Origin of the sequence: Citrobacter sp. RHBSTW-00887 (assembly GCF_013728095.1) — a bacterium.
In the GTDB taxonomy this organism is placed as follows: domain Bacteria; phylum Pseudomonadota; class Gammaproteobacteria; order Enterobacterales; family Enterobacteriaceae; genus Citrobacter; species Citrobacter braakii.
The window spans coordinates 3,793,559-3,851,229 of the sequence record NZ_CP056267.1; the positions used below are offsets into that span (position 1 = coordinate 3,793,559).

Consider the following 57,671-nt stretch of genomic DNA (forward strand, 5'->3'; position numbering starts at 1 on the left):
AGCCATCTCGATCGATGGCGATCAGATCGCCGGAGCAGTAAAAACCGTTGGCGTCAAAGGCGCTGGCATTGTGCTCAGGACTGTTGAAGTAGCCGCGGAAGGTGTATGGGCCACGCGTCATCAGGCGCCCGGTTTCTCCCTCGGCTAAAGGGTTGCCGTCAGCGTCTGCTACCCAGACTTCATCATCGGGACACATCGGGCGGCCCTGGGTATTGATGATGCGTTCAGGACTGTCGTCCAGACGAGTGTAGTTCACCAGCCCTTCCGCCATGCCGAAGACCTGCTGCAGCTGGCAGCCAATCTCCGCCGGAATACGCGCCGCAAGCGAGGCGGAAAGCCGTGCCCCACCGACCTGTAACAGCGTCAGCGAAGCCAATTGCGCATTGCTCCCCCACTCCGCAATTGCCTGCAGCCACAGGCTCACCGCTGGCGGCACCAGCGCCGTGACGTTAACCTGATGCTGTTCAATCAGAGGGAAGCACAGGGTGGCGCTCGGGTCAGCCGCCAGCACGACGGTGCCGCCAGCCAGGAATACCCCCAACGCGCCTGGCGAACTCATCGCGTAGTTATGCGCCGCCGGGATCGCGCATAAATAACGCGTTTCCCCGGTGAAGCGGCAAATCTCATTGCTGCGACGCACGCTGTAGTAGTAATCGTTATGGGTACGAGGAATCAGCTTTGGCGTCCCGGTAGTCCCGCCAGAAAGCTGGAAATAGGCCACCTCATCAGCAGGCGATGGCGTGGCGGAAAAATCAGTCGCAGGCTGGCTTATCGCCGTTTGCAGATTGTGTTCACCTTCATCATTGCGCAGTTGCACCACGCGCACTGAATTGTGTTCAGCCACAAAAGCGTTAAGAAAATCGTCCCCGCTAAACAGCGCATGCTGACGATCGGCAATCAGCAGCGCCGGTTCAATCTGTTTGGCATAGGCGTTAAGCTCGTTTCGCTGATGGCTGAATAATGCCAGCACCGGAGCTACACCCAGCTTGAGCAGCGCAAAGAAAGTGATATACAACTCAGCCACGTTGCCCAGTTGCACCAGCGCGGTTTCGCCGGGTTTGATCCCCTGACGGCGCAGGCTGCAGGCGAGATTGTCAGTGGCCTGATTCAGTTGGCGATAGCTCAGGTGGCGTTCGCCATCGATCACCGCCGTATGGTCGCTGTCGGCGTGACGGGTCAGAATGTCGGTCAGCGGCAAATCCTGCCAGTAACCTTTTTCACGATAGCGGCGGGCAAACTCCTCCGGCCAACGGGTGAAAGGAATACTCATTATCGCTCCTTAGAGGCCTGGTCAATAAGGCTCTTAATGCAGTCCAAAAACATTCAACATCGTGGAGAGTTTGGCTCCCGTTTCACGCCATTCAGCAACCGGGGACGAAGCCGGAACAATCCCGGCACCGGCAAAGAAACGTACCTGATTACGCAGCAGCTTCGCACAACGGATCGTCACCACCCATTCGCCGTTGCCTTGGGCATCACACCAGCCGACAATGCCACCGAACAGTTCGCGATCGAACGGCTCCAGCTCGGCGATAAGTTTGCGCGCAACCTGATGCGGGAAACCGCTCAGCGCAGGCGTCGGATGCAGCAGGCACGCGAGCGTCAGGGCGTTTTCTTGCGCGTTGGCTTTACCCTCAAACGGCGTGCCGAGGTGCCAGAGCGTAGGCGTGGTGACCAGTTGCGGAGAAGAAGGGAGTTGCAGTTCACGGCTGCGATCGCGCAGGACATTTTTCATGGCCTGCGTCACCAGTTCGTGCTCATGGCGATCCTTTTCGGACGCCAGCAGGCGGATGCCCGCCTCACGGTCCAGCACATCGTCCGGTTGACGACGTGCCGAGCCTGCCAGCGGTAATGAGCTGAAACGATCGCCTTCTTTGCGTAACAGCAGTTCCGGACTGGCGCCAATCAATACGCCACCGTCTTCAAGGGGGACGTGGAAGTTGTAGCTCGCCGGATTTTGCGCCACCAGGCGCTCCAGCAGCGCCCCGCTGTCAATATTGGCATCAGCGGTGATATCGATCAGGCGTGACAACACCACTTTGTCGACTTCCGGGGTTGCCGTCAGCGCAGCCGCGCGAGCGACCATATCTTCAAAGAAGTTCTGTTCCGGGATCGATTTACGTTCAACAACGTTCAGCGACTGATGCGCGTTAAAGTAACGAGATGATTGCTGCTTCGCCGTTCGGGAGAACGTCTGCCATGACTGGGGAATAAACAGCGATGACGGCTGGCGGGTGTCAAAAGGAATCGCCCCGACCATGATGGGGTTAGCGATACCCTGCGCTTTGGCATCAGCAAACAGTGCATGCATTTTTTGTTGGAAAGGGCTGTCTGGCGAATCGCCATCAATTGCCGGTTCCGCATAGCGGGCGAAGCATCCTGACGTCGTAAAACTACGGTACGGCGACATAAAGAAAAAACTGTCGGGAGCGAGCGTCGGCATAGTCTGCGTTTTTTCCTCGGCCAGTGACGTTTCCATATCATCCTCCAAAAATGATAAAAGCTCTAATAATGATTATCATTTATATTTTCGGTCGCTAACCTAAAAGCAAAGCGGCGGTATGTCAACTCTTGTGGCAGCACAATGTGCGACTTTGGCTTGCATCCTTGTCCACTAACAATGAAAATGAGAAGCATTACTTATACTGATAACAGGATGCTGATTCGTGAGTCTCCCCTCTTTTTGCCGCACCGTGCTCTTACTGGCAGGTTTGTCTATTTCAGGAATTTCTTCAGGTTATGCCGCCGACTGGCCGCGTCAGGTTACCGACAGTCGTGGTACGCATACGCTGGAACATAAGCCGCAGCGAATTGTCTCCACCAGCGTCACCCTCACCGGCTCGCTGCTGGCAATTGATGCCCCGGTCATCGCCAGCGGCGCTACTACGCCGAACAATCGCATCGGCGATGCACAGGGCTTTTTACGCCAGTGGAGCGAAGTGGCAAAGGCGCGCAAACTGAGCCGCCTGTATATCGGCGAACCGAGCGCTGAGGCCGTGGCGGCGCAAATGCCGGATCTGATTCTGATCAGCGCCACCGGGGGAGATTCAGCCCTCGCGCTATACGATCAGCTGTCCACCATTGCGCCAACGCTCATCATTAATTACGACGACAAAAGCTGGCAGTCTCTGCTGACGCAGTTAGGTGAAATTACCGGTCAGGAGCAACAGGCTGCTGCGCGTATTGCCGAGTTTGATAAGCAACTGCAGGCGGTCAAGCAGCGTATTACCCTACCGCCGCAACCGGTCAGCGCGCTGGTGTACACCGCTGCAGCGCACAGCGCCAACCTGTGGACGCCTGAGTCGGCGCAGGGCAAGCTGATGGAGCAGTTAGGTTTCACCCTGGCACCGCTGCCTGCCGGATTACACACCAGCCAGAGTCAGGGCAAACGCCACGATATCATCCAGCTTGGCGGTGAGAACCTGGCGGCTGGCCTGAACGGCGAAGCGCTGTTCCTGTTCGCTGGCGACAACAAAGATGCCGACGCCATTTATGCTAATCCGCTGCTGGCACATCTGCCGGCCGTGCAGAATAAACGTGTTTACGCCCTGGGTACGGAAACCTTCCGTCTCGACTACTACAGCGCGACCTTGCTGCTGCAACGTCTGTCAGCTCTCTTTTAATCGCCAGCACCGGATACGGCTAACGCCTTATCCGGCCTACAAACCGTAGAAGACAACGCTATCCGGCATTCACAGGCGTTTGTCGGAATCGGCGCACTTCTCCCAGCAACAGCAGCAGTAGCAGACCGACAATCACCAGCCCAAACCCACTTACGCTTGCCGAAGCAACCGGTGTCATCATCGCCCCCAATCCCCCTAACAGCGCCGCGCCGATCGCATCTCCTGTAACGTTCTGCGCAGTCCACAAACCGTTAATTCGCCCGAGCATCGCTTCTGGCGTCTGCGTCTGTAACAGGGTGTACTGCAACAAAGAGCTGACCGCACTCAGCCAGCCGAACAGCGCCAGGCAGACAACGCCAAGCTCCCAGACCGGCATCAACCCAAACAGACCAATAGCCAGGAACGAAGCCACGGTCGATACCAGCATGATCAGTCCCGGACGCATGCTGTGCGCCAGTTGCCCGCTGGTCAACGCGCCCACCGCCGCGCCAAGAGGAATGGCCGCATACAGCAGACCTATTTGCGCACTCGACATTTGCCAGTTAATCGCCAACGCGGGATACAACACGCGCACGGCGCTCGCCATAGTCAACAGACCGCCAAGCAGCGCAATGCCGCCAATCAGCGGGCTGGCAAGCAGAAAGCGAAATGCTGCCAGCAGCGATTTTAGCGGATGCTCGCGCGGCTGCGGCGGAGGCGGTAGCGCAGGAAGGCTCAGCAACGGCAGCAAGGTAATGAAAGTGCCCGCCGCCGCCAGACCGTAGTTCCACGCCACGCCACCGGTCGCGAGCAATACCCCGCCAAGCATCGGCGAAATAACCGAACCCAGACGTACCGTCAGCATGGTAATCGCCCCGGCCTGCATCAAATTCTCCCGCCCAACCAGCGCCGGTGTTGCCGCCAGCAACGCGGTCACGCCCAGCGAGGCAAAGAAACCGTCCCATAAGCCAAGCAAATAAATCGCCAGTAAAGACGGTTCGGGCAGCAGCGCATTCAGACACAGACCAATAAAGCCGATTCCGCAGGTTCCACGAGCCAACAGGATCACTTTTTTACGCTCATAGCGGTCGGCCAGCACCCCGCCCACCATCAGACCAATAAACATTGCGCTGCCGGTCAACGTCACTGACAAACCTACCTGCCAGGTCGACTGCGTCATCATCTGGATCTGTACCGGAACCGCCACGCCGAGTAGCCCCAGAGAGACAATGGAAATAAAACGGGCGAGGAAGACGGCGCGAAATGCAGGGTGGGTCTTTAACAGGCTGAGATTGAGCAGCCAGGATTGTCGATTCATTACAGAGCCTTACCAGGTACTTTTTCAATATCCATTCGATGGCTGCACATGCTAACATATCCAAATAAGATCGATAACGATAATTACTATCATTATCAGGGAAGTTGATATGTCATGCTCTGTTTCCGCGACACGTGCCTTCGCCGTGCCCGGACTATTGTTATTACTTGTTCTCACCACGGTATTAAGTCTGGTTATTGGCGCCAAGTCGCTACCTGCCTCCGTGGTGCTGGATGCACTTACCAGCAGTTGTCAAAGCGCTGATTGCACCATCGTGCTGGACGCGCGACTGCCGCGCACGCTGGCGGGGCTTCTCGCCGGTGGGGCGCTGGGTCTGGCTGGTGCATTAATGCAAACGCTCACGCGTAACCCTCTCGCCGATCCCGGCATTCTGGGCGTTAACTCCGGTGCCAGCTTCGCTATTGTGCTGGGAGCCGCGCTGTTCGGTTTTTCCTCTGCGCAAGAGCAACTGCTGATGGCCTTTTCCGGGGCGCTGGCCGCGTCGCTTATAGTGGCATTTACCGGCAGCCAGGGCGGCGGGCAGTTAAGCCCGGTGCGTCTGACGCTGGCGGGCGTTGCGCTGGGCGCGGTACTGGAAGGATTATCCACCGGAATCGCCCTGCTCAACCCGGATGTCTACGATCAGTTGCGTTTCTGGCAGGCCGGTTCATTGGATATCCGCAGCCTGCAAACGCTGAAGGTCGTCCTGGTGCCGGTACTGATTGCCGCGGCTATCGCGTTGTTCCTTAGCCGTGCTCTGAATAGCCTGAGCCTCGGGAGCGACACCGCCACCGCGCTTGGCAGCAAAGTCGCTCGCACGCAGTTTATTGGCCTGTTGGTGATTACCGTACTGTGCGGCAGTGCGACCGCGATTGTTGGCCCTATCGCCTTTATCGGCCTGATGATGCCGCATATGGCGCGCTGGCTGGTGGGGGCAGATCACCGTTGGTCGCTGCCCGTTACCCTGCTGGCAACCCCCTCTCTGTTGCTAATTGCCGATATCATCGGTCGCCTGATTGTCCCCGGCGAGCTGCGCGTTTCAGTGGTCAGCGCATTTATCGGCGCGCCGGTGCTTATCTTTCTGGTACGCCGGAAACCGCGCGGGGGTGGCGCATGATGCACCTCTCCCGCCGCCTGATAGTCAGCAGCCTGCTGCTGGTTGTAGGTTGTCTCGCCGTTGGCTTGTGGAGCCTGCGTAGCGGCGTCGTGACGCTGGAAACCCAGCAAATTATTGCCGCTCTGCTTGGCGATGCGCCGCGCAGTATTACGCTGGTGGTGACCGAATGGCGTTTGCCACGCGTGCTGATGGCGCTATTGATTGGCGCGGCGCTCGGCGTGAGCGGTGCAATATTCCAGTCGCTGATGCGCAACCCGCTGGGCAGCCCGGATGTGATGGGTTTCAATACCGGTGCCTGGAGCGGTGTGCTGGTGGCAATGGTGCTGTTCGGACAGCATCTCACCGCTATCGCGCTTGCGGCCATGGTTGGCGGGGTCCTGACGTCTCTGGTGGTCTGGGCGCTCGCCTGGCGCAATGGTATCGACACCTTCCGGCTGATTATTATTGGGATCGGCATACGCGCCATGCTGGTTGCGTTCAACACCTGGCTACTGCTGAAGGCATCATTAGAAACCGCGCTGACCGCCGGACTGTGGAACGCCGGATCGCTCAATGGCCTGACCTGGGCCAAAACCTGGCCTTCTGCCCCACTGATTATCCTTATGCTGGTGTGCGCCACGCTGCTGGTGCGCCGGATGCGTTTACTGGAAATGGGTGATGACAGCGCCTGTGCGCTTGGCGTCAGCGTAGAGCGCTCACGTCTGATGATGATGCTGGTTGCGGTTGTACTGACCGCTGCCGCCACCGCGCTGGCTGGCCCTATCTCGTTTATTGCCCTTGTCGCCCCACATATCGCGCGGCGGATTAGCGGCACATCGCGCTGGGGATTAACCCTGTCGGCGCTGTGTGGCGCGTTGCTGCTGTTGATGGCGGATTTATGCGCCCAACAGCTGTTTATGCCTTATCAGCTTCCGGTGGGCGTTGTCACAGTAAGCCTCGGCGGTATTTATCTTATCGTCTTGTTAATTCAGGAGTCCCGCAAAAAATGATCGAATCAGTAGCCCGTTTGCGTGGCGACCAGTTAACGCTGGGTTATGGCAAATTTGCCGTAGCGGAAAACCTCAATGTGTCGATTCCAGACGGTCACTTCACCGCAATTATCGGGCCAAACGGCTGCGGAAAATCAACACTACTGCGCACGCTTAGTCGTCTGATGACGCCCGCGCACGGTAAGGTCTGGCTCGACGGCGAGCATATCCAGCACTATGCCAGCAAAGAGGTTGCTCGCAGAATAGGTTTGTTGGCGCAGAACGCCACCACGCCAGGTGATATTACGGTACAGGAGCTGGTTGCCCGTGGGCGCTACCCGCACCAGCCATTGTTTACCCGTTGGCGAAATGAGGATGAAATCGCGGTCTCAAACGCAATGCAGGCGACGGGAATCACTCATCTTGCGTCACAAAGTGTGGATACCCTTTCCGGTGGACAACGCCAGCGCGCATGGATTGCGATGGTGCTGGCGCAGGAAACGTCGATTATGCTGCTCGATGAACCTACCACCTGGCTGGATATCAGCCATCAGATCGATCTGCTGGAGCTGCTGAGTGAGCTAAACCGGGAGAAAGGGTATACGCTGGCCGCCGTTCTGCACGATCTTAATCAGGCGTGTCGCTATGCAACGCATCTGATTGCGCTGCGTGACGGAAAAATTGTTGCCGAGGGTGCGCCGAAGGAGATCGTCACAGCGCAGCTTATTGAAAAAATCTATGGTCTGCGCTGTATGATTATCGACGATCCGGTTGCCGGAACGCCGTTAGTGGTGCCGCTTGGGCGCAATAAATAGCAAGATTTACCGTCTGGCGGACTGCTCGCCGCCAGACGAAAAGTCATCACACCAGTTGTTGGTCAATAAACGTCATTTTTTGCTTACGCGCCACCATGGCGTAATTCAGCAGAACACCACCACACGCCACCATGCCACCCAGCAAAGCAGCCAAAATAACGATCATCGATTTTGCCGGACCATCTTTATGCACTGGCAGCGAAGGTGAAAGTTGATATTTAAATGGCGTAAATTTTACATCATTCACATTCATAGCTAACAGCTGTTCAACGTGATATTGGCGGTTACGTAATTCACCGTTAATTTCAGCAACATCCGTTACCGACTTTTCTATTTCTAATTTACGTGCAATGCCGTCAGCGCCCAGTGAAATAGAGAAATCAGGGTCATCTTTCACCGCCTGGCCATTACTGTAGACTGGTTTTTTAATCCCAGCGGCATTCGCAATTTCCAGTGAATAATGCAGTCGCTGGATTTTGGCGTCCAGTTGATTCTTAAGCCTGATGCGATCCATCTCCAGTCTTTCTTTCTCAAAGCTGGTTTTGATGGACAGTTTATTGCGAATATCTTCCAGCGTTTCTTTCACCACAGCATCAGAAATATACTGGATATAGCCCTTCAGCACAGACTGGGCTTCTTCAGCCTGGGGCGCGGTAAAGCTTAGCGTCCATGCGGTATACAGCGAAGTCTCATTCTTTTTTCCCACATTGCTGTCAATGGCGTTCATTTTTTCACTGAGCCTGACAATTGCCCGATGCAGGTCCATTTCATCGATATCCGCGCCTTTCAGTTGTTCCATCACGTAAGGAGAAGAACGCAGATACTCTTCCAACAATGAGGGCGACTGAAATTTTTTGATAAACAGATTAAATACTTCACCACGGCTAACGTTAATATCCATATCCAGCACGCGCAATTTGGTCAACGTATTTTCGAGGTTCTGCCACTGGACGGGCTCGGCCGGCGTCACGATGGCCTGACTGGTCCATTTTTGCGGTAGTAGAAAAGAGACCAGAATACCCACACAGGCAAAGGCGAAAACGGTCGCCATAATTTTCGTCCTGGCGCGCCATAAGATTTCGATAAGATTAACTAAATCGATTTCATTAGCATTTACCGCTGGCTGAGGATATGCAGTAAAATCCGAAACGTTATCTTGCTTAATATTTAATGATGACATGTGTGTGACCTGAGATCCGTACCCAAAGAAGAACATTTCCGAAAGAGAAGTCTACCAGTTAGTAAGATTTTCCGAAACACTCTTTGTGCTCGAAGCCCTACCAAAAATTATATTCGGAATTTATTCACCCTTTTAATCGCCCTCATCACACTAAAAAAGATCAACCCCATAACATAATTATTACATCATGGGGTTATTTGATCGTCGCGATAGTAAGATTCGCTTTGTTACACCGAATTATTGATCAAGGTGTTTATTATTGGCCCTATCGCCTCAAACGAGCTGGGAGAGATAATATCGACATGCGCGCAATCCTGACGATATACATCCAGACTGGATATCCACGGTGACCAACTGCGTTCAGGACTGACCCCCGGCACTAAGGTGCGCTCAGCAACGAACAGCGTGGCGTGACCAGCAAACGGCGCGCTGTGTGCCGTGGTGAGCAGGCGAACCGCATCGGCGTAGTTACCTTCGATAGCATTAAATAAGGCCTCTGACGCATTCCCCTGCTGCGCTGCCAGAAACGCTTCACGTTCACGCTCGATCTCGGCCAGTACCGCGGGATCCAACCCATTAGCCTCCTTTTCCTGCCAGTTTTGCGTTTCCGGCGGCCAGGTATCCAGCAGTCCCAGAAATGCAACTGTCTCTCCTCTGGCATGTAAGCGTGCGGCGATTCCCTGCGCCAACGTCCCCCCCAGCGAGTAGCCTAATAAATAATAGGGACCATGAGGCTGCTGGCTGAGCAGCGTTGCCAGGTGATGTTCGCATACCGCATCAAGGTTTTCCGCCGTCTGCATAGGGCCATCCGGTCGCGGCGACTGAATGCCAATAATCGACCACTGCGGGCTGAGGTAACGCGACAGCACGCTAAACTGCCAGGCGAAACCCGACGCCGGATGGAAGCAAAACAGCGTTGGGCCATGACTTTCACGCAGCGGCAGCAGCGTTTCGAATCCCAGACGCTGCGACTGTTCATCATCATTGCTCTCCAGCAGTGCACTCAGTTGTTCAACAGTAGAAGCCACCATTATCTGCCCAGGCGTTACCTGACGCTCAAAAATCCGGCTCAACTGCGCTGCCAGTTTCATCGCCAGCAGCGAATGTCCGCCAAGCGCAAAGAAGTCAGCCTCTACGTCATTAACCTCGCAATCCAGCAAAGCCGCAAAAGACTGCGCGATGGCGGTTTCAGTCCCTGCTCGCGGCGCACGTCCTGACGTACGCGACGTCAACTGCGGCATCGGCAGCGCTTTACGATCCAGTTTACCGTTTGCACTCAGCGGCAGCTCCGCCAGTTGCAACAATACCGTCGGCACCATATGCGCAGGCAGTTTTTCACGCAGAGTTTCCCGCAATGCAGACGTATCCAGCGGTAACCCCGATTGCGACACCAGATACCCCACCAACTGTCGTGCATCGCCACCTGTCGCCGCCGCCTGGTTGAATACGCAGGCGTGGGCAACGGCATGTTCGACATCTGGCAGCTGCTGCATCACCCGATCAATCTCACCGAGCTCAATGCGCTGTCCGCGAATTTTAAGCTGGTCATCGCTGCGCCCGAGGTATTCCACTGCGCCATTCTCCAGCCAGCGCGCCACATCCCCGGTACGGTACATGCGTTCACCAGGGTTAAATGGATCGGCGATAAAGCGGCTCGCGGTTAGATCCGCTCGCCCCAGGTATCCTTGCGCCAGTTGGATCCCCGTCAGATAGAGATCACCTGCCACGCCAAAGGGCACCGGGCGCATCATGGCGTCCAGGATCCGTAAACCGGTATTCCATACCGGATAGCCAATCGGCACGCTATTGCCCGTTACGGCAGCGAGATCGTCCCCCCAGGCCGGATACCAGCTCACATCGACTGCCGCTTCCGTTGGCCCGTATAAATTGTGCAGTGGCGCATGAGTCAACTGTTCCCATTCGCGGCATAAATCTGCAGGTAAGGCTTCGCCGCTGCAGAATACCCGTTTCAGCGAGGCACAGCTCTCCCGTGCGGTTTCCGGCGTCAGTGAAGCAACAAAAGCGGCCAGCATAGAGGGAACAAAGTGCGTGGTCGTCACCCCTGACTGCGCAAAGAACTGCTGCATCGCCAGCGGATCGCGGTGCGCTTCAGGTTCTGCCATGACCAGTTTTGCCCCGGCAATAAACGGCCAGAAAAACTCCCATACCGAGACGTCAAAACTGCACGGCGTTTTTTGCGCCACCACATCATCGGCGGTCAGTGGATAGTGATTTTGCATCCACAGCAAACGGTTAACGATGGCGGTTTGCCCAACCATCACCCCTTTTGGTCTGCCGGTAGAACCGGAAGTAAAAATAATATAGGCCGTATGATTAGGTTGAGATAGCGCCAGCGGTGCAGCATCCTCTTCTGGCAGCGGCGCGTTGTAGCACAGACTTTCCAGCTCCGGAATATCGCTAAAGCGCGTCAGTTGCTCTTCGGTCGCGATCAACAATTTTGGCTTCGCGTCTTCGAGCATCATCCGCAGGCGATCGTCCGGGTATCCGGTATCCAATGGCAGCCAGGCGGCTCCCGCCTCAACAATACCGTGCAGCGCCAGCGTGAGGAACACGGAACGCGGTAATGCCACGGCAACGCTGTCACCAGGCTGTACGCCACGTTCGCGCAGGCGGCGCGCCAGCGCCACAACCTGTTGGCGCATTTCACGATAGCTAAACTGATAGCGGGCATCAGCCAGCGCCGGGGCATCCGGCGTTTTATCGGCCTGCTGTACCACCAGCGCGCTCAGCGTGGTGGACGGGATCGCCACGGTCGTATCGTTAATCTTCGCCAGCCGCTCATGTTCTGTCGGCAACAGCATCCCGGCATCGCCGCAGCATAGCGACGGATTGTCGGCAAACTGCGCGATAAGCGCGGTTAAACGCGATGCTTGTTGCGCCAGCGTCGCGGCATCGTAGCGCTGTTTATTGGCCAGGATTTCAATACTCAGCCCGCCGTTTTCATCCGGGAACAGCGCCAGCTCCAGATCGTTCACCGGACCTGTCGCCAACGTATGGGTTTGCGCCTGAACGCCGGGAATATTCAGCTGATAGTCGAATATTTTCACGTTCAGTACCGGGCCAAACAGCGGTTCGGCACCGACTGCGCGCCCGCTGTCGCGAACAATTTGCTCAGCATCATATCGCTGATGTCGGCGCATTTTCTTCAACTGTGCGGCCAGTCGTTGGGCAAGTGCAGGCAAGCTTTCTGCCGCATTCAACTGCACGCCAAATGGCAGGACGTTTAAAACCGGTCCGGTGGACGTGAGCGCCGCCGACCCCATACGCCGCATAAAGATAAACCCGGCGGCATATTCCATTCGGCTGCATAAACGTCCGAGCCACAGCGCCACCAGCGCAAGGGCCAGATCCGCACGCTGAACGTCTGGCATACGTGCCGCAAGCCGGCGAAACTCCCCTTCAGGCGCGGTTAACTTCAGACGAATAATATCCGCACTGGCCGACCGCCCTGGCAGGGGTTTGTTAGACAGCGAAGCCGGAGGTGGGAGTTGCTTTCGCTGCTCGGTCCAGAAGGCGGCGTCGCGTTGCCAGGCATCGCTTTGCCGATACTGTTGATACTCTTCCACCACCTCAGAAAATGGCGTAAAAGGTGATTCCGGCGTGGGCTCGCCATGCAGCCATGCGCGGTAAATCGCGGCTATCTGGCGGGTAATGGCCGGGAAACTGAAGCCATCAACCAGCAGATGATGGTAACGCTGATACCAATACCAACGCTTTTCTCCCACCTGAATGAGCAGGTGAAAAACCAGCGGCTTAGTGCCATCAGCACGGATGTCCTGCTGCAGGTCTGCCTGCATCAAGGCGCGCGCTGCCGCATGCGGATCGGATTTTTCGCGCAGATCGATAATTTCTGGTGGCGCAAAGGCAAGCGCAGAGTCTACCCATTGCCAGACCTCGCCGTTATCTTCGCTAAACCGCATCCGTAGGGTATCGGCCTGCTGCAGACCCGCCACTACCGCTTTCGCCAGCAACGGTGCGTCCAGTTCGCCGGTTAATTCTACGTAGTGCGCCACGCTCCACGCTGAGGGCAATGTGGAGAGTTTTTCCGCCATCCAGATCCCCGGCTGAGCCGCAACTAACGGTAAACGTTGAGTCATGGAGCCTCCTGCACATCGACGTAGTTCGCTGGCGTCAGCGTGGTCCAGTTTGCATCCAGCCATTGCTGGCAGGCTTCCTGTGATTGGGGTTCGCACGCGACCGTCCAGCCAACAGGAAGTGAGCATTGCTGCGGCCAAAGGCTAAACTGACGTTGGGGATTTTGCAGAATGTAAAACTGGCCCTGCGGATTATCGAAGGGGTTACTGAATTCCATACTCAACTCCTGTCGTGGAACATCGTCCGGTTAAATCGTGTCGGTAAGCGGTTGCCAGAGCGTGATCAACCCTTGCATGAGTCCGCCGCGCCAGCAAAGCGCATCGTGTCCACCATCAACCTGACGCCAGAAAATAGACTGTGGTGCAGAGGGTAACTGGGCATAAAGCGCCTGATTTGCGCGATAAATAATGGGCTCGCGGATCCCGGCTTCCAGGACAATACGCAGCCCCTGGGCGCTTATCTTTCCGCTCTTCAGTTGCTCAACGATCGCCCCATCCTGATGACCACCACGATGCGGCCACCAATAAGAGCCCGACTGGCTGAGCACACAGCCAAAGCGCGCGGGCCAGTTAAGCCCGGCATACAGCGATGACAGCCCGCCAAAACTTTGCCCGGCGACGACGGTACGCTGCGGGTCGTCACTGAATGCGGTCGTGGTCTTCACCAGCGGCAATAACTCCTGCTGTACTGCCAACCAAAAATCCGCATTACACGGCAGTTCGCGGCTGCGGTGAGCAGTGTCGATGGTATCAATCAGGAGATAAACGGCGGGCGGGAGGTGTCCGCGATGGGTGAGTGAAGTCAGCGCAGGCCAGACCGGCATACTTTGTGCCCAAAACTGTCCATCCAGAAGGATGGCCAGGGGACGCGCTTCCGGCTGGGCTTCACCAGTGGTAAACACCCACACGCGGCGTGTATTGCCGAGCCTGGCGCTACGCCATTGCAGGCAAACTGCGGGCGAGTCGGGGTTTTCAGGTCGATCCCATCCCGGTTGTACGGGTGCATCAGGCATTTCCAGCGCAGACACCGCATGGCCACGACCGCCCTGCCAGCTCTGCGGATTGAGGGGATCGGCAATGGCCTGCGGCAACAATAGCCGCCAGCCTTCACGCAGCACGGTTCGGTCAGGCGCTTCGCCCGGCGTCTGCGCGGCAAAAATATCATTTCGTTCTGTTGGGATGAAACAGTAACTGCCGCGCCAGTTGGCGCTGAGGGAAACACTCCAGCACCAAACATTTGTTCCGTCAATGCGTTGCATCGACTGCGGGGTGGCATTTTGATGGTGGTCGGTGACGCCGGTGATATAGACCCATACGCGATGAATGGCTGACTCTTTTTCCGTTCCCTGCGGGTCGCGCCACCAGAAGGTTACCCGATAATTTCCGTTGTCTTCACGCTCCCACTCCGGGCCTTTTTTTGACTGCCACCACGCCTCGCTTCCCATCTTTAACGTCGTCACCGCCATAACCCCATGTTTATTGTCAAATTTTATGATCTAGCGTGAAATATATTGATAATATTATTGATAACTATTTGCATTTGCAATAGCGTATTGTCGCGCTGTGGGAAGCGCGCACAGTTTTTCACCACTTATAAACCGGCCTGGCGCTGCGTACTTTTTCTGGAAGGGAGGGTTTACGCGGATGCGGGCGACATCAGACCAAATGCCGCACCACGGCACATTGGTACTCGTGGCTAAAAGAACAGCAGGACATACAATGAACAACAAGATTCATTCACTGGCCTTATTGGTCAATTTAGGGATTTACGGGGTAGCCCTGCCAGCGATGGCAGAAGATCAAACCGATAGCGCCGCTGTCTCTCATGAAGACACCATCGTGGTTACCGCCGCCCAGCAGAACCTGCAGGCACCGGGCGTTTCAACCATTACCGCTGATGAAATTCGTAAGAATCCTCCCGCTCGCGATGTGTCGGAAATCATCCGTACCATGCCAGGCGTCAACCTGACCGGTAACTCAACCAGCGGTCAACGCGGCAACAACCGCCAAATCGATATTCGCGGCATGGGGCCGGAAAACACCCTGATTCTGATCGACGGCAAACCGGTAACCAGCCGTAACTCTGTGCGTCAGGGCTGGCGCGGCGAGCGTGATACCCGCGGCGATACCGCATGGGTTGCTCCGGAAATGATCGAACGTATTGAAGTGCTGCGTGGTCCTGCCGCGGCACGCTATGGCAACGGTGCGGCTGGCGGCGTGGTGAATATCATCACCAAGAAAGGCGGCGATGAGTGGCATGGCTCCTGGAATACCTATTTCAACGCCCCGGAACACAAAGAAGAAGGCTCGACCAAACGCACCAACTTTAGTTTGAATGGCCCGCTGGGCGGGGATTTCAGCTTCCGCCTGAACGGTAACCTCGACAAAACCCAGGCCGACGCGTGGGACATTAACGATGGTCACCAGTCTGCACGTACGGGCGACTACGCAGATACCATGCCAGCGGGTCGTGAAGGGGTAAAAAACAAAGATATCAACGGCCAACTGCGGTGGGATTTTGCGCCAATGCAATCGCTGGAGTTTGAAGCCGGCTACAGCCGCCAGGGCAATCTATACGCTGGCGACACCCAGAACACCAACAACGATAACAAAACCAACGGACTGGTAAAAAAATACTACGGTAAAGAAACCAACCGTATGTACCGTCAGAACTATGCGCTGACGTGGAACGGCGGCTGGGACAATGGCATTACCACCAGCAACTGGGCGCAATACGAACATACCCGCAACTCCCGTTTGGGTGAAGGTCTGGCAGGAGGTCTTGAAGGGCTATTTAACAGTAATCATTTTACCGACACTGACCTGGCGGATGTCACCCTGCACAGCGAAATTAGCATTCCATTCGACCTGTTGGTTAACCAAAATCTGACGCTCGGTACCGAATGGAACCAGCAGCGCATGAAGGACATGAGTTCCAATACTCAGACCTTTATGGGCGGTAATATTCCTGGGTCCAGCAGCACCAACCGCAGCCCGTACTCAGACGCAGAGATTTTCTCTCTGTTTGCTGAAAACAACATGGAACTGACCGACAGCACCATGCTGACGCCAGGTTTGCGTTTCGATCATCACAGCATTGTGGGCGATAACTGGAGTCCGTCCCTGAACCTGTCCCAAGGTCTGGGCGATGACTTCACCCTGAAGATGGGGATTGCGCGCGCCTATAAAGCGCCAAGCCTGTATCAGCTCAACCCGAACTACATTCTGTACAGTAAAGGTCAGGGTTGCTACGCCACTGGCTCAGCGACCGGTATTGGTTGCTACATGATGGGCAACGATGATCTGAAGGCCGAAACCAGTATCAACAAAGAGATTGGTCTGGAGTTCAAACGTGATGGCTGGCTGGCCGGGGTAACCTGGTTCCGCAACGATTATCGCAACAAGATTGAAGCAGGAACCGTACCGTTAAGCAGAACATCGATTACCCAGAAAAACCCGACCACAGGTAAAACAACAACAACCTACACCGATATCTATCAGTGGGAAAACGTGCCTAAAGCGGTGGTGGAAGGTCTGGAAGGGACGTTGAACGTGCCGGTTAGCGAGACCGTAACCTGGACCAACAACATTACCTACATGCTGCAAAGTAAGAATAAAGAGACCGGCGAACGCCTGTCGATTATTCCTGAATACACGCTGAACTCAACCCTGAGCTGGCAGGCACGCGAAGATCTGTCATTGCAATCCACCTTCACCTGGTACGGCAAACAGCAGCCGAAAAAATACGATTACCAGGGGAAACCGGTGACCGGCAGTTCAGCCCAGGAAGTGAGTCCGTACAGCATTGTCGGCCTGAGTGCGACCTGGGATGTGACGAAAAACGTCAGCCTGACCGGCGGCGTGGATAACGTCTTCGACAAACGTCTGTGGCGTGAAGGTAATGCCCAAACCACCAGCGACAACAAAACTGGCTATTACATGGCGGGCGCTGGCGCGTACACCTATAACGAACCGGGCCGGACGTGGTTCATGAGCGTTAACACACACTTCTGATAATGTTTTTCCCTCTCCTCGTTACGGGGAGAGGGAAAGCGTAAGAAATCATGCACACAACGCACATCCCGCTCCCTTTCGCAGATCATACGCTGCACATTGTCGAATTTGATCCCGACACTTTCCATGAGCACGACCTGCTCTGGCTTCCCCACCACACTCAGATCCACTCCAGTGGGCGTAAGCGTAAAGCTGAGCACTTAGCGGGGCGTATTGCCGCAGTCCACGCACTGCGTGAATTTGGCCACAAAACCGTGCCCGGCATCGGTGTGCAACGCCAACCGTTGTGGCCGCAGGATCTGTTTGGCAGCATCAGCCATAGCGCAACAACGGCGCTGGCGGTCGTATCAACGCATCCCATTGGGCTGGATATAGAAGCTATTTTTACACCACAAACCGCAGTTGAGCTGGCTGATGGCATTATTGATAACCACGAACATCAGATTTTGCAGCATACCTGCCTGCCCTTTCCGCTCGCCTTAACCCTGGTATTCAGTGCAAAGGAGAGCCTGTATAAGGCGTTTTCCAATCAGGCATCGGGGCTACCAGGTTTCACCAGCGCAAAAATCACCGCACTCACGACTCAGCAATTAACATTACAAATCATGCCGTCATTTTCGGCAAACCTCGGCAATCAAGAAGTTAACGTTCATTGGTTTCAGCGTGATAAAAATATCGTGACGCTATTTCCATCCTCACCATCAGGATCGTGATCCTTTTCTCTTTTTAAGAAATTAGCTGCGCAAATCGTAGACAGTTCGATTATCTCGACTTATCGTTAACTTGAATAATAAATCATATTTGAATAAATATTCAAAGTGGAGAAAGAGATGAACAAGACCTTGATTAAATCCGTATTACTGGCCTCGATCCTTACCACATCGGGTTCGCTGTATGCTGCCGACAACGGACTGATTGCGATTATTACCCCTTCTCACGATAACCCGTTTTTTAAAGCCGAAGCCGACGGTGCAGTCGCCAAAGCAAAAGAGTTGGGATACGCCACGCTGGTTGCCTCTCATGATGATGACGTCAATAAACAAAACCAACTGATTGAGACTGCTATTGCTCGTAAAGCGAAAGCGATCATTCTCGATAATGCGGGTGCAGATGCCACCGTAGGGCCGCTGGAAAAAGCCAAAGCAGCGGGTGTAGCTGCTTTTCTGATCGATCGCGAAATCAATAAAACCGGCATCGCGGTCGCGCAAATCGTGTCGAATAACTATCAAGGCGCACAGCTCGGCGCAGAGAAGTTCGCCAGGTTACTGGACGGAAAAGGGAAGTACGTTGAACTGCTGGGACGTCAATCCGACACCAACGCCCATGTACGCTCGCAGGGGTATCACGATGTACTCGATGACTATCCGGACATGAAAATGGTAGCCCAGCAGACGGCAAACTGGAGCCAAACCGAAGCCTTTACCCGAATGGAAGCCATTCTACAAACCAACCCAGATATCGTAGGCGTGATCTCAGGTAACGACACTATGGCGCTGGGTGCAGAAGCCGCACTAAAAGCGGCGGGGAAAAATAATGTCATCGTGGTCGGTTTTGATGGCAGCGACTACACCCGCGATTCAATCATTAATAAAAGCAATATTAAAGCGACAGTACTGCAGCCCGGCTGGCAGCAGGCACAAATGGCTGTTGAGCAGGCGGATTACTATCTGAAAAACGGCAAAGCCCAGAAAGAAGAAAAACAGCTCATGGATTGCGTGCTGATTGACGAAACCAATGCCAGCAAGCTGAACAAGTTCAACCTGAGCCACTAAGCGGAGGCACTATGTCGTTAACACAATGGGGTGCCGCGCTGGTTGGATGCGCCACCCTGTTGCTGACGGCCTGTACGGTAGTTGACCTCGACGAAAACGGCAAACCAATTATCCCGGCCGATCCTCAGGCCAAAGCCAGTTTCGACAACCAGACTCCCGATCAGATCGCGCAACAAACCTGGCAATCCCGCGTCCTGGAAGCGGCACAGCAACATGTTCTGGATGCTTCAGCGCTGACCACTCGCCTGAAGGCCCCCTCACCCGCTCCTGAAAGCGTGTTTGTACGCCTGACCAGCCAGATTGATAGCGTCGACACCACCAATGGGCGAGAGCACACCATCGTGGTGAGGGTCAATGATATGCCCGTCACGATTCAGATTGGCCCGGTAATGCGTGGCAATGCTATTCGCGATGCCAGTGGTTTCAAGTTTGAAGATTTTACTAACCAGGTTCAGTTTGCCCAACTGTCACGGGCTTATAACCGTGAAGCGGCGAAACAGTTACCCGCCGTAGACACTAGCTGGCAAGGGAAAACTGCCACGGTGCTGTTTGCCGTGACGTTGAATGCTGGAAAAGCGGAAAACGCAGCAGCACTGACGCTGGAACAGGAGGCTCACTAATGCGCAATACCTCAGCTGATGACATCATCCTGCGCACGCATGCCATTTCAATGCTGTTTCCCGGCACAATTGCACTGGACAGCGTCGATTATCAGGTCTGGCGTGGCAAGGTGAATGTGATTATTGGTGAGAATGGTGCGGGGAAATCGACGTTGATGAAGATCCTCGCTGGCGTTCAGCAACCCAGTAGCGGTGAGATGTCGCTCAATGGAAATCCCGTGCGCTTTGCCAGCACCCGGGATGCTGCGGCACATGGAATTGGTATGGTGCATCAGGAGTTAAACCTGTTTGAGAACCTCACCGTCGCGGAAAACATTTTCCTCGGTCGGGAGATTCAAAAAGGCATGGCCCCCATTAATGAGGCCGAGCAAGAAAAACGCACCGCGGAATTATTAACCCGGCTCGATCAGCCGATATCACCGCGCGACCTGGTTGGCAATCTCAAAGTAGGGCAGCAACAGCTGGTCGAAATCGCCAAAGCACTGGCTGAAGATGCAGATATCCTGATTCTTGATGAACCCACCTCAGCGCTCAGTAAAACTGAAGTCGAGATTCTGTTTCGCGTGATCCGTGAACTTACTCGCCAGGGCGTGTCGATAATCTATATCTCCCATCGTCTCGAAGAATTGATGGCAATTGGCGATGTGATCACTATTTTACGCGATGGTAAATTTCAAGCCGAAGCCAAGGTTAGCGACATCGATGTCCCGTGGATTGTGCGCGAGATGTTGGGCAGTGATCCGGTAAGCAACTTTCTCGAACCCGGCCGCACGTTTGGAGCTCCGGTTCTGGAAGCAGAACATATCACCTGCGTGAATACCGCTGGCAGCGCAGTCGTCAATGACGTCACCTTTAACGTTCATGCCGGTGAAATTGTCGGTATCTATGGACTTATGGGGGCTGGGCGAACCGAATTGTTCGAGTGCTTGTTAGGTACTGAGCGCAACTACCTCGGAAAACTGTGGCTCGACAGCAAACCGGTCCCGCAGCGCTTAACCACCGCCGATCGCATCCGTATGGGAATGAGTCTGGTGCCGGAGGATCGCAAGCGCACAGGGATTTTCCCCATTTCATCCGTCGCCACCAATCTGACCATTGCCAGCCTTTGGCGGCGTCTGCAACGTGGCTTTGCCATTGCCCGCAAAGATGAAGAGGCCGTGGTCGCCAGCACAATTGGCAATCTGTCGATAAAAGTCTCCTCGCCAGAGGTTGAAATTCAGGCGCTGAGCGGGGGGAACCAGCAAAAAGTGGTGATTGGTCGCTCTCTGCTCACCAATCCAAAAATTCTATTTCTTGACGAACCCACACGCGGCATCGATGTCGGGGCGAAAGCCGATGTGTTCCGCATGATGGTCCAGCTTTCCCAGCAAGGTATTGCTGTGGTCTTCTCCACCTCAGATTTAAAAGAAATTATGGCGGTTTCTGACCGCATTCTGGTGATGTCCGGCGGCAAGCTAACTGCCGATATCGCCCGCGATCGTGCCGAAGAATCGGCGCTGGTAACCGCAAGTGCTCAGGGGTTCTGATATGAAAACACTACAATCTGCCGCCATCGCGCCTCGCTCCACAGTCGCCTTCTCTCGGGAAAATATCCTGCTACTAATCCTAAAACTGCGCACTTTTATTGCACTGTTTTTAATCGTCGGGTTCTTTGCCTTCACCGTACCGGGATTTCTCTCTGGCGGCAGCATGGTCATTATGATCAAGCATATCGCCATTAACGCCTTTCTGGCGCTGGGGATCACGTTTGTCATTATTACCGCCGGGATTGATCTCTCAATTGGCGCTACGCTTGGGCTGTGCGGCATGGTCGCAGGATGGCTAATCACTAAAGGCATTGTATTGCCAATGTTCGGCATCGCAATTTTCCCCAGCGTCTGGGTGATTGTGCCTGTCGTCTTGTTGATTGGTGGGCTGATTGGCGCGGCGAATGGTTGGATCATCACCCACTATAACGTCGCACCGTTTATTTGTACGCTCGGAACCATGTACGTTTTGCGCGGGGCGGCGATGCTGACCTCCGATGGGCAAACCTTTCCCGGGCTTTCCGGCAATCCGCAGCTCGGCAATACCGGTTTTGATGAGATTGGTGCCGGTACACTGTTTGGGATTCCGTGGGCCATCTGGATGATGATTGTGCTGGCACTGGTCATTGCTTACGTCGCTCGTCGTCTACCTTTTGGTCGCCACGTTTACGCCATCGGGGATAACGAACGCGCTGCTGAGCTGTCAGGGGTAAAAGTAAAACAGGTGAAAATCTGGGTGTATACCCTATCCGGACTGTGTGCCGCGATTGCTGGAATTGTGGTCTCGGCACAGCTTTCCGCCAGCCATCCGGCCAACGGTACGGCATTTGAGATGAACGCCATTGCCGCAGTGGTTCTCGGCGGTACGTCACTGGCCGGTGGACGGGGCACGATTTTAGGCACGCTGATTGGCGCTTTCGTTATCGGTTTTCTGGCCGATGGTCTGGTGATGATGGGCGTCAGCGAGTTCTGGCAAATGGTGATTAAAGGTATCGTGATTATCGTCGCGGTCATCATCGACCAGATGCAAAACCGGATGCAGCAAAAAGCCGCGGTGGTAGCACAAAAGGCGGCGATGGAAAGTCAGTAATCCCCTCTGAAAAGTCTGATATGCACAACCAGACAGCTCCAGGGGCCTCCTGGGGCTGTCAATTGTTTAACTCACCGTGACATCACCCTTTCACCAGACTGCGGGCTGTCGGGTAGTCGGTGATCAATACGTCAATATAATTCCCCTGCAATGCCCCGCGTATCGCATTCTGTTTTTCCACACCACCAGCCAAAGCAATCACGTGGTTACACTCCCGGATCTGCGAAAGCTCCATTCCGATGACCGGGTCTTCCTCATGGCTGAGTACCGGGTTACCTGCTGCATCGTAATAATGCAGACAGATATCGCCTACTGCGCCGCGCTCGGCGAGCAGTCGCAACATTTCTTCGTTGTAGTAGTTGCCTGAGTTTTTCAGCAATTGAGAAGGCTCCAGTTCGCCAATACCGACAATTGCCACATCCACTTCAGCAAACTTTTCAACCACCGCGGCAACGTCAGGGCTGTTAACCAACCGTGTACGCTCTTCAACCGAATGCTCAATACTTTGTGAAGGCAGCAGCCAGGCCGGACAGCCAAGGTGCGCTGCCAACTGTTGCGTAAGAATCGTGGCCTGCACGTTACCATTCGGCCCTACGCCGCCCAGCAGTTGGATCACCCCCGCCGCACGGATATTTTGCGGGTGCATCTCATCGACCATACAGCGAATGGTGCTACTCCAGGAGGAAATTCCAACCAGGTCCTCGGCTCGCAAGCGGGTTTCAACGTAATGCGCCGCCGCACTGCCAATTGCATGCTTAATTTGCGTATTGCTGGGGTTGTCACCGACATCCACGACAATCGCCTGACGAATACCAAACTGCTCTTCAATGGCTTTTTCCAGCGCCACAAAGATATTGGTCGGCTGTACGACGGTGATTTTCACCAGCCCTTCTTTCTGACAACGCGTTAAAGCACGGGAGACAAAGGACTGCGACAAATGCAGCAGCGTGGCGATTTCAGACTGTTTTTTATTTTCGGCGTAGTAAAGCGTGGCAATCTTAACCAGCAACCGCTGTTCATCCTGCTTTGACATGGCATTCCCCCTGATAAACTGCCTGTTATTTTTATTCATACCTGAATAGATAACAAGTCATCAGTACCTTTCCAGTTATCACGTTAGTGTGATCCTTTTCTCTTTTCTCCAAAATTTGGTGGCACAAGCCGTAGACAAACCGCCAGACAAGGCATATCTTTAATTATGAATAATAAATCATTAGTGAATATTTATTCTAACCAATAACGACTGACTGTTTTATCTGCAGATTACGTGGTGGGTAGAGAGACAGTTGCACTACTGCACTCACATGGAATATTTATTCATTCAAGATTAAACATTCAAGAGGTGTCTTATGAATCCGTTTTCGCTCTCAATACCTGAGCTAGAAAAGAAAGCACGTGCCGTGCGTCGCCGCATTATCGTGTTGAATGCTGAAAGCCCGGCTGGCGGGCACACTGGCGCAGACCTGTCGCAGGTTGAACTGCTGACAGCACTCTATTTTCGCATCCTGAATTGCTCCCCGGAGATTAAAGAGAGCGACGAGCGCGATATCTACATCCAGTCAAAAGGTCACGCAGTGGGCGGTTACTACTGTGTCTTGGCAGAAGCCGGTTTTATTCCTGTGGACTGGCTGGCGACCTATCAACACGCAGATTCGCATCTGCCTGGGCATCCGGTAAAACATAAAACGCCAGGAATTGAATTGAATACCGGAGCTCTTGGTCACGGTCTGCCGGTTGCAGTAGGGATTGCGCTGGCGGCTAAACGCAGCAACAGCAAACGCCGGGTGTTTGTCGTCACCGGTGATGGTGAATTGGCCGAAGGCAGCAACTGGGAAGCAGCACTGGTCGCTGCCCACTATAAACTGGATAACCTGATTATCATCAACGACAAAAATAACCTCCAGCTTGCCGGATCAACCAAAGAGATCATGAACACCGATCCGCTGGATGAAAAATGGCGAGCCTTCGGTATGCAAGTCACAGAGTGTCGCGGGAACGATATGAGCGATGTGGTGCGCACGCTGGAAGGATTAACCCCTGAAGGCAAGCCATATGTCGTCATTGCACACACCACCAAAGGAGCCGGGATCTCTTTTATCCAGGGCCGCCCGGAATGGCACCACCGCGTGCCAAAAGGAGAAGAAGTTGAACTGGCGCTGGAGGAACTGAAAGATGCGTAATAGCGAACACCTCGCCACCGTCATGGTGAACACGTTAATTGCCGCGGTCAAACGTGGAATGGATGTTGTGCCGGTGGTGGCTGACTCAACATCAACAGCAAAAATCGCCCCATTTATGAAGGAATTTCCCGGTCGTCTGGTCAACGTGGGTATTGCCGAACAGACGTTGGTCGGTGCTGCTGCCGGACTGGCGCTGGGCGGTAAAATCGCCGTCACCTGTAACGCTGCGCCCTTCTTGATTTCACGGGCCAATGAGCAAATTAAAGTCGACATTTGCTACAACAATACCAACGTGAAGTTGATTGGCCTGAACGCAGGGGCCAGCTACGGACCGCTCGCCAGTACGCACCACAGCATTGATGATATTTCCGTGCTACGCGGTTTTGGCAATATTGAGATTTACGCCCCGTCCTGTCCGGTGGAATGCCGACAGATTCTCGACTACGCCTTAAGCCACATAGGTCCGGTTTATATTCGCCTGGATGGCAAAGCCTTACCCGAATTACACGACGAAAACTACCAGTTCGCGCCGGGTAATATCGATATTTTGCGAAAAGGAAAAGATGTCGCACTGGTGGCAATGGGCTCAACTGTGCATGAAATTGTCGAGGCTGCCACAGTGCTGGAACAGGCGGGTATTGACGCCAGCGTAATCAGTGTACCGTCAATTCGTCCCTGCAATACCCAACAGTTACTGGCAGCTTTAACCCACTGCAAGGCAGTGGTTAGCGTGGAAGAACATAACATTAATGGCGGCGTGGGAAGTCTGGTGGCTGAAGTGCTGGCAGAAGCTGGCTGTGCTATTCCACTGCGTAGATTGGGGATTGCCGATGGCCAATATGCAATCGCAGCCGATCGTGCAGCAACGCGCGCACGCCATGAAATTGACGCGGCGGGTGTCGTGAAAAACGCCACCGCACTGTTGCTGGCAACACGATAAAACAATAACAACAACAGAACACTTACTGGAGAAAGCGATGTCACGAATTCCTCATCAGTTGACCATGGCGGTGATTATTGGCAATCGGGGATTTTTCCCGAGCTATCTGGTTGCTGAAGCCCGCGAACAAGCCAGCGTGCTCTTTGAGCGGCTGGGCATTAACACCATAATGCTCAACGAAACGCAGACAGAACTCGGCGGTGTTGAAACCCGTCAGGATGCGAAAGTTTGTGCTGAACTTTTCCGCGCTCACCGCGACAAGATTCACGGTGTGGTGGTACTACTGCCGAACTTTGGCGATGAAAAAGCGATAGCGGAAACGCTGCGACTTTCCGGTTTAGATGTCCCGGTTCTGATCCAGGCGCAGGAAGACAACCTGGATAAAATGGGGCTTGCCACTCGCCGTGACAGCTTCTGCGGCAAGATCTCCCTGTGCAATAACATGCGCCAGTACGGTATTCCGTTTACGCTAACCACCCAGCATGTCTGCGACCTGTCAGGCGAGGTGTTTGCACAAGACCTGAAACGTTTCGAACAAATCTGTCGCGTGGTCGCCAGCATGCGCGGAGTTCGCGTCGGCGCTATCGGCGCACGTCCAGCCGGGTTTAATACCGTCCGTTACAGCGAAAAATTGCTCGAAAGACTGGGTATTGCCGTCGAAACACTGGATCTGTCTGAAGTCTTTACCCGCATCAAACGACTGCGCGACGACGATATCCGGGTGGATGAAAAACGCCGCCTGTTGATGGATAACGCCGACGCCAGCGCCATTCCAGCCGACAAACTGGTCACCATGGCAAAACTGTTTGTCGTTATCAGCGAATGGGTCATCGCTAATGATATTGATACGACTGCCATCCAGTGCTGGACATCGCTGCAGGAAAATTTAGGCATCAACGTGTGCTCAATCATGAGCGTGATGTCCGGGCAGTTAATGCCCAGTGCCTGCGAAGTGGATGTGATGGGCGCGTTGTCAATGTACGCCCTCACCAGCAGCAACTTAAGTCCAGCATCCATTGCCGACTGGAACAATAATTTCGGCGACGATCGTGATAAATGCGTTCTTTTTCACTGCGGTAATTTCGCATCAGCCAGTCTGGACAGCCCGAAGATGGGGACGGCGGATATCATCGGTACCACCGTCGGTAAAGAGAACACCTGCGGTGCAGTTCATGGTCGTATGAAAAGCGGTGCCTTGACCTACTTCCGCCTGAGTACCGACGATTTAACCGGCGAAATCAAAGCCTACGTCGGCGAAGGACTATCGGTTGACGATCCGCTGGACACTGTCGGCTGCCGAGCGGTAATCCAGGTGCCTCATCTGGAGAATCTACTGGCCTGGATTTGTCGTAATGGCTTTGAGCATCACGTGGCAATGAACCATTCCGCCAGCGCAGAGGTGCTGCATGAAGCTTTCACCCGCTATCTCGGGGTGGATACCTTTTTCCATCGCTAATACTCAGGGAAACCGAAGGGCTGGAGAAAACAATGTCAGCACAAAAAGACATTATTATTGCGCTTGATGAAGGCACCACCAATGCCAAAGCCGTAGCGCTGGATGGTCAGGGAAACGTAGTCGCGAAGTTCTCCCGCGCGCTGGCGATCCACACGCCCCGTGAAGGCTGGGTTGAACAGTCAGGTGATGCACTTCTGGACGCATCGCTGGATGTTGTGGCACAAGCCATTGCCTGCGTCGGCGCACAACGCGTCGCAGCGCTGGCGATCAGCAATCAACGTGAAACGGCGATAGGCTGGTATCGTGCCAGCGGTCGCCCTCTCGGCCCTGCTATCACCTGGCAATGTTCGCGCACGGCCGATTTTTGCCGTGCATTACGTGAACAGGGGCACGAGGCGTACATAAAATCCATCACCGGATTACCCGTTGCCCCACTCTTTTCCGCCTCTAAAATGCGCTGGCTGCTGGAGTCAGTTCCCAACGGTATGACGCTCGCACAGCAAGGGGAAATATGTCTCGGGACCATCGATAGCTGGTTACTGTGGAACTTAACGCACGGCGAGGAATTTCGTTGCGACATCTCCAACGCTTCACGCACGCAGTTGCTCAATCTCAACAGCGGACAATGGGATAACAAGATGTTGGCTCTATTCGGTATTCCGCAGCAGGCGTTGCCCGAAGTTTGCCCTTCCAGCCACCATTTTGGCGTAACAAAAGGTCTGGAGAGGATACCTGATGGAATCCCTATTCTGGCGATGATTGGCGACTCTCATGCTGCGCTTTTTGCCCATGGGTTGGGTATGGAAGGCTGCGTCAAAGCGACCTATGGCACCGGATCTTCCATTATGGCACCCGTATTCTCGGCGCAGTCCGAGGTGAGCGCGCTGGCAACGACCATTGCCTGGCATGACGCTGACACCCTGGTCTACGGACTGGAAGGTAATATTCCGCATACGGGAGATGCCGTCGCATGGATGGCCGATAGCACAGGTCTTAGCGAATTACCGGAAGAGCAACTGCTTCATGAGCTCAATACGCTGCCCGCCACGGTTGACTCCACACTGGGCGTCTATTTTGTTCCGGCCCTTACCGGGCTGGGCGCGCCCTGGTGGGATGAAGATGCCCGGGGGTTGATTCACGGTCTCAGCCGCGGAGTGAAACGCGCACATCTGGTACGTGCTGCCCTGGAGTCGATTACCTATCAGATTGCCGATGTTGTTTTAGCGATGCGCCAGCACAACGGTTTTCGACTCAGCGCGTTAATGGTTGATGGCGGGCCAACAAAAAATGACTGGCTAATGCAGTATCAAGCCGATTTATTGGGCTGTCCGGTGATGCGCAGCGATATCCCTGAACTTTCCGCTATCGGTGCCGGATTGCTGGCACGCAAGAAGCTGCAAGGTGCATCTACCAGCCAGTTGCGAGATTATCTGCCCGATCACGTATCGTTCCAGCCAAACATGGCGCGCCATGGGAGATTGCAAAAACGCTGGCATGAATGGCAAGGAGCCGTCGAACGCACCCGTTGGCAAACCCGTTAATAAATCAACGCTAATGATAAATGCGCCCGCAGCCATAACTGACTGTGGGCGCACTGTTAATTCTTCAAAAGCGAGCTACTGCGGCTGACACGCCGCCAGAGATCGGCGTTGCTGCCCTTTTTCATCGAAGTTGTCGGCAGCCAGCCAGCGCTGCAAAACAGCGTCGCACTGGGGCCATTCACTATCAATCATCGATAACCAGTCGCTGTCGCGATTACGCCCCTTGCGCACAATCTTCTGGCGAAAACGTCCTTCGAAGATAAACCCAAGGCGCTCCGCCGCCCGACGGGAAGCCGTGTTCAGAGAGTCACATTTCCACTCCACGCGACGATAGCCCAACGCAAACGCCTGGCGCAGCAACAGCCAGATGCTTTCGGTGCCGAGTACCGTATTTTTCATGCGCGGTGACCAGGTTACATGACCAATTTCAACCGAACCATGCTCCCGTTCGATCGCCATAAAGCACACCAGTCACACCGCACGACCGGAACGCTGTTCAATGACAGCATAGGGAACCAGAGATGCATCCGTGGATTTGCCCTCTACCCAGCAAGCTGTGGCCTCAACGCTCGTGGGGCGAGAACTTGCAAGCCAGGTCCAGTCGCGATCGTCTGGCGCCTGCGCGTAAGCATCAAAAAGATCGGCGGCATGGCTGTCGGCATCCAGGGGAACCAGTCGACAATATTGCCCTGCAAGTTCTTCCCGCGGCAGTACGGCGGCACCATTCCAGTCAGGCACAATATCGCCGACGGTCTGTCCGTAAAGATTAATTTCCGGCACGATTCAACCCCTGTTGCGAAGTAAAAAATAGTTATAACACCGGCCATTTCGCCTTCAAAGCATCGCGGGGGGATTTCTGACAACGAACAGAAAATCAGCGGCCCTTCTATATGCAGCTTGCAAGATGACGCGTCTATACTGATTAAAAATCAACGCTGAAGAGAACACTATGTCCCTACCCGATTTTCATGTTTCAGACCCTTTTACGTTAGGCATTGAACTGGAAATGCAGGTGGTCAATCCTCCGGGCTACGACCTGAGCCAGGACTCTTCCCGACTGATTGACGCCGTAAAGCCGCAGCTCACCGCCGGAGAAGTAAAGCACGATATCACTGAAAGTATGCTGGAGATGGCGACCGGGGTTTGTCGCAATATCGACCAGGCGAGTGCTGAATTATCCGCCATGCAGCAGATAATCTCACGGGTTGCTGCCGAGCATCACCTCGCCATCTGTGGCGGCGGTACGCATCCGTTTCAAAAATGGCAACGTCAGGAAGTCTGCGATGACGAACGCTATCGGCGCAACCTGGAAAATTTTGGCTATCTTATTCAGCAGGCGACGGTATTCGGCCAACATGTGCACATCGGCTGTGCAAACGGCGATGATGCTATTTACCTCCTGCACGGCCTGTCGCGATTTGTTCCCCATTTTATTGCGCTCTCTGCCGCCTCACCTTATATGCAAACGTCCGACACGCGGTTTGCCTGCGCGCGGCTGAATATTTTCTCTGGATTTCCCGATAATGGCCCGATGCCGTGGGTGAATAACTGGCAGGAATTTGAGGGGTTATTTCGTCGACTGGCTTACACCAGCATGATTGATAGCATTAAAGATTTACACTGGGATATCCGCCCCAGCCCGCACTTTGGTACCGTAGAGGTTCGCGTCATGGACACTCCGCTAACCCTTGAACACGCAGTCAATATGGCGGGACTTATTCAGGCTACCGCCCACTGGTTGCTCACTAAACGGCCATTCAAGCACCAGGAGCGTGATTACCTGCTGTATAAATTTAACCGTTTTCAGGCCTGCCGCTTTGGCATGGCGGGAATTATCACCGACGTCAATACCGGCGATGGGCACCGCCTGTCAGATGACACGCTACGGCTACTGGAGAATGTCGCCGCTTCTGCGGACAAAGTAGGCGCGACCAGCGCGATCGAATCCTTACGCCTGCAGGTTAAAAATGGTCATGATGAAGCGCAGAGCATGCGTGATTTCGTCGCCGACGGCGGATCACTAAGTGGTCTGGTGAAAAAACATTGTGAGATTTGGGCCGGGCTGTAAGCGTGGCGTTTGCGTTGCCCACAGAGATCCCGGACAATGGCTTTTTAACTCAAGTTTAACAATGCCATGAAACACCCGCTTGAATCACTGATGACCGCCGCAGGGATCCTGCTGCTGGCTTTTTTGTCTTGCCTGCTGCTGCCCGCCCCCTCACTGGGCATTGTGCTGGCGCAAAAACTCGTCGCCACCTTTCATCTAATGGATCTCAACCAATTTTATACTTTGCTGTTTTGTCTGTGGTTTTTACTGCTGGGGGTGATTGAATATTTTGTACTGCGTTTTATCTGGCGGCGCTGGTTCTCGCTGGCGGATTAGGCCCGCGAGAACCCTTTGCCGTTAATGCGTTCGGCTATGATTTTCTTTGCGATACGCGCCCGGCGGCTGGCTGAACGTACGGGTGAAAATTCGCGTAAAGGTCTGCTGCGAATCGAATCCGTATTTCAAACAGATGTCATACACTTTCTGGTCGGTATCGCGTAGATCGCGCGCCGCCAATAGCAGCTTACGCTCGCGGATGTAGCGCCCGAGGCTTTCGCCTTTGTACTGCATAAAAAGACGCTGCAGGTGCCATTTGGAATATCCCGCATGGCGTGCAATATCATCAATGCGCAATGGCTGATTCAAATTATCATCAATCCATTCAACAATCGTATCAATGACCTGAGCAGAAATCGTCATCATGCTCTCCCCTGTATTCATTGAGTCGCCTGTTGCCACCAGGCCGTAAACGGTTGGTCCGGTTCGGACAGTATTACCGGTTCACCCAGCATTGGCGTCAGTAGTCGGTAATCCTGACGACGGCTGGCAAGCGCCAGTCGTTTGTAGGGATCATCCCAGGTATGTTTCGCCAGAACGAAACGGCCGGCATGCCCTGGCAACACGGCTTTCGCATGCAGATCGGCCGCGGCCTGCGCCGTCTCTTCAGGCATCATGTGAATAAACTTCCAGTCCTGGTCATATTGACCGTTCTCCATAATCGCCAAATCAACCGAGCCAAACTGCTCACCGATGGCTTTAAAATGCGGTCCATAGCCGGAATCTCCGCTGTAATAAACGTTCTGCTCCGGCGTTTCGAACATGAAGCTCGCCCATAGCGTCTGGTTGCGCTTGATACCGCGCCCCGAAAAATGACGAGCAGGCAGCACATGAACGATCAGCGAATCCGTCACTCTGACGGACTGATTCCAGTCCCGCTCTTCGATTATCTCGCTGCGCATCCCCCAGTAACGCAGATGCGACCCTACGCCGAGCGGCGTAATCACCCGCTTAATTTTCGGCATTAACGCCTTGATAGTGGCGAGATCCAGATGGTCATAGTGATCGTGCGAGATAATGAGCAGATCGATCTCCGGCATCGTCTGCGCAGTCCACGGATAATCCCCGGCAAAGGCTTTGTTCAGGAATGAAAACGGTGCGGCATAATTGCTAAATACCGGATCAATCAGGATACGTTGACCCGCCAGCTGCAAATACCATGAGGAGTGGCCCAGCCAGACCAGAGTATCCTGCTGTGGCGAAAGTCCGGCGAGATCGGTTGCCACCAGCGGTAACGGCTGCGCCGGGCGCGCATTATCACGCTTAGCGACCAGAAACTCCCACCAGGCCGCCAGCATGCCTTTGTTGCCGGTATAGCCCGGTGTCGGCACCTGGTTATGAAACTGTCCATCACGATAGTGAGGTGACTGTTCAACCAAACTCAGTTGTGCCCCTTGCGGGGCCTGACCAAACCCGGCATTGAGTACAAACGGTAAACTTGCAGCTGCGGCAATAAGCATAATAACAACCACACAAACTGTGAGACGCTTCATATCCTGACCTTAAACGCGCCCCTTTCCGCTGGTTTGCGCGACTGACTCTTGATTATGAGTGAGTAAGCACTCATTATAGAAATCGAAAGTTCGCCGTCAAGATGATTTTCAATCTTTGACATTCGCCGTTGCGGTGCTGCAAAGGCCGTGATTCAATCATGTTTTTTACAGACTTAAGGGTAAAGTGTAGTGGCTCGTCCGAAGAGTGAAGACAAAAAACTGGCATTACTGGAAGCTGCAACCACAGCATTTGCACAATCAGGCATTGCGGCATCTACCGCCGTGATAGCCCGCAATGCAGGGGTTGCGGAGGGGACGTTGTTTCGCTATTTCGCGACCAAAGATGATTTGATCAACGAGCTTTACCTCTTTTTGAAGCAAGACCTTTGTCAGTCGATGATGGCAAATTTGGATCGATCGGTGACCGATGCCAAAACCATGACTCACTACATCTGGAACAGCTACATTAGCTGGGGCCTGAACCATACCTGCGGGCATCGCACGATTCGCCAGTTGGCCGTCAGCGAGAAAATCAGCAAAGAAACGGAACAGCGGGCTGACGATATGTTCCCGGAACTGCGCGATCTTTGTCATCGCTCCGTACGACCTGAGTTTATGTCTGATGAGTATCGCGCCTTTGGCGACGCGCTATTTCTTTCTCTGGCAGAGACCACCATGGAGTTCGCCGCCCGCGACGCGGCTCGCGCAAAAGAATATATTTCGATGGGATTTGAGGCGATGTGGCGCGCACTCACCCGTGAGGAAAAATAATGGACGGCCAGACCTTACATGCCTGTGCAAAGCGCCTTGCGCTCGAACTGCCTTTTACCGAGCACTGCTGGCCATTCGGCCCGGAATACGATGTCTTCAAAGTCGGCGGCAAAATTTTTATGCTGGTCTCAGAGCTTCGCGGACGCCCGCTGGTTAACCTGAAAGCCGATCCGCAAAAGTCACTGTTAAACCAGCAGATCTACCCCAGCATTGAACCCGGCTATCACATGAATAAAAAGCACTGGATATCGGTCTACCCAGGCGACGACATTACCGAGTCATTACTGACGGAGTTGGTAAATGATTCATGGCATCGCGTCGTAGACGGCCTGGCGAAGCGGGATCAAAAACGCCTGCGTCCAGGTTGATTTATCGTTAACTCCGATAAGTGTTTTTGCATTTTCCTGTCTTATCTTTTTCTTGCTAACCCTGTACCCTGCTGAAACAAAACGCACCCGCAGGGTATAAAAAATCACCAGGAGTAGTTATGGATATTGTTTCTGTCGCCTTAAAACGTTACTCCACTAAGGCATTCGATCCGAATAAAAAACTGACCGCTGAGCAGGCCGAAAAATTAAAAATGCTGCTGCAGTTTAGTCCGTCCAGCACCAACTCTCAGCCGTGGCACTTTATCGTTGCCAGCACTGACGAAGGTAAAGCGCGCGTGGCGAAATCCGCAGCCGGCGGTTTTGTATTCAACGAACGTAAAATGCTGGATGCTTCCCACGTCGTGGTGTTCTGCGCCAAAACGGCGATGGACGATGCCTGGCTGGAGCGCGTGGTGGATCAAGAAGAGCGCGATGGCCGTTTCGCCACCCCTGAAGCCAAAGCCGCAAACCACAAAGGCCGTACCTTCTTTGCCGACATGCATCGCAAAGAGCTGAAAGATGACAACCACTGGATGGCAAAACAGGTGTATCTGAACGTCGGTAACTTCCTGCTGGGCGTGGCGGCGATGGGTCTGGATGCGGTGCCGATCGAAGGCTTCGATGCGGCGGTGATGGATGCAGAATTTGGCCTGAAAGAAAAAGGATTCACCAGCGTAGTTGTGGTCCCGGTGGGTCATCACAGCGTAGAAGATTTCAACGCCGCGCTGCCAAAATCTCGTCTGCCGCTGGAAACAACACTGACGGAAGTTTAATCCCCGCATTTGCATAAGCTCTACACAGCGGTCATCATAGACCGCTGTTTATTAAGGAGACGTTATGCAGGAATTGATATCTCAGGTAGAAGAACTCGGCATTGAAATAAATCACACCACCTCACTGGTGATGATTTTTGGCATTATTTTTATCACCGCCATTATTGTTCACGTTATTTTGCACTGGGTGGTATTACGCGCATTTGAAAAGCGCGCCAACGCCAGCTCCCGCCTGTGGCTACAAATCATCACGCAGAACAAGTTATTTCACCGGCTGGCATTCACCCTGCAGGGTATCATTGTCAATATACAGGCCGCACTCTGGTTACAGAAAGGCAGTGAAGCAGCAGAAATATTAGTAACCTGCGCACAGCTGTGGATCATGATGTACGCCCTGTTGTCCTTGTTTTCCCTGCTGGACGTCATTCTCAATCTGTCGCAAAAATTCCCTGCCGCATCGCAATTGCCGCTAAAAGGCATATTTCAGGGCATCAAGCTCATCAGCGCTATTGTCGTCGGAATATTGATGATTTCCCTGCTGATTGGTCAGTCACCGGCAATATTGATAAGCGGTCTGGGTGCCATGGCCGCCGTGTTAATGCTGGTGTTTAAAGATCCGATCCTCGGGCTGGTGGCCGGAATACAGCTTTCAGCCAACGATATGTTGAAGTTGGGTGACTGGCTGGAAATGCCTAAATACGGCGCAGATGGCGCGGTGATTGATATTGGCTTAACCACCGTAAAAGTGCGCAACTGGGATAACACCATCACCACTATCCCAACCTGGTCACTGGTATCGGACTCTTTTAAAAACTGGAGTGGGATGTCGGCTTCCGGTGGGAGACGCATTAAACGCAGCATCAGCATTGATGCTACCAGCATTCATTTTCTTGATGAGGATGAGCGTCAGCGGCTGCATAAAGCGCACCTGCTGAAACCGTATTTGACCACGCGCCATCAGGAAATTGACGAGTGGAATCAGCAGTTAGATGCGCCTGAATCGGTATTAAACCACCGTCGGATGACGAATATTGGCACCTTCCGCGCCTATCTGAACGAGTATTTGCGTCATCATCCGCGGATTCGCAAAGATATGACGTTAATGGTGCGCCAGCTTGCGCCAGACGATCACGGCTTACCGATCGAAATTTATGCCTTTACCAATACGGTGGTCTGGCTGGAATATGAAAGTATTCAGGCTGATATTTTCGACCATATATTCGCCGTGATCGAAGAATTTGGCTTGCGCATTCATCAGTCACCCACCGGAAATGATATTCGCGCGCTGTCAGGCGCGTTTCAACGCTAACGCTCAGGTACTGGCGCGTGAAATATAGCGCCAGTCCATCATCACCCTTTCCGTCTGCGCGTCAGGATTTTCTATTTTATTCAGCAGCAATCCTACCGCTTTGCGGCCTATATCCCGCGAGGGCTGCTCAATGGTCGAAAGCTGTGGGGAAACCATTTCTGCCAGTTCCGTACCGTCGAATCCCACGACGGCGATATCCTGCGGGATCTGTAATCCGGCATTGAGAATAGCACGCATCGCGCCAGCGGCCAGCGTGTCCGATACGGCAAACACCGCGTCGGGTTTCACCTCTGCGGCAAGCAATGTTTTCATCGCCGCAATTCCTGCGCTGGAACTTAATTCGCTGGCGTATTCTACGGCCTGATACTCAAGCGACAGCGCATGCAGCGCCGCTTTATAGCCACGTTCGCGCAACCGGGCGTATTTATAACTCAGATCATGATTGATTAGCGCAATGCGTCGATAGCCCTTTTCCACCAGGTGAGATATTACAGACTGCGCAGCGTCAACATCGTTAATCCCTACGCAGGAAACCGCGCCTTTATCAGCATATTCCGCGCACTGAACCCAGGGAGCGTCGCCAATCAGCGTGGTCAGTTCCGGTAATTTTGAGAATGCATCCATGGTGATAATGCCATCAACGATTTTCCCCGACAGCAGCTTTAGCGCCGATTTTGAGCGGGCGGTATCCGAGCCGGAATTACACAGCAAAATGCGATAGCCATTCTTTTCCGCCTCTTCTTCAATGCCTTTAACAACCTCTGCACAAAAAGGGTTGGCAATGTTGGAAACCATCACCAGAATCATCGAACTGCGTGCCGTACGCAGCTGACGAGCCAGCAGGTTGGGCTGATAATTGCTTTCTTTAATAGCCTGTAGCACGCGCTCGCGATTTTTGGCTTTGACGGTATCACTGTGATTCAGCACACGCGATACCGTCGCCACCGACACACCGGCAAGCTGGGCGATTTTTTGAATAGACATAACGACGACAAGTCCTGCGGTTTAGGCTTTACGTTGAGGCTACCATAAAATCACTGCCCGGCGAACCGGGTGCGTGTTTAGCGCTGCACTGATACCCAGCGCTGCTGCTGATGGCTTTTTATAATCGCATCAATGATATACATCACATCCGCACCATCAGAAAATGACGCAAATCGACGCTCCGCCGTCGCGGGCATTTTGCCAGCCTGCACCGCCTGATAGAACTGTTGCATCATATTCTTGAACGCATCCGGCCAGCCCTCAATATGCCCACCCGGAAAGTGCGCACTGGCAGCAACATCCGCATTCATCAATCCTGGGTCATCGGTCAGGATCTGGTTCGCCTGCTGACGGTGCCCGATCCAAAGCTGTTGCGGCGTTTCCTGATCCCAGTGCAGTGAACTCTGGCTACCGTTAATTTCAAAGCTCAGGTGATTCTTGCGCCCGGCACTCACCTGTGAAACGCTAAAGCAGCCTTTGCTACCATCGTCAAAACGTACCAGCACCGATCCACAATCTTCCGTCGTCACCGCTTTATCCTCAAATTGCAGGTCAGCCGTTTGCTGGCCAAACGTAGCGTTACTGGCGATGCTGGCTTTTCGTACCGGCCAGACGATAGCCAGATCGGCCATCACCTCGACAATACGTTTTCCAGTGACGAATTGCACCGTGTCACACCAGTGGGAACCGATATCCGCAACCGCCCGTGAGTTGCCGCCCTGTTTGGCATCGACCCGCCAGTTGTAGTCAGTCTCCAGCAGCATCCAGTCCTGCAAATAGCTCCCCTGGACGGCAAACAGACGCCCCACGCTACCGCGCCTGACCATGCTGGCAGCCTGTTGTACCATCGCAAACTGACGATAGACAAAGCTCACGCCGTGCACCACTCCTACCAGCTCCGCCAGCGTTTCCAGTTCACGAGCCTCATCAGGCGTCATACACAGCGGCTTTTCTGAAAACACGTGCAGACCCGCGCGTAAAATCTGCCGATTGATGTCGGCATGCAGATGATTCGGCGTACAGTTATGCACCACCTGCAGTCCGGGATGCGCCAGCAGCGCCTCAACGCTGCCGTACGCCTGAGGAATATGAAGAGCATCTGCACGTTCCTGAGCAACCGCCAGCGAGCTATCACAGAGCGCCACCACGTTCACACCGCCGAGTCGACGCAACGCCTCGATATGTGCAGGCCCAATAAAACCGCTGCCAATAATGCCAACCTGTATCATTTGCGTACCTCATCGCCAGCGGCGAAATCATCAAATGCGCGTGAAGAAACCGGAATAATGTGGCGGCGTATAAAATCGCTCCCCTCACGCGCCCCGGTTTGCGCGTCTTTCAGGCAACACTCCCATTCCAGTACCGCCCAGCCAGGGAAATCATATTGTGTGAGCTTGCTGAAGATGGTTTTGAAATCGACCTGACCGTCCCCCAGGGAACGGAAACGCCCAGCGCGATCGAGCCACGGCTGATAACCGCCATAGACACCACTGCGGCTACTGGCGTGGTACTCAGCGTCCTTGACGTGAAACGCTTTAATGCGCGAGTGGTAAACATCGATAAACCCAAGGTAATCCATCTGCTGCAATAACAGATGGCTCGGGTCATAGAGAATGTTGCAGCGAGGATGATGATTAACCAGCGCCAGAAAGCGCTCAAACGTTACGCCATCGTGCAGATCTTCACCGGGATGGATCTCAAAGCAAACATCCACCCCATGATGATCAAAGCGATCGAGAATGGGCCTCCAGCGGCGCGCCAGCTCCAGAAAAGCCTCTTCAAAGCGCTGACGGTTATGCGGTGGCCACGGATAAAAGAAGGGCCAGGCGAGCGAACCTGAAAACGTAGCATGCGCCGTCAGCCCCAGCCTTTGCGAAGCCGCAGCGGCCTGGTGGAGGGTTTCGATGGCCCACGCCTGCCTGGCCTGCGGATTAGCGCGTACAGATGGCAGAGCAAATCCGTCAAAAGCGTCATCGTAAGCCGGATGGACGGCAACCAGTTGGCCTTCAAGATGGGTAGATAGTTCGCTAATCACCAGCCCATGCCCGGCCAGCATCCCACGAATATCATCACAATAGGCCTGACTTATGGCTGCTTGTTCGACATCAAACAAAGACTTGTGATTACACGGGATTTGTAATGCCTTATAGCCCAGCTCCGCCGCCCACTTTGCCACGCCTTCCAGGGTGTTAAATGGGGGACGATCCCCGATAAATTGCGCCAGAAAAATGCCAGGCCCCTTGATGGTTTTCATAACCCCTCCTGAAAATTACGCCTGCTCTTTGTCGTCATACTTGAAAGAGAAAAGGAAAATCACGGCAATCACTGCGGCAGCCACTGCCGGAATCCACCAGAATGTGGTCCACGCCTGAGGCACCGTTTGTCCCGCCACCAGACGGTTGTAAAGTGCGCCTGAAATTTGCGAACCAAGCAGCATACCGATCCCATAGGTAAACATAACGATCATGCTTTGCGCCTGGCCTTTTACTTTCTCCCCGGCAATACGATCGGTGTAAATAAAGCCGACCACGAAGAAGAAGTCGTAGCACACGCCGTGCAGCAGAATGCCGAGATACAGCAGGAATCGGCCCTCTTCGCTGATGCCGAGGGCAAAGAATGCGTAGCGCACAAACCAGGCGCACATCCCGATTAACAACATGTATTTCACGCCCAGACGTCTGAACAGGAACGGGATCACCAGCATGAAGAAAATTTCAGACATCTGACCAAACGACATCGCCGTACTGACATCGCCAACGCCCGCATCAGCCAGAAACGACGCGGTATATGCGTAATAGGTTCCCAACGGTACAGAAATAAGCATCGCGCAGAGCGAGAAGACAAAAAAATGACGAACCTTGAGTAAGGCGAAAGCATCCGCACAAAACAGATCGCGCACTTTTACCGGCAGTCCTTTCGCTGGTGCGGGCGTGTTGGGCAACGTCAGGCTGTAGAGCGCCAGAATCACAGAAATAACCGCCGCCAGCGTAAAGATGCCGGTAGTATCCGAGATTCCGGTTACGCCGATAAAAATCCCCGCGACAATCCAGCCAATGGTGCCAAACACCCGCACCACCGGGAAAGTTTTGTCTTTATCCGACAGGCTATGAAAAGCAATGTTGTTGGTAAGCGCCAGCGTTGGCATGTAGCACAACGTGTAGCCAAACAGCAGACCAATCAACAGCGCACCGTTTTGCGCCACCAATGCCTGCGGAACAAACCAGAGGATCGCCGCGCCTGCAAGGTGCATCACCGCCATCACCTTTTGCGAGGCAAAGAAGCGGTCTACCAGCATCCCTAAGACGAACGGCGACAGAATAGAAGCAATGGGCCCGGCTGAAAACGCATCGCCAATCAGCAGCGACATGTTGTGCTGGCTCATCACCAGCCCCAGCGTGACGGACCAACTTCCCCAGATAAAGAACTGTAAGAACATCATTAGCGACAGCCGGGGTACCAGCAGCCGGTACTGTACGCTCTGTTTTCCACTACTTTCGGTTGTTGACACCATTTTTTGCCTCACCTTTAAAAAGTAATCGATTACAAAATAGATTCAATAGAAAAGTAATCGATTACAAAATAAAGATCCTGCCAGCAAAGGCAAAATTGCGAGAGCGGTCACGATAAACATTGAGAGAAGATCCGATCCCATCCTGACGATGGGATCGGTAGAAACTTAGCGGGACTTACGACACAGCAGTTTGAAGGCAACGAACAGGAACAGGATCCACACCGGCAGGAGGATAGCTGACAGGCGCATATCGTCCATCGTACACATCAGCACCAGAATCATGCCAAGGAAAGCAATACACAGGTAGTTCCCTGCCGGGTACAGCAGCGCTTTGAACTGCGTGTCACGTCCCTTACGACGCATCGCCGCCCGGAATCGCAGATGGGCCAGGCAGATCATAATCCAGTTCAACAACAGCGTCGCCACAACCAGCGCCATCAGCAGGCTAAAGGCCTTTTGTGGCAGGACATAGTTGATCAGTACGACCAGAGACGTAATAGCACCGGAGAGGATCAGTGAATTCACCGGTACACCGCGACGGCTGACGCGGGTTAAGAACTTCGGCGCGTTCCCCTGGACAGAGAGACCAAACAGCATACGGCTGTTAGAGTAGACGCCACTGTTATACACCGACAGCGAAGCCACCAGAATGACAAAGTTCAGCGCTGAAGCCACCACGTTGCTATCAAGATTATGGAAGATCATCACAAACGGGCTGCTGTTGGATTTCACTTCCACCCACGGGTACAGCGCCAGCAGCACCACCAGAGAACCGATGTAAAACAGCAGAATACGGTACACCACCTGGTTTACAGCCTTTGGAATGCTTTTCTGCGGATCCTGCGCTTCTGCGGCAGTAATCCCGATAAGCTCAAGTCCGCCAAAGGAGAACATAATCACCGCCAGCGACAGGATCAACCCGTTCCAGCCGGTGGCAAAAAAGCCGTTGTAACGCCACAGGTTATCAATGCTGGCATGTTCCCCGCCGTGACCGGAAAACAGCATCCACACGCCAAAACCAATCATGCCGATAATGGCCAGCACTTTAATCAGCGCAAACCAGAATTCCGTTTCGCCATACAGACGTACGTTGACCAGGTTAACCGCGTTGATGATCACGAAGAATGCCGCGGCCCAAATCCAGGTCGGGACATCGGGCAGCCAGTACTGCATGTAGATCCCAGCCGCGGTCAGTTCCGCCATGCCAACCAGCACAAACATCACCCAGTAGTTCCAGCCGGACAGAAATCCCGCGAACGGTCCCCAGTATTTATAGGCAAAATGGGCAAACGATCCGGAAACGGGTTCTTCCACCACCATTTCGCCCAGTTGACGCATAATCAAAAAAGCGATGATCCCGGCAACGCCGTAACCCAGTAACACCGCAGGTCCCGCCATCTGAATAGCCGGGCCAATGCCCAAAAACAGGCCGGTACCAATTGCGCCGCCCAGCGCAATTAATTGAATATGGCGGTTTTGCAACCCCCGCTGAAGCGTCGGCTCATTCGTTGACGCGGCATCAGACACGCTGGTGTCAGATGCAGTTGACGCGTTTTTCACGCCCTTCCCCTGTGTCGTTTTTATTGAAGGGGCTTCTTTTAACATTTCAACCTGGTTGTCGCAAGGCGCAATAAGGACCCGCTGTGCCCGTGGCATTGCGTTTGTTCATAATTACAGTGAATTATTCTGGACGAAAAGGCATCGCAGGCCACAGAATGCGCTTTACTGTTTTTCTAACATTTTCAAACGGGTGAACCCGCTGTGTTTCAGCCACTCGTTTTTGAGCCAGGCCAGGCAACGACTGTCATGAATAAGATCATCAAACGACTGGAAATCGTCAAAAGCGCTATTGAACTGGAAGATGAGGAGATTATTTTCCAGCAGGTAGATCATCTGAAAAATGAGCCTATGTCAGTCTTGCCTGGCGCCATCGTTCAGGCGCTCGAAGCACGGCGCTTTAGTGACGCCCTACGTGAAATCACGGCCTGGCTGCAATCTCAACGGGCAGTCTCAACGTGGCAGGATCCTGCCATTGCCGCCAGTAAACTGGAACTAAAAGCGCTCGAAACACAGCTGCGTGACCTGATCGATAAGCGCAACACGCGCATTCAAATCCTCGATGATTTCAACGATCTGTATCATCTTCGCCTTGGGCCTCTGATGAGCCGGATCCTCGAGTTGCGTAAACAGCTCGCCGCCAGCGCCCAGCGCAAACAGGAAGCGGAGCGAAAACGCCGGGAACAAGACTATCAATCCTGCCAGCACTATATTTCCCAGGCCGTTGATCAACTGGCCAGGCTTAAGCAGCTCTGGATGAACCAGAATTCAGATTCGCGCGAATCGGTGGAAACACGTCAACGAATTCAGCAACAAACGGAGCTTATTACCGCCCTGCTGGCGGAGATTCGTGAGCTGGAAAACGACTTTTCTCGCCAGGACGACAGCGCAGCCCGTCAGGCACAGGAAGAAGCCAGCCATGAATATGATGAATATCAGGAGCAGCAGCAGGATGCGCAACATCGTTTTAGCCGGGACCAACGACTTTCTTCTGAAGAGCGTAATGAGTTAAAACGCCTGTGGCGTCAGGCCAGCCGTCTTTGTCATCCGGACGTAGTGGCAGACGATCTGAAAGAGAAAGCGCATCAGATGATGGTGCAGCTTAACCAGGCGCGCCAGAATGCCGACCTTGCTGCCGTTCGGGCGCTACTGACTCAATTGCAAAGCGGCCTCGAACCGATGATGGCGAGTGACCGATTGAACGATCTGCAGCATTTACGCAGCAAAATACAGCAGCTCAGAGAACAAATTAACGCACTGCTCAAAGAGATTACCGAACTGGAAGCTGAGAACGCCTGGCGCCTTGCCACCTCCGTGACGGATAAAGAGGCTTACTTCTCCGATCAACAACGGGCGCTTACGGAAATCCGCAATACGCTGGAACAACAGGTGCAACAGGTTGAGCAGGAGCTGTTGGCGGGCTAAGCGCTATCAGCGATAGCGAGCAGAAAATATAACATCTTCAAGCGAGATCTGAAGATTAAGCACCAAATGATAAAAATAGCACAAAATGCTTAGTTATTAAGATAAGTCAGAGTTATCAACTTAAATACTCGAATTTTAGGTCGATAACTGCAAATAAGACAATATTTCTCTCTCCCACCGCTCTCCCTCTCTCTTTATCCTGGCCTTGATTAAGAATTCTCCTACCTGCCAATAGTCCCATTAAGAAGAATGATTATCTGTTTGAAATATAAGATTTTTCATATAAATCCCCTCCAGTACAAATAGGAATACCCTGTCTTTATAGAAATGGCTGAAACATTATTTACGTGATCCATAAGCGAAATCTATCAATCATTTACTCAGAGCTGAAATAAACGATTTATCTTAAATTTTAACAAAGTGTAATATCTACTTTAAGAATAGTTAATGATTCAAATTAATACAGAAAATATCTGTTGAATCTGCAATAAATAAGGATGCGTTCACACCAAAGAACGTCATACGAGATTTAATTAACATTTCATGCGTCGCAAGAAACTCTTTTTTAGCCTAAAAAAAGAGGCGACCGCCTGCACCAAAATTTCAAGGAGATCGTTATGTCTAAGGCTATTTTTTTGGGTGAATCAATTTATCCCTGGCTAGGCATGCGTGAAATTCTACGAGGTTCATCATTATATATTGATATCGCGTACTACTCCTCTCAGACGCTTTCTGCCGTCAACATAATCCCTTATGAAATGGATTGCATCATTATTAATCCTGACAACTCAGATTTTTTAAAATATGCCAGGATTATCCGCAACATGGCTTTACGCCCTGCCACAAAAATTATTGTTTTGGCAGATGAAGCTACTTTTTCTATTTTTCAAACCGTTTGCGGGAAAAACATGCTGTTCCTCGATCAAGACGCCAGCCTTGATCGGTTACTGCATGCCGTGACGTGCATATCAAAAAACAAAAAACCAATTAATATCAAATAAATAAATAACAAAATCACAGCAAACGAATTTAACGTAATGATGATGCTTGCCCGGGGTTGGTCATTGACTCAAATCGCTGGGGCATCACATAAAAGTGAAAAAACCATCGGGGCGTACAAAAGCAACATTGCCAGAAAACTCGGGAAAAATAACTCCCGGCTCAAGTACACCATTTCTCACTATAGCCAGCCGTAACTGACTTATTTAAGGACAATTATCACGGTTATTATTTAAAAGATTTCCTTTCGGCTCACTTTTTAATTCCGCATCGCACGGAAGGGAATCCTATTTCCAAAAATCTATTACCGGGTAGCACATCCGCGTGCCAACCATAGCCAACAACTCAATGTATTAACAATACACATAACAGGAATGTAGACGAGGGTTATATATGAACAAAGTTTACAGCATTATTTGGAACGCGGCGCTCGGTATCTGGGTGGTCGTTTCCGAATTAACCAAAGGAAAGAAAAAAAGCAGCTCGCGTAAAACTGTAGCCGTACTCGCGGCCGGCGCATTAAGCGCCGCTTCAATGCAAGCTTCAGCAACTCCGATTATCGATATCGGTGGACATAATATTTTCACCGACTACCAGACAGGTATTTCTGTTGGGGATTATGAGGGTGTCCACGACTACGGATTCTTATATGAAGATATCACTGCTGGTGAGGCGCTCAATATCAGCGGCGCGATCCCAACCATCAGTCCGGGTCAAAGTGGCGTTGTTGAATCAACGACCATCAGAGAGCTACTGCAAACCGGTAAAATCACCCTGCAGGCCACCAGCCCTGCCCAGGGCGTAAAAACGATTACTACTGCCGAGGAACTGGCGGAATACCTGACTTATAACCAATCATCAACGCCTTCGCAGAGCACAGAATTTGAGATTAACGACCCGGCGTTCCCCGGCGAAAAAACAACCATTAAAGTCTTTGATACCAATGCGTTAAGTAACTTTCTTACCGAATCACAGATTGGCGATTCGGCATTAAACACTTACGATCCGACGCAGTCTAAAATCTACAAACAATTTGGCATCGCGCTGGCGACAAACGGCTCCACGGCCAATCTGAATATTGGCGACGACACGCTCAATGTACGCGCCAAAGCCAATACCATCGAATTACTGGCCAAAGACTCCTCCTTACTGGAGGCTCAGGACGCGGGTAGCCAGGTTTACTGGCAATCCGATAACTTTATAAAATTTAACGCCGCCCCGGTTATTCCTGAAAAAACCTTCGCCGGCTCAGCGCAAACCTCCGTGTTTGGCGATGATGTCACGCTCATGACCTACGGCTATGATACGGACGGCAAAGTCGTCGAAACGGGTAAGCGCACATTTAACATCACCAACACGCAGGAGTTGGCCGAATTTAACGACTGGCTGTTGGGCAATAGCAGCGACGCGGCGGAAAACCCGGAAGGCGAAAAAGTCAGCCAAATCCAACTGTGGCTGGAAGCGAATGAAGTCACTACCGTCACCGCAGCACAAACGAAGTATGCCGAGCTGATTGATGGTCTGATCAATTCCAGCAAGCCCTCAGACGTGCTCAGTTGGGATTACGACGTCTGGACAGACGGCTTATCGCATGCCAATAACGCGACCGCTGACCGCGGTGAACTGCATGCTATTTACGCCAACGGCGCAGGCACCTCCGGCACCCTGAACAAAGATGCGATTCTTGCCGTTGACGGCAGTATTAATGGCGTCATGAAAGCCGTTGATAGCGGGGTTATCACAAACTTTGGCGAACTGAACGCATTACGAACGTCTACCGGGCAGAGCCTGGCGATTGGCATGCTGGCAAAAGACGCGACGGCAACCAACAACGGGATGATCAACTCCGGGCTGTTTATCGATAAAGACGGCAACCAAAACGTCAACAGCTATGGCGCATTTGGTATGCAAGGTCAAGGCACCAGCCAGATCGCTAACAACGGCATCATCAACCAGGCAATCACCACCGATAACTTTGGTACCGCTTCGGCAGCCGATCCCTGGAGCAAAAACGTCCCCGCTTCTTCGCTGACGCTGGCGATTGGTATGCAATTGTCTGACGATGCGCAAGGGGTCAACAACGGCGATATTAACGTCGTAGACGGACGTAAAAGCGGTACATCCTTTGCCAGCGGCACCGCTTATGGCGTAGAAGTCGCCGGGAATGCCACCTTTACCAACGCTCAGAATGCCTCTATTTATCTTGGTCGCGACGCAAGCGATCCGTCTAAAGATGTCACCATGGCAGGCGGTTCCAGCCTGAGCGCCGGTATTATGATCAAGAGCACCAAAGAGGTGATTAACAACGGCCTTATCACGCTGGGAACCGGCGTCCGTAACGCCGCGGGGATTTTGGTCGGAAATGCCACGGGCAACGTCCTCAATACCGGCAATATCGTGATCAATGGCGGTTCTAAAGGGGGCAGCAGTAAAAACTACGGCATCTCCGTACACGACAGCGGCGCAGAAAATAATCAGGAAATCCGTAACGACGGCAAGATTAACGTGAATGGCACCAACAACGTAGGGATCCACGTTAGCGCCAATAACAAAAATGCCGAAGTCACCACCAGCGCTGCAGGCGCTATCGTGGTGGACGGTGAAGGCGGCGTCGGTAACCGTAACTACGCCATCTGGGCGGAAGGTGGCGCCAACGGTCAGGCAGTGGTTAACGTCTATTCCAATATTACGCTGGATAAAGCCGGTAACATCGGCGTCCACGTGCGTGATAACGCCATCGCTAACGTTGACAGCTTAAGTAGCCCCTCATTTAACAGCACCGATCAGATTGGTTATTACCTGTATGGTAAGGGCGCGACCGCCAATATTGGTCAGGCGGTGATGAATGACAACGGTCAGGATCGCACCACCATTTTCCGTATCGCCAATGGCGCATTGCTGGCCGGTAATACCACTAACCCGAAAGATCAGTCCACCTCCAACCTGGATTTGACTCTCAGCGGTAACAATTCCGTGGGCGTACTCGCCACCGGCGCAGGCAGTAACGTAGATACCGGTGAAGCAACGTTCACCGTTAAGGGTACTGACTCTGCGGCGCTGGTTATCGAAGGCGGCGCGAAAGGGACCATCAGCGATAAAACCACCATCAATTTAACCGGTGAAAGAACCGTTGCCGGGGTTGTGGATGGTCAGGCGCATCAGTTGAATGGTAATACGCAGGGCAATGCCACGAGCACGACCCTGACCTCAAACGCGAAGATCACCTCTGAAGCCAGCGGCAACAAGGTAATCGCCTATGTGGCGAGGAATCTGGGCAACCTGATCCTCGATACCAAATCGATTATCGATCTGGCCAGCGTCGACAGTATCGGTGTCGATGTTCAAAAAGGCGGTAGCTTAACCAATAACTCCTCCCTCGCCCTGCATGTCAGCAACGGCATCGGCGTACGCGCCTCAGGCTCCAGCGCGCAGATTAATAAGCTGGGCAAAATTCAGGTTGATGATGGCACCGCTGGCGTTCTGTTAACCCAAGGGGCAAGCCTGCTGATTAACGGCATGACTGGTGACAGCATTACCACCGATGGCTCCGCGGACGGTATTCGCCTGGCCGAAGGCGCTGGCGCTCTGGCCGCGCAAAGCGTGATGATCCGCGCTGATGGTACCGGTGCCGGTATTCAAAACGATGCCAACAACACCAATATCACGCTGCGTGATGTCACCATCGACTCCAACGATGGCCCAGGGATCCGCACCAGCGTGGCGCTGACCATGAACGATGGGCTGAACAACATCCTCAACGTCAACGGTAAAGGTACCGGCTTCGCCTTTGAACAACGAAATGGCGACGCGGTGACGGGCAATCTAACCATCGGCAAAGGCTATACCATTGAGGTACTAAACAGCGAAGGCAGCGGTATTCGCGCCAATACGGACGGTCGTATCACCACCAATGCCGACATCAACGTGCATGACAGCGCAGGTGGTTCAGCAATCATCGCGAAAAACGTTAGCGCATTGACCAACAGCGGCAAGATTATCTCTGCCAGTACCACCTCACCGGTAATAGACGCCAGCGGCGACAGCAGTAAAGCCATTACCAACACGGGAACCCTGCAGGCCATCAACGACTCGGCCGTGGCAATTCAGTCTGGTAAAGGCAATGACACCATCGATATCAGCGGCGGTGTGACCAGCGGCGTAATCAACACCGGCGAAGGTACGGATACCTTCAACTGGCGTAGCGGCTCTTATGCTGGCGAAGTGAATTTCGCGGGTACTGGCGGTAACAATAAAGCCAACATCGGCAATGTGACGCTGGATAAAACGCGCCACATCCTTACCGCAGCGGGTACGGGCAACGCCCTCACCTTCACTGATACAAAAGATGCGAAGATTGGTACGCTGGCTAGCGACAACCTGAATACCGGTACCAACATTGGCACCGGCTGGGATTCACTGACCATCAGCGGGTCAAATGCAGATGTACGCATCGTTGAAAACCTGAATCTGGCGAGCGAAACCCTTGCTGTAAACAATGGCGCCACGCTGCGTACCGGCGACCACGTCGAACCAACCAGCACTGCCGCAAGCATTGGCGATTACAATGTCACCACCCAGGGCGCAGACAGCAAAGTTATCTTCGATACTCAAGGAGATACCTCAACAGCACAGATCTATCGCGGCATCATCAGCGGCGACGGGAAATTTGAACGTGCGGCGGGCGGCACCACGGTGTTTACCGCCAACAATAGCTACACCGGCTCTACCACCATTGATCAAACCGGTACGCTGCAGTTAGGTGACGGTGGAAATGAAGGCGAAGTGAGCGCCGTCTCTGACATCATCGACAACGGCGTGTTGGCGATTAATCGCGCCAACACCGTGCTGCTCAACGGTGTGATCTCCGGTATCGGCGCGCTACAGCAAATCGGCGGCGGCATTACCCGTCTGAACGGTAACAATACCTATACCGGTAACACCACCGTTACCAACGGCACGTTGCTGGTGAATGGCGATCAAAGCGCGGCGCGCGGCGTCACCACCGTCAGCGGCACGTCCACACTGGGCGGTAAGGGCATTATCGGCGGTAACGTGCTGATGAACGATGCCACAACCATCAGCGCCGGTGACGGCGGTGCGGGTACGCTATCTGTTAACGGTAATCTGCAGCTTGGCAGCAAAACGACCTCCGCTTTCGAACTGGGCCAGGCCTTTACGCCAGGCGGTGCGCTAAACGATCTGGTGAACGTGGCAGGCGATCTGCAACTGGACGGGACCCTGGATGTTACCACGTCGCAAGGCGGTAACTTCGGACCGGGCGTGTACCGTATCTATAATTACGGCGGTACGCTGGATAACCAGACGCTGGAGCTGGGCGCAATACCGGACAGTCAGGATAAGAGCAATATTTTTGTCCAGACCTCTATCGACAAACAGGTCAACCTGGTGAACGCCAACGGCGTTACCCTGCAATTCTGGGACGGGGCGACGGTAAGTCAGAGCCACGGCGCGTCGGGCATTGAGGGCGACAGCAAAATTGACGGTGGCAATGGCAAATGGATGGCGATCGGCAGTCAGGGTGATAACAACTGGACCACGGCAACGGGCGAAGGTAACGCACCTTGGGCGCAGAAGTCCTTTGCCGTCTTCACCACCAAAGGTGGCACCGTTACCGTGGATAACGCCGCGGGAGAAGTTAACTTCTCCGGGGCACAGTTTGACGCCGATGGCTATGTCGTTAAAGGCGACGCACTTAACGCTTATGCCACCACGGAAAACGCGACTCACGCAGGCCAGACGCCGGGAACCGGTGAACTGCTGCTGCGCGTTGGCGCTGGTGGCGCGGGGCAAAACTATACCGCGACCATTGAGTCCGTCATCCGCGAAGCCAGCACGACTGACAAGCTGACGCTGGTGAAAACCGACCTTGGTCGTCTGATCCTCAGCGGTGATAACGCGTATCGCGGCGGCACACGCATTGATGGCGGTACGTTGCAGATTTCCGCCGACAGCAACCTCGGTCAGAGCGGAACCGACCTGGCTATCAACAACGGCTCCACGCTGCAGATGGGCGCGGACCTAACCAGCAATCGCACCATTGCGCTGGGCGCGAATGATAACGCGGCGGTGTTTGACCTCAATTCACATAACTTCACGCCAACCGGTGAGATTACCGGCGACGGTAAACTGAAAGTCACCAGCAGCTCAAGCGATGCGGGCAGTACTCTGTCGCTCAATCGCGCGAACAGCTATAAAGGCGACACAGAAATTGCCGGTACCGGAAATGCCAACAATGTGACGGTCAACGTCAGCAAAACCGGGGCCTTTGGTAGCAATGAAAGCAGCACCGTGAACGTCAATAACGGGGCAACGCTCAATGTCAGCGGAACAGAGACCAGCCTGAAATCCCTGACCATGAACATCGCCGACAGCCTGTTAACACTGGCGGATAACGTCACCGCCGCGAGCGCAAAACTGAACCTGACGGGCACAGCGAAAGCCCTGTTAACCGATAACGCCACCGCGGGCGAGGCGACGGTTAACGTGTCAAAAGACAGTACGTTGGCGCTGGAAGAAAATGCCAGCGGTGGTACTGCTAGCGTGAATAACAGCGGACTGATGACCTTTGCGGACCAGGCGTTAGCAGAGAATACCGTCGTTAAAAACCTGGCGGGCGGCAAGGTCGATATCAGCGCAGTCGACAGCGCAACATCTATCGGCTCGTTGTCCGGCGCGGGGAATGTCGAACTGGGCAATAAAGAATTGTCGCTGGGTAATCTGCATCTTGATGACACCATCAGCGGCATTATCAGCGGCAACGACGGCAGCCTGGTGAAAATCGGTGACGGCACGTTAACGCTGACCGGCGATAACACCTGGACCGGCACCACGGACGTCAATGAAGGCGTACTGCTGGTCAACGGTAATCAGTCTGCCGCGACCGGTCAGGTGACGGTGAAATCTGGGGCAACGCTCGGCGGGAACGGTATTATCGGCGGCGCTGTTGATGTACTGGATGACGGCCATATTACCGCGGGTGCGGCCATCAACAGCGTGGGTAAACTGACTACCGGTTCACTGACGCTCAGCGATAACGCACAGCTTGATTACCAGTTTGGTCAGGCCTATACCCCAGGCGGAGCCTTCAATGACCTGATTGATGTCAATGGCGATCTGACGCTCGACGGTAAGCTCAATATCCAGACCTCTCCAGGCGGAAGCTTTGATGTTGGTGTTTACCGCGTCATCAACTACACCGGCACACTAACCAACAATGTGATGGACATTGCCGACGCGCCGGAAGCTGCGGACAGCCTGTACGTACAAACCTCGGTTAATAACCAGGTTAACCTGGTTAACCATGCCGGGCTGACGCTGCGCTTCTGGGACGGCACCGGCGGTGAGAATGGCGAGCTGAAAAACAACGGCGTCATCAACGGCGGCGACGGTATCTGGCAATCCAGCCAGGGTAATGACAACTGGACTACGGATGAATCAACGCCAGAAGGCGCGCTGAATGCACCGTTTACCGATGCTGCGTTCGCCGTCTTCCAGGGTGAAGCGGGCAATGTAACCGTCGATAACAGCAAAGGCGACGTCATCATCAGTGGCGCACAGTTCGCCACCGATGGTTATCGCGTGGGCGGGGAAGCCATTACCACCGATACGGCTAATACGCTGATTCGCGTCGGCGATGGCACAGTAGACGGCGCTAACTACACCGCGACTATCGACAGCGTGATCCGCGGCACCGGCGGCTTGAATAAAGGCGACCTCGGTACGCTCATCCTCACTGGCGACAATACTTACAGCGGTGGAACCACCATCACCTCAGGTACGCTGCAGGTGGCGGGTGATACCAACCTTGGCGCACCAGAGACGGGAATTACCTTTAATGGTGGTACGCTGAAATATGGTGAAGCGTTTGATACCGCTCGTCAGGTGACTCTGGAATCCGGCGGCGGGACATTCGACACCAACGGACATAACGTTTCTCTGCTGACGGAAGTCGAAGGTAACGGTCAGTTGACCAAAACTGGTAAAGGCTCCCTCACCCTGACGCTGGATAACACCTACACCGGTGGCACCACCATCGAACAAGGCGTTTTACAGCTGGGTAACGGCGGTGATATCGGCAGCATTCAGGGGGATATCGTTGATAACGGCGTACTCAACGTCAATCGTGGCGATACCCTGGCGCTGACCGGTAATATCAGCGGCGAAGGCCAGCTGCATCAAACCGGCAGCGGTGTTACGGAGTTGCTTGGTGAAAACAGCTACAGCGGCGCAACGCTGATTGCCAACGGTGTACTGCAGGCGGGTAATACCAACACTCTGAGTAGCGCATCACACCACTACGTTGTCGCTGACACCACCCTCAACACGCAAGGTTACAACCAGACGGTAGCGGGACTGAGCAACGGCGGCGATGTTTCACTCATCGGCCAGCAGACTGGCACAACGTTAACCGTCAAAGGGGATTACACCGGCGAAAAAGGAACTATCAACATGGCGGCCACACAAAATGGCAGCGGCGCAGGCATTGCCGACCGTCTGATTATCGATGGCGGTAAAGCCAGCGGTAGTACGCTATTGGATGTCGATGGTTCTGGTCTCGGCGCACCAACTATTGGTGATGGTATCGAAGTGGTAACCGCGCTCAATGGCGCAACCACTACGGCACAAACGTCACGAGACGCCTTCCATCTTGCCGCCGATCGTATGGCTGCAGGCGCATTTGAGTATCAACTGCATGCGGGTAACGCTCAGGGTCAGGGTGAAAACTGGTATCTGAGAAGCGAATATCGTCCAGAAACTATGCTGTATTCTGGTCTCGCCAGCGTCGTTCGTCAGGGCGACATCAGCCTGTTAGGCAACATGCACCAGCGTATGGGTGACGAGGTAAAACCGGGTATTGATGAAGACAATCGCGCCTGGGCAAGAATGATTGGCTACTCCGGTAAAACCAAACTGGATGATGCGGCTGGAACGCAAACCAGCTCCCATACCATGGGGATTCAGGTTGGCGTCGATATGTATGCCAACGAAAGCTGGAAAGCCGGGATGTATACCAGCATTCTTGATATCGACAGCAACGTGAAAGGCACGAAGACAGGCAGCGACGGCAAAGGCGGCAACATCGACGACAACGCGTTTTATGTCGGCGGCTACGCCACCTGGTTCTCGGGCGATGGGATGTATGTTGATAACGTCCTGCAATACGGTAACCATAAATCCCGCCTGGCGGCGACCGGTAACAACGGCTCGTATACCGTCAGAGGCAACACGCTGACGGCGTCAACAGAAGTGGGTAAATCGTTCCGTTTAGGCGCCAGCGCATGGAGTCTGGAACCTCAGGCTCAGTTAATCTATCAATACAGCGACTTTGATAACGGGCGGCTTGATGGTGTGACCCAAACGAAAGTGAAAATGGATACCGCGGATTCCTTTACCGCCCGTCTGGGCGTGCGTCTGGTCGCTGACTATGACACCAACCATGGCAAATTCCAGCCTTACGGCAGGGTCAACGTCTGGCAGGGTCTGGGTTCAAAAGACAAAACGCACTTTAGCAATGCGGTAGCCACCACCACGCTTGAGTCTTCACAACAGTACTCCAGCACTGAAGTTGCAGCCGGTCTGTCATGGTCTATCGACAGAAACCTGCAGGTTTACGGAGAACTGGGTACGCAATTTAGCAACGGTGGCAGTAAGTCGCAGGTTGAAGCGCCGGTTAATGCCTCAATTGGCTTTAAGAAATCGTTCTAAGCTGACATAAACTCGCTAGCCCTCTGTTTAACAGGGGGCTTTTTTTTGCCTGTCCCGGATACAAAGCTACCTGATGCGCTTAACGTATCAGGCCTACGGACTTATTTTTATAGGCAGGAAAAGCGCGGGAGCGGCCCTCTGGCAACGCGAAACAATCGAGGTTCAGGGGAACAACAGAGAGGGAGAAGATTAAGGATTATACTGCGTCAGGAGTAACGGGATCTCTTCTGCCAACACCGGGGGAGAAATGAAAAAGCCTTGAATTTTGTCACAACCAATCTGCATCAGCCGGTCCAGTTCGGACTGGGTTTCCACCCCTTCAGCAAGAACTTCAATACCAAAATTGTGCGCCAGTGAAATTATACCCTCAACAATCTTTGTTGAGCGGGTATCGGGTTCAATGCCGGCGATAAATTCCTTATCAATTTTTAAGGTATCAAAAGGATATTTCAACAGATAGTTAAGATTGGCGTGGCCGGTTCCAAAATCATCAAGGGCAATTTTGACCCCTATCGCCTTCAGCTCCGTCATATTTTTAGCCGCGACCTGACTGTCGCATAGCGGCGACGTTTCCGTGACCTCTATCTGGCATCGATGGGGCGGGAGACCACATACAGTAAGGTTTTTTCTGACGCGTTGGGGTAACAGCGGATCGCAGAATTCAAGCGCGGAAATATTGACGGACAATACAAGGGGCTCTGGCCAACGGGTTGCCACATCCCAGGGAGTGTGGGTAACCATATCTTCAATTGACATGATATTGCCGCTGTCTTCCAGCAAGGTAATAAAAACATCGGGAGAGATCATCCCCATCTGGGGGCTATTCCAACGCATTAATGCTTCAAACCCGCTAATACGCTGATTACGCAAATTAAAAATTGGTTGATAAACCATATAAAGCTGACTGGTATTCAATGCCTTTTCAAGCGCGGTTAACACCTCACTAGAATTAAACATTTCTCTCTCCCTCAACAAATCATAAAAATTAAAAACCAGTCAATATCACTCCCGAATTGTATCTACTATTAGGTGTGTTACATCAGAATAGAATGGCCAGGTTAGGGTAAAAAAGACATACGATGGGTAAATCTGACAATTAATTTATTTAATTCCGAGGTATTGGTCAGTCCCAGCTTGGTGACGACCCTCATTTTATGCGCCTGGATAGTTTTATAATTCAGGCTGACTAACTCTGAAATTTCTCTGGCGGTATATCCGTTTACCAATAAATTCAGAATCTGCTGCTCTCTCTCGGTTAATCTTTTCTGTGAACGATACAGCCGGGGATTCCATTTCCCGGCCGTTAACGACGCCAGTTGACCGAAATCGCGCAGTGAAGATTTCTCCGTCAAAACTATCGTTTTTTCAACATATAATAACTCTACACATAATTTCGCCACCAAACTATCAGCAATAATTACCACGACATTATTATAAAACTTGAAGCGGTTTTTATTCAAAAACTGCACGATAGCTGAACATGGTTGTTCGTTATCAATGATATTAAAAACCATGGTTTGATGCTGGCATAATGATGACTGATGCAACATATCCTCAAACTGGAATGTTTGTATCGGTACATGTTTGCTTGTCAGGTAGGCGAACAAACCGTTGCCCACAAAATTATCACTGCCACACATCAACATCCTGTTCATCGCTCCTTATCAGCATCAAATCTTGTTACTCATTAAAAATTTAATAATAATCTTTTCGACCTCAGCCTCTTCACGACGATTTTTAAAATCGAACTCACATGAGATCTGATGACAGGCATACAATTGATTATCCTCATCAAATTCATTGATCATGACGACATCGATCACTTTCAAATCCAGCTGTAAACTGCCAAACGTATCAAAATCCAGCGCGGCATTTTTAATCACCGCATCTTTATAGAGAAAACGGGAGTTCACATCTTTAACAATTAATGCACAACCGCCCTGCGAGATGTTTTTAATCTTCAGAGAGTAGTTTTCTCCGTTTTTGTAACGACCAAAACAGAAAAAGTCGTAACCCTTCAGGAAGGAAAAACGCTGATTTTGTCGCTGCTGGGCAAAGAAAATCATATCTGGGATGAAGTAGGATAATCCTGCTTGTGCACCTGCTGATAAGGTTTGTTCGAATCTGGCACTAAATTTTACAATCCCACTTTCACTGTGCAGGATAAAGTACTGGACCTTTTCAGGAACAATATCTTCGTGTCCGGAGATGACAAACCGCTCGAAATCAATCTTCTCTAACTGCGTGATAACACTATGGTTTTCACATAACACTTCCAGTTTCGTTTTCTTGTGCAACTCTTCACGAAGGGTAGCGATGATTTCAAACTTGTTGTCCTTTGCTAATCCAAAGCTCATTCTAAAACCCTTATTTCCATATTTAAGATATGTCTCGCTTGTGGTTACTCACAAAACGCAAGATCAGCATCCACCCCTGGTGCTTAATTACCATAGTGGATTCCATGTCGAACAGTTGGTTAAAAATTAAGTTTTTAACTATCTTTAGCCATTTATTGATACGTAAAAACATTTAATCAAAGTTAATTCTAGCTGAAGCCATGCCTAAAACCACATGAAGTTGTTGGCTAACTATAACAAAAGAGAATAATAAATTTTTTTGAGATGTCATTTTGAGATAACAAATAGCAAGAACTACACAGAAAAAAAATAGAGGGAAATGAATGGGTTTTGATGGAAGGACCACGCAGTATGCGGACTGGCGTGCTATCGCAAGAAGAAGAGAAAATGCTTACGGCACTATATCATTAACCAGGAATATAGCTCCGACTAGTTATTATGAAAAAGTGAATAATTATAATTCACCTGTAAAATGAATTTACCTTAGGGCAGAAAAAAGGCCAGCATCCTGCTGGCCCGGTAATTACCGAATCGAACTATAGAGGCTTACTGTCTTACAGAGGGTACAACGTTAAAAATTCAATACTTTTGCTTAATAATTGATCGCGATGAATCTGCGATGATCATCACCGCTCCCGCCAGCATTAATGTGTCTTTCAACACCAGACGCCCGGCTCCTGACAAGTACGGAAAACCGTGGTGCAAATCGCCCAGTGGCATCACCCATGCTTCCGGTGTGGTAATTAAAAATGATAACGTCACAATCGGAGTAGCAAATGCCAGTACGCCACCAATTAATCCCAACCAACGGCTAACAGGATTAGCCAGCACCAGCAATGCGATCAGCACTTCGACTACGCCCAGACCATTGGAGAACGTATAGGTGTTATTCGCCTTCTGCCATTCCCGCTCCTGCGGTTTAAACTCACCTTCGTGGGTTAAATGCTGCTTATATTCTTCTGGATGTTCATAAAAAAATGACATTACCGGACTATTGGCAACAAATGGCGTAATACTATCGGCTTCGTAAGGTACAAATTTCAATAAGCCAATCCAGATAAAAACAATGGCAATACTCAGGCGAATCAATGTTAATCCAATTCTATCGCCCTTGCTGAGTAAACGCAGATATTTTTCCATTCAGACTCTCCTCACTTGTACAAAATTGCGGTTGCGTGAGTGCTGCTATCAATGCGCATTGAGGTGATTTTCCAGGAAGTTGCCTTTTTTTCCTGCGCCAGCCTGGCGATTGCATGTTCAACAACAGAAGGTGCAGCGGCAATTGCCGACACGCTGACGCGGGCTACTTCGACCGGCTGTTGTGCCAGTGCAGAAAATGTCACCGGCGCAGTCAGTAAAGCAGTCAACAATAATGAAGTTTTAAGCATGTTCATTTCTATTTCCATTAACAAGTGATTTCACTCGTAATAGAATAAAACATTGTTGCTTATCTTATTTCCTCCATAACGCCAGAATAACTGTTCATGAGTATTTCTTTGTATATGATAAAAAAAAGCCCCACACAGGTGGGGCAATCATGCAGACTATATTATTATTTTATAAGAGAGAAGAGATCGTTTAGTGATTCGCTCATACTCGGATGAGTAAATATTTGATCGCGCAATGTCGTGTAAGGTAAACCAGCATCCATAACGGTTTTAATGATATTAATCATCTCATGAGAATCCACGCACAGCAGCGATACGCCTAATATCTGTTTCGTTTCGCGATTTACCACCGCTTTAAGTACGCCACGCGTGT

General features: G+C 52.7%; 45 protein-coding genes and 1 pseudogene (2 of these 46 running past the window's edge). 24 read left to right on the forward strand and 22 right to left on the reverse strand.

All coding sequences use genetic code 11. The annotated features are described in order from the left end of the window. On the reverse strand, nucleotides 1-1,270 hold the 5' portion of the coding sequence (gene entE, locus HV314_RS18235; RefSeq protein WP_181546383.1) for a (2,3-dihydroxybenzoyl)adenylate synthase EntE. 341 nt of this gene lie to the left of the window's left edge; 1,270 of the gene's 1,611 nt are visible here — the first part of the coding sequence; it begins with the start codon at nucleotides 1,268-1,270; the stop codon falls past the left edge of the window. A gap of 33 nt (nucleotides 1,271-1,303) precedes the next feature. Next, nucleotides 1,304-2,479, reverse strand: a complete 1,176-nt coding sequence (gene entC / locus HV314_RS18240; RefSeq protein WP_016152197.1) for an isochorismate synthase EntC — start codon at nucleotides 2,477-2,479, stop codon at nucleotides 1,304-1,306. A 187-nt stretch (nucleotides 2,480-2,666) separates the two neighbouring features. Here entC and fepB point away from each other — a divergent pair, with 187 nt between their 5' ends. Further along, a complete protein-coding gene (gene fepB / locus HV314_RS18245; RefSeq protein ID WP_016152196.1) occupies nucleotides 2,667-3,623 on the forward strand; it encodes a Fe2+-enterobactin ABC transporter substrate-binding protein in 957 nt (318 codons plus the stop codon). Between the two features lie 58 nt (nucleotides 3,624-3,681). Here the strand turns inward: fepB and entS are convergent, their stop codons facing one another. Beyond that, the gene (entS, locus tag HV314_RS18250) at nucleotides 3,682-4,920 is read right to left on the reverse strand and encodes an enterobactin transporter EntS (RefSeq protein WP_181546385.1); all 1,239 of its coding nucleotides are present in this window, start codon (nucleotides 4,918-4,920) and stop codon (nucleotides 3,682-3,684) included. Between the two features lie 109 nt (nucleotides 4,921-5,029). Here entS and fepD point away from each other — a divergent pair, with 109 nt between their 5' ends. Genes fepD through fepC form a run of 3 tightly spaced genes read left to right on the forward strand, consistent with a single transcriptional unit; the run spans nucleotide 5,030 to nucleotide 7,820 of the window. Further along, entirely contained in the window at nucleotides 5,030-6,037 is a 1,008-nt protein-coding gene (gene fepD / locus HV314_RS18255; RefSeq protein ID WP_095715177.1) for a Fe(3+)-siderophore ABC transporter permease, read from the forward strand. Further along, nucleotides 6,034-7,026, forward strand: a complete 993-nt coding sequence (gene fepG / locus HV314_RS18260; RefSeq protein WP_016152193.1) for an iron-enterobactin ABC transporter permease — start codon at nucleotides 6,034-6,036, stop codon at nucleotides 7,024-7,026. Before fepD ends, fepG begins: the two co-directional genes overlap by 4 nt. Further along, the gene (gene fepC / locus HV314_RS18265) at nucleotides 7,023-7,820 is read left to right on the forward strand and encodes an iron-enterobactin ABC transporter ATP-binding protein (protein ID WP_181546387.1); all 798 of its coding nucleotides are present in this window, start codon (nucleotides 7,023-7,025) and stop codon (nucleotides 7,818-7,820) included. The genes fepG and fepC overlap by 4 nt, the downstream gene beginning before the upstream one ends. A gap of 46 nt (nucleotides 7,821-7,866) precedes the next feature. Here the strand turns inward: fepC and wzz(fepE) are convergent, their stop codons facing one another. From wzz(fepE) to fes, 4 genes are all read right to left on the reverse strand, one after another. Then, nucleotides 7,867-9,000 (reverse strand): LPS O-antigen length regulator Wzz(fepE), encoded by a 1,134-nt coding sequence (gene wzz(fepE) / locus HV314_RS18270; RefSeq protein ID WP_181546389.1) that lies wholly within the window; start codon nucleotides 8,998-9,000, stop codon nucleotides 7,867-7,869. 227 nt (nucleotides 9,001-9,227) lie between these two features. Further along, nucleotides 9,228-13,118 (reverse strand): enterobactin non-ribosomal peptide synthetase EntF, encoded by a 3,891-nt coding sequence (gene entF / locus HV314_RS18275; RefSeq protein ID WP_181546391.1) that lies wholly within the window; start codon nucleotides 13,116-13,118, stop codon nucleotides 9,228-9,230. After that, nucleotides 13,115-13,333 carry an MbtH family protein gene (locus HV314_RS18280; RefSeq protein WP_053388568.1) on the reverse strand — a complete coding sequence of 73 codons (219 nt, stop codon included), beginning with the start codon at nucleotides 13,331-13,333 and terminating at the stop codon, nucleotides 13,115-13,117. The genes entF and HV314_RS18280 overlap by 4 nt, the downstream gene beginning before the upstream one ends. A gap of 30 nt (nucleotides 13,334-13,363) precedes the next feature. Next, a complete protein-coding gene (gene fes / locus HV314_RS18285) occupies nucleotides 13,364-14,581 on the reverse strand; it encodes an enterochelin esterase (protein ID WP_181546393.1) in 1,218 nt (405 codons plus the stop codon). 253 nt (nucleotides 14,582-14,834) lie between these two features. Here fes and HV314_RS18290 point away from each other — a divergent pair, with 253 nt between their 5' ends. From HV314_RS18290 to HV314_RS18315, 6 genes are all read left to right on the forward strand, one after another. Continuing rightward, the gene (locus tag HV314_RS18290) at nucleotides 14,835-17,129 is read left to right on the forward strand and encodes a TonB-dependent siderophore receptor (RefSeq protein ID WP_094760663.1); all 2,295 of its coding nucleotides are present in this window, start codon (nucleotides 14,835-14,837) and stop codon (nucleotides 17,127-17,129) included. Between the two features lie 50 nt (nucleotides 17,130-17,179). Then, nucleotides 17,180-17,842 carry an enterobactin synthase subunit EntD gene (gene entD / locus HV314_RS18295; RefSeq protein WP_181546395.1) on the forward strand — a complete coding sequence of 221 codons (663 nt, stop codon included), beginning with the start codon at nucleotides 17,180-17,182 and terminating at the stop codon, nucleotides 17,840-17,842. Nucleotides 17,843-17,959: 117 nt separating this feature from the next. Beyond that, complete coding sequence (locus HV314_RS18300; protein ID WP_016152186.1) at nucleotides 17,960-18,901, forward strand: D-ribose ABC transporter substrate-binding protein; 942 nt, start codon at nucleotides 17,960-17,962, stop codon at nucleotides 18,899-18,901. An 11-nt stretch (nucleotides 18,902-18,912) separates the two neighbouring features. Further along, nucleotides 18,913-19,521, forward strand: a complete 609-nt coding sequence (locus HV314_RS18305; protein ID WP_016152185.1) for a DUF2291 family protein — start codon at nucleotides 18,913-18,915, stop codon at nucleotides 19,519-19,521. Beyond that, a complete protein-coding gene (locus tag HV314_RS18310) occupies nucleotides 19,521-21,047 on the forward strand; it encodes a sugar ABC transporter ATP-binding protein (RefSeq protein ID WP_170973930.1) in 1,527 nt (508 codons plus the stop codon). Before HV314_RS18305 ends, HV314_RS18310 begins: the two co-directional genes overlap by 1 nt. Before the next feature lies 1 nt (nucleotide 21,048). Next, nucleotides 21,049-22,137: an ABC transporter permease gene (locus HV314_RS18315; protein ID WP_016152183.1), complete on the forward strand. Its 1,089-nt coding sequence runs from the start codon at nucleotides 21,049-21,051 to the stop codon at nucleotides 22,135-22,137. An 82-nt stretch (nucleotides 22,138-22,219) separates the two neighbouring features. Here the strand turns inward: HV314_RS18315 and HV314_RS18320 are convergent, their stop codons facing one another. Further along, entirely contained in the window at nucleotides 22,220-23,170 is a 951-nt protein-coding gene (locus HV314_RS18320; RefSeq protein WP_047358065.1) for a sugar-binding transcriptional regulator, read from the reverse strand. A 316-nt stretch (nucleotides 23,171-23,486) separates the two neighbouring features. On the opposite strand from HV314_RS18320, the gene HV314_RS18325 reads away from it, so the two are divergent. Genes HV314_RS18325 through HV314_RS18340 form a run of 4 tightly spaced genes read left to right on the forward strand, consistent with a single transcriptional unit; the run spans nucleotide 23,487 to nucleotide 28,254 of the window. Then, a complete protein-coding gene (locus HV314_RS18325; RefSeq protein WP_016152181.1) occupies nucleotides 23,487-24,317 on the forward strand; it encodes a transketolase in 831 nt (276 codons plus the stop codon). Continuing rightward, nucleotides 24,310-25,257 carry a transketolase family protein gene (locus HV314_RS18330; RefSeq protein ID WP_047358064.1) on the forward strand — a complete coding sequence of 316 codons (948 nt, stop codon included), beginning with the start codon at nucleotides 24,310-24,312 and terminating at the stop codon, nucleotides 25,255-25,257. Before HV314_RS18325 ends, HV314_RS18330 begins: the two co-directional genes overlap by 8 nt. A gap of 37 nt (nucleotides 25,258-25,294) precedes the next feature. Further along, entirely contained in the window at nucleotides 25,295-26,713 is a 1,419-nt protein-coding gene (locus HV314_RS18335; protein ID WP_181546397.1) for an L-fucose/L-arabinose isomerase family protein, read from the forward strand. Between the two features lie 32 nt (nucleotides 26,714-26,745). After that, nucleotides 26,746-28,254, forward strand: a complete 1,509-nt coding sequence (locus HV314_RS18340; protein WP_181546399.1) for an FGGY family carbohydrate kinase — start codon at nucleotides 26,746-26,748, stop codon at nucleotides 28,252-28,254. A 75-nt stretch (nucleotides 28,255-28,329) separates the two neighbouring features. Here the strand turns inward: HV314_RS18340 and HV314_RS18345 are convergent. Beyond that, nucleotides 28,330-29,034, reverse strand: a pseudogene (locus HV314_RS18345) (GNAT family N-acetyltransferase). Nucleotides 29,035-29,203: 169 nt separating this feature from the next. Between HV314_RS18345 and HV314_RS18350 the strand changes: the two are divergent. Next, complete coding sequence (locus HV314_RS18350; protein WP_019076232.1) at nucleotides 29,204-30,322, forward strand: YbdK family carboxylate-amine ligase; 1,119 nt, start codon at nucleotides 29,204-29,206, stop codon at nucleotides 30,320-30,322. A 66-nt stretch (nucleotides 30,323-30,388) separates the two neighbouring features. Continuing rightward, nucleotides 30,389-30,637 (forward strand): DUF1158 domain-containing protein, encoded by a 249-nt coding sequence (locus HV314_RS18355; protein ID WP_016152175.1) that lies wholly within the window; start codon nucleotides 30,389-30,391, stop codon nucleotides 30,635-30,637. A 21-nt stretch (nucleotides 30,638-30,658) separates the two neighbouring features. On the opposite strand, the gene HV314_RS18360 is transcribed toward HV314_RS18355, so the two are convergent. Together HV314_RS18360 and HV314_RS18365 are read right to left on the reverse strand one after the other, a co-directional pair. Then, nucleotides 30,659-31,000, reverse strand: a complete 342-nt coding sequence (locus tag HV314_RS18360; protein ID WP_003021996.1) for a RamA family antibiotic efflux transcriptional regulator — start codon at nucleotides 30,998-31,000, stop codon at nucleotides 30,659-30,661. Between the two features lie 17 nt (nucleotides 31,001-31,017). Further along, entirely contained in the window at nucleotides 31,018-32,130 is a 1,113-nt protein-coding gene (locus HV314_RS18365; RefSeq protein WP_016152174.1) for an MBL fold metallo-hydrolase, read from the reverse strand. Nucleotides 32,131-32,319: 189 nt separating this feature from the next. Between HV314_RS18365 and HV314_RS18370 the strand changes: the two genes are divergently transcribed. The 4 genes from HV314_RS18370 (at nucleotide 32,320) to HV314_RS18385 (ending at nucleotide 35,351) form a co-directional block, all read left to right on the forward strand. Beyond that, nucleotides 32,320-32,901 (forward strand): TetR/AcrR family transcriptional regulator, encoded by a 582-nt coding sequence (locus HV314_RS18370; RefSeq protein WP_131347974.1) that lies wholly within the window; start codon nucleotides 32,320-32,322, stop codon nucleotides 32,899-32,901. Further along, the gene (locus HV314_RS18375; protein WP_016152172.1) at nucleotides 32,901-33,269 is read left to right on the forward strand and encodes an MmcQ/YjbR family DNA-binding protein; all 369 of its coding nucleotides are present in this window, start codon (nucleotides 32,901-32,903) and stop codon (nucleotides 33,267-33,269) included. The genes HV314_RS18370 and HV314_RS18375 overlap by 1 nt, the downstream gene beginning before the upstream one ends. Nucleotides 33,270-33,388: 119 nt before the next feature. Next, nucleotides 33,389-34,042, forward strand: coding sequence for an oxygen-insensitive NAD(P)H nitroreductase (nfsB, locus tag HV314_RS18380; RefSeq protein WP_181546400.1), 654 nt, complete (start codon nucleotides 33,389-33,391; stop codon nucleotides 34,040-34,042). A 64-nt stretch (nucleotides 34,043-34,106) separates the two neighbouring features. Continuing rightward, nucleotides 34,107-35,351: a mechanosensitive ion channel family protein gene (locus HV314_RS18385; protein ID WP_016152170.1), complete on the forward strand. Its 1,245-nt coding sequence runs from the start codon at nucleotides 34,107-34,109 to the stop codon at nucleotides 35,349-35,351. Between the two features lie 3 nt (nucleotides 35,352-35,354). Here HV314_RS18385 and HV314_RS18390 read toward each other — a convergent pair whose 3' ends face one another. The 5 genes from HV314_RS18390 to pheP form a co-directional block, all read right to left on the reverse strand. After that, nucleotides 35,355-36,335: a LacI family DNA-binding transcriptional regulator gene (locus tag HV314_RS18390; RefSeq protein WP_016152169.1), complete on the reverse strand. Its 981-nt coding sequence runs from the start codon at nucleotides 36,333-36,335 to the stop codon at nucleotides 35,355-35,357. Between the two features lie 77 nt (nucleotides 36,336-36,412). After that, complete coding sequence (locus HV314_RS18395) at nucleotides 36,413-37,564, reverse strand: Gfo/Idh/MocA family protein (protein WP_181546402.1); 1,152 nt, start codon at nucleotides 37,562-37,564, stop codon at nucleotides 36,413-36,415. Further along, entirely contained in the window at nucleotides 37,561-38,589 is a 1,029-nt protein-coding gene (locus HV314_RS18400) for a sugar phosphate isomerase/epimerase family protein (protein WP_181546404.1), read from the reverse strand. Before HV314_RS18400 ends, HV314_RS18395 begins: the two co-directional genes overlap by 4 nt. Before the next feature lie 15 nt (nucleotides 38,590-38,604). Beyond that, nucleotides 38,605-39,846: an MFS transporter gene (locus HV314_RS18405; protein ID WP_181546406.1), complete on the reverse strand. Its 1,242-nt coding sequence runs from the start codon at nucleotides 39,844-39,846 to the stop codon at nucleotides 38,605-38,607. Nucleotides 39,847-40,011: 165 nt separating this feature from the next. Continuing rightward, complete coding sequence (pheP, locus tag HV314_RS18410) at nucleotides 40,012-41,406, reverse strand: phenylalanine transporter (RefSeq protein WP_032931079.1); 1,395 nt, start codon at nucleotides 41,404-41,406, stop codon at nucleotides 40,012-40,014. 246 nt (nucleotides 41,407-41,652) lie between these two features. Here pheP and HV314_RS18415 point away from each other — a divergent pair, with 246 nt between their 5' ends. The 4 genes from HV314_RS18415 to HV314_RS18425 all read left to right on the forward strand — a co-directional run bounded on the left by HV314_RS18415 (nucleotide 41,653) and on the right by HV314_RS18425 (nucleotide 53,553). Then, nucleotides 41,653-42,828 (forward strand): DnaJ family molecular chaperone, encoded by a 1,176-nt coding sequence (locus tag HV314_RS18415; protein WP_016152164.1) that lies wholly within the window; start codon nucleotides 41,653-41,655, stop codon nucleotides 42,826-42,828. A gap of 617 nt (nucleotides 42,829-43,445) precedes the next feature. Next, a complete protein-coding gene (locus tag HV314_RS18420) occupies nucleotides 43,446-43,829 on the forward strand; it encodes a hypothetical protein (protein ID WP_239006931.1) in 384 nt (127 codons plus the stop codon). Between the two features lie 12 nt (nucleotides 43,830-43,841). After that, complete coding sequence (locus tag HV314_RS27430; protein ID WP_326928856.1) at nucleotides 43,842-44,024, forward strand: LuxR C-terminal-related transcriptional regulator; 183 nt, start codon at nucleotides 43,842-43,844, stop codon at nucleotides 44,022-44,024. Between the two features lie 196 nt (nucleotides 44,025-44,220). Beyond that, nucleotides 44,221-53,553, forward strand: coding sequence for an autotransporter outer membrane beta-barrel domain-containing protein (locus HV314_RS18425; protein WP_181546408.1), 9,333 nt, complete (start codon nucleotides 44,221-44,223; stop codon nucleotides 53,551-53,553). A 189-nt stretch (nucleotides 53,554-53,742) separates the two neighbouring features. Here the strand turns inward: HV314_RS18425 and HV314_RS18430 are convergent, their stop codons facing one another. The 6 genes from HV314_RS18430 to rclA all read right to left on the reverse strand — a co-directional run. Then, a complete protein-coding gene (locus HV314_RS18430; RefSeq protein ID WP_016152160.1) occupies nucleotides 53,743-54,510 on the reverse strand; it encodes a putative bifunctional diguanylate cyclase/phosphodiesterase in 768 nt (255 codons plus the stop codon). A 101-nt stretch (nucleotides 54,511-54,611) separates the two neighbouring features. Next, the gene (locus HV314_RS18435; RefSeq protein WP_046275132.1) at nucleotides 54,612-55,199 is read right to left on the reverse strand and encodes a helix-turn-helix domain-containing protein; all 588 of its coding nucleotides are present in this window, start codon (nucleotides 55,197-55,199) and stop codon (nucleotides 54,612-54,614) included. 24 nt (nucleotides 55,200-55,223) lie between these two features. Further along, entirely contained in the window at nucleotides 55,224-55,910 is a 687-nt protein-coding gene (locus tag HV314_RS18440; protein ID WP_016152158.1) for a flagellar brake protein, read from the reverse strand. Nucleotides 55,911-56,489: 579 nt separating this feature from the next. Further along, nucleotides 56,490-57,050 carry a reactive chlorine resistance membrane protein RclC gene (gene rclC / locus HV314_RS18445; protein ID WP_016152157.1) on the reverse strand — a complete coding sequence of 187 codons (561 nt, stop codon included), beginning with the start codon at nucleotides 57,048-57,050 and terminating at the stop codon, nucleotides 56,490-56,492. An 11-nt stretch (nucleotides 57,051-57,061) separates the two neighbouring features. Continuing rightward, nucleotides 57,062-57,298 carry a reactive chlorine resistance periplasmic protein RclB gene (gene rclB, locus HV314_RS18450; protein WP_029139445.1) on the reverse strand — a complete coding sequence of 79 codons (237 nt, stop codon included), beginning with the start codon at nucleotides 57,296-57,298 and terminating at the stop codon, nucleotides 57,062-57,064. Between the two features lie 164 nt (nucleotides 57,299-57,462). Further along, nucleotides 57,463-57,671, reverse strand: the 3' portion of a protein-coding gene (gene rclA, locus HV314_RS18455) for a reactive chlorine resistance oxidoreductase RclA (RefSeq protein WP_137367287.1). It continues 1,117 nt past the right edge of the window; the window shows 209 of its 1,326 coding nt (coding positions 1,118-1,326); its start codon lies beyond the right edge, outside the window — the gene reads right to left on this strand; the stop codon is at nucleotides 57,463-57,465.

Excerpts from the sequence above, each read along its gene's own strand:
- HV314_RS18330 (WP_047358064.1), top strand. The coding sequence starts at position 24,310 with ATGCGTAATAGCGAACACCTCGCCACCGTCATGGTGAACACGTTAATT.
- HV314_RS18315 (WP_016152183.1), top strand. The coding sequence starts at position 21,049 with ATGAAAACACTACAATCTGCCGCCATCGCGCCTCGCTCCACAGTCGCC.
- HV314_RS18310 (WP_170973930.1), top strand. The coding sequence starts at position 19,521 with ATGCGCAATACCTCAGCTGATGACATCATCCTGCGCACGCATGCCATT.
- HV314_RS18340 (WP_181546399.1), top strand. The coding sequence starts at position 26,746 with ATGTCAGCACAAAAAGACATTATTATTGCGCTTGATGAAGGCACCACC.
- HV314_RS18325 (WP_016152181.1), top strand. The coding sequence starts at position 23,487 with ATGAATCCGTTTTCGCTCTCAATACCTGAGCTAGAAAAGAAAGCACGT.
- HV314_RS18365 (WP_016152174.1), bottom strand. The coding sequence starts at position 32,130 with ATGAAGCGTCTCACAGTTTGTGTGGTTGTTATTATGCTTATTGCCGCA.
- HV314_RS18360 (WP_003021996.1), bottom strand. The coding sequence starts at position 31,000 with ATGACGATTTCTGCTCAGGTCATTGATACGATTGTTGAATGGATTGAT.
- HV314_RS18405 (WP_181546406.1), bottom strand. The coding sequence starts at position 39,846 with ATGGTGTCAACAACCGAAAGTAGTGGAAAACAGAGCGTACAGTACCGG.
- HV314_RS18300 (WP_016152186.1), top strand. The coding sequence starts at position 17,960 with ATGAACAAGACCTTGATTAAATCCGTATTACTGGCCTCGATCCTTACC.
- HV314_RS18335 (WP_181546397.1), top strand. The coding sequence starts at position 25,295 with ATGTCACGAATTCCTCATCAGTTGACCATGGCGGTGATTATTGGCAAT.
- HV314_RS18375 (WP_016152172.1), top strand. The coding sequence starts at position 32,901 with ATGGACGGCCAGACCTTACATGCCTGTGCAAAGCGCCTTGCGCTCGAA.
- HV314_RS18320 (WP_047358065.1), bottom strand. The coding sequence starts at position 23,170 with ATGTCAAAGCAGGATGAACAGCGGTTGCTGGTTAAGATTGCCACGCTT.
- HV314_RS18415 (WP_016152164.1), top strand. The coding sequence starts at position 41,653 with ATGAATAAGATCATCAAACGACTGGAAATCGTCAAAAGCGCTATTGAA.
- HV314_RS18350 (WP_019076232.1), top strand. The coding sequence starts at position 29,204 with ATGTCCCTACCCGATTTTCATGTTTCAGACCCTTTTACGTTAGGCATT.
- HV314_RS18430 (WP_016152160.1), bottom strand. The coding sequence starts at position 54,510 with ATGTTTAATTCTAGTGAGGTGTTAACCGCGCTTGAAAAGGCATTGAAT.
- HV314_RS18305 (WP_016152185.1), top strand. The coding sequence starts at position 18,913 with ATGTCGTTAACACAATGGGGTGCCGCGCTGGTTGGATGCGCCACCCTG.
- HV314_RS18420 (WP_239006931.1), top strand. The coding sequence starts at position 43,446 with ATGTCTAAGGCTATTTTTTTGGGTGAATCAATTTATCCCTGGCTAGGC.
- entC (WP_016152197.1), bottom strand. The coding sequence starts at position 2,479 with ATGGAAACGTCACTGGCCGAGGAAAAAACGCAGACTATGCCGACGCTC.
- rclC (WP_016152157.1), bottom strand. The coding sequence starts at position 57,050 with ATGGAAAAATATCTGCGTTTACTCAGCAAGGGCGATAGAATTGGATTA.
- fepD (WP_095715177.1), top strand. The coding sequence starts at position 5,030 with ATGTCATGCTCTGTTTCCGCGACACGTGCCTTCGCCGTGCCCGGACTA.
- entS (WP_181546385.1), bottom strand. The coding sequence starts at position 4,920 with ATGAATCGACAATCCTGGCTGCTCAATCTCAGCCTGTTAAAGACCCAC.
- HV314_RS18280 (WP_053388568.1), bottom strand. The coding sequence starts at position 13,333 with ATGGAATTCAGTAACCCCTTCGATAATCCGCAGGGCCAGTTTTACATT.
- HV314_RS18385 (WP_016152170.1), top strand. The coding sequence starts at position 34,107 with ATGCAGGAATTGATATCTCAGGTAGAAGAACTCGGCATTGAAATAAAT.
- HV314_RS18400 (WP_181546404.1), bottom strand. The coding sequence starts at position 38,589 with ATGAAAACCATCAAGGGGCCTGGCATTTTTCTGGCGCAATTTATCGGG.
- entD (WP_181546395.1), top strand. The coding sequence starts at position 17,180 with ATGCACACAACGCACATCCCGCTCCCTTTCGCAGATCATACGCTGCAC.
- fepG (WP_016152193.1), top strand. The coding sequence starts at position 6,034 with ATGATGCACCTCTCCCGCCGCCTGATAGTCAGCAGCCTGCTGCTGGTT.
- entF (WP_181546391.1), bottom strand. The coding sequence starts at position 13,118 with ATGACTCAACGTTTACCGTTAGTTGCGGCTCAGCCGGGGATCTGGATG.
- fepC (WP_181546387.1), top strand. The coding sequence starts at position 7,023 with ATGATCGAATCAGTAGCCCGTTTGCGTGGCGACCAGTTAACGCTGGGT.
- rclB (WP_029139445.1), bottom strand. The coding sequence starts at position 57,298 with ATGCTTAAAACTTCATTATTGTTGACTGCTTTACTGACTGCGCCGGTG.
- HV314_RS18395 (WP_181546402.1), bottom strand. The coding sequence starts at position 37,564 with ATGATACAGGTTGGCATTATTGGCAGCGGTTTTATTGGGCCTGCACAT.
- HV314_RS18440 (WP_016152158.1), bottom strand. The coding sequence starts at position 55,910 with ATGAGCTTTGGATTAGCAAAGGACAACAAGTTTGAAATCATCGCTACC.
- fes (WP_181546393.1), bottom strand. The coding sequence starts at position 14,581 with ATGGCGGTGACGACGTTAAAGATGGGAAGCGAGGCGTGGTGGCAGTCA.
- HV314_RS18435 (WP_046275132.1), bottom strand. The coding sequence starts at position 55,199 with ATGTTGATGTGTGGCAGTGATAATTTTGTGGGCAACGGTTTGTTCGCC.
- HV314_RS18290 (WP_094760663.1), top strand. The coding sequence starts at position 14,835 with ATGAACAACAAGATTCATTCACTGGCCTTATTGGTCAATTTAGGGATT.
- HV314_RS18390 (WP_016152169.1), bottom strand. The coding sequence starts at position 36,335 with ATGTCTATTCAAAAAATCGCCCAGCTTGCCGGTGTGTCGGTGGCGACG.
- nfsB (WP_181546400.1), top strand. The coding sequence starts at position 33,389 with ATGGATATTGTTTCTGTCGCCTTAAAACGTTACTCCACTAAGGCATTC.
- HV314_RS18355 (WP_016152175.1), top strand. The coding sequence starts at position 30,389 with ATGAAACACCCGCTTGAATCACTGATGACCGCCGCAGGGATCCTGCTG.
- HV314_RS18425 (WP_181546408.1), top strand. The coding sequence starts at position 44,221 with ATGAACAAAGTTTACAGCATTATTTGGAACGCGGCGCTCGGTATCTGG.